This is a genomic window from Palleronia sp. LCG004, assembly GCF_032931615.1.
Lineage (GTDB): Bacteria > Pseudomonadota > Alphaproteobacteria > Rhodobacterales > Rhodobacteraceae > Palleronia.
Map to the genome: position 1 here is coordinate 57,672 of NZ_CP136763.1, position 57,015 is coordinate 114,686.

Annotated in this window: 48 protein-coding genes, 1 pseudogene and 1 riboswitch (2 of these 50 running past the window's edge); of the genes and pseudogenes, 27 read left to right on the top strand and 22 right to left on the bottom strand. The window is 68.1% G+C overall.

The window, feature by feature from the left end:
- The 4 genes from RVY76_RS18370 to RVY76_RS18385 all read left to right on the top strand — a co-directional run.
- Positions 1-1,268, top strand: the 3' portion of a protein-coding gene (locus RVY76_RS18370; protein ID WP_317378019.1) for a glycosyltransferase family A protein. 346 nt of this gene lie to the left of the window's left edge; the window shows 1,268 of its 1,614 coding nt (coding positions 347-1,614); its start codon lies off the left edge, out of view; its stop codon occupies positions 1,266-1,268.
- Between the two features lie 68 nt (positions 1,269-1,336).
- A complete protein-coding gene (locus RVY76_RS18375) occupies positions 1,337-2,311 on the top strand; it encodes a sulfotransferase family protein (RefSeq protein ID WP_317378021.1) in 975 nt (324 codons plus the stop codon).
- Positions 2,312-2,422: 111 nt separating this feature from the next.
- A complete protein-coding gene (locus tag RVY76_RS18380; protein WP_317378024.1) occupies positions 2,423-3,121 on the top strand; it encodes a metal-binding protein ZinT in 699 nt (232 codons plus the stop codon).
- On the top strand, positions 3,118-3,405 hold the full coding sequence (locus RVY76_RS18385) for a DUF6525 family protein (protein ID WP_317378026.1): 288 nt from the start codon (positions 3,118-3,120) through the stop codon (positions 3,403-3,405). The genes RVY76_RS18380 and RVY76_RS18385 overlap by 4 nt, the downstream gene beginning before the upstream one ends.
- On the opposite strand, the gene RVY76_RS18390 is transcribed toward RVY76_RS18385, so the two are convergent.
- On the bottom strand, positions 3,402-4,940 hold the full coding sequence (locus tag RVY76_RS18390) for a glycosyltransferase family 2 protein (RefSeq protein ID WP_317378028.1): 1,539 nt from the start codon (positions 4,938-4,940) through the stop codon (positions 3,402-3,404). The two genes, RVY76_RS18385 and RVY76_RS18390, sit on opposite strands and share 4 nt — an antisense overlap.
- Entirely contained in the window at positions 4,937-7,834 is a 2,898-nt protein-coding gene (locus RVY76_RS18395; RefSeq protein ID WP_317378030.1) for a glycosyltransferase family 2 protein, read from the bottom strand. The genes RVY76_RS18390 and RVY76_RS18395 overlap by 4 nt, the downstream gene beginning before the upstream one ends.
- Before the next feature lie 261 nt (positions 7,835-8,095).
- Here RVY76_RS18395 and RVY76_RS18400 point away from each other — a divergent pair, with 261 nt between their 5' ends.
- The 3 genes from RVY76_RS18400 (at position 8,096) to RVY76_RS18410 (ending at position 11,428) form a co-directional block, all read left to right on the top strand.
- Positions 8,096-8,386 (top strand): hypothetical protein, encoded by a 291-nt coding sequence (locus RVY76_RS18400; protein ID WP_317377845.1) that lies wholly within the window; start codon positions 8,096-8,098, stop codon positions 8,384-8,386.
- A 215-nt stretch (positions 8,387-8,601) separates the two neighbouring features.
- The gene (locus RVY76_RS18405; RefSeq protein WP_317377847.1) at positions 8,602-10,041 is read left to right on the top strand and encodes a mannose-1-phosphate guanylyltransferase/mannose-6-phosphate isomerase; all 1,440 of its coding nucleotides are present in this window, start codon (positions 8,602-8,604) and stop codon (positions 10,039-10,041) included.
- Positions 10,028-11,428: a phosphomannomutase gene (locus RVY76_RS18410; protein ID WP_317377849.1), complete on the top strand. Its 1,401-nt coding sequence runs from the start codon at positions 10,028-10,030 to the stop codon at positions 11,426-11,428. Before RVY76_RS18405 ends, RVY76_RS18410 begins: the two co-directional genes overlap by 14 nt.
- Before the next feature lie 4 nt (positions 11,429-11,432).
- Here RVY76_RS18410 and RVY76_RS18415 read toward each other — a convergent pair whose 3' ends face one another.
- Together RVY76_RS18415 and radC are read right to left on the bottom strand one after the other, a co-directional pair.
- The gene (locus RVY76_RS18415) at positions 11,433-12,149 is read right to left on the bottom strand and encodes a haloacid dehalogenase type II (protein WP_317377851.1); all 717 of its coding nucleotides are present in this window, start codon (positions 12,147-12,149) and stop codon (positions 11,433-11,435) included.
- Between the two features lie 92 nt (positions 12,150-12,241).
- Entirely contained in the window at positions 12,242-13,240 is a 999-nt protein-coding gene (gene radC, locus RVY76_RS18420) for a RadC family protein (protein WP_317377853.1), read from the bottom strand.
- 161 nt (positions 13,241-13,401) lie between these two features.
- Between radC and RVY76_RS18425 the strand changes: the two genes are divergently transcribed.
- Positions 13,402-14,547 (top strand): UDP-galactopyranose mutase, encoded by a 1,146-nt coding sequence (locus RVY76_RS18425; protein WP_317378036.1) that lies wholly within the window; start codon positions 13,402-13,404, stop codon positions 14,545-14,547.
- Between the two features lie 9 nt (positions 14,548-14,556).
- Here RVY76_RS18425 and RVY76_RS18430 read toward each other — a convergent pair whose 3' ends face one another.
- Positions 14,557-15,207: a hypothetical protein gene (locus tag RVY76_RS18430; protein WP_317377855.1), complete on the bottom strand. Its 651-nt coding sequence runs from the start codon at positions 15,205-15,207 to the stop codon at positions 14,557-14,559.
- A 67-nt stretch (positions 15,208-15,274) separates the two neighbouring features.
- Entirely contained in the window at positions 15,275-16,000 is a 726-nt protein-coding gene (locus RVY76_RS18435; RefSeq protein ID WP_317377857.1) for a sulfotransferase, read from the bottom strand.
- A gap of 94 nt (positions 16,001-16,094) precedes the next feature.
- On the opposite strand from RVY76_RS18435, the gene RVY76_RS18440 reads away from it, so the two are divergent.
- Positions 16,095-21,488, top strand: a complete 5,394-nt coding sequence (locus RVY76_RS18440; RefSeq protein ID WP_317377859.1) for a glycosyltransferase — start codon at positions 16,095-16,097, stop codon at positions 21,486-21,488.
- A 149-nt stretch (positions 21,489-21,637) separates the two neighbouring features.
- Positions 21,638-24,133, top strand: coding sequence for a cation:proton antiporter (locus RVY76_RS18445; RefSeq protein WP_317377861.1), 2,496 nt, complete (start codon positions 21,638-21,640; stop codon positions 24,131-24,133).
- A 3-nt stretch (positions 24,134-24,136) separates the two neighbouring features.
- Here the strand turns inward: RVY76_RS18445 and RVY76_RS18450 are convergent, their stop codons facing one another.
- Complete coding sequence (locus RVY76_RS18450) at positions 24,137-25,675, bottom strand: glycosyltransferase (protein WP_317377863.1); 1,539 nt, start codon at positions 25,673-25,675, stop codon at positions 24,137-24,139.
- Positions 25,672-26,424: a sulfotransferase gene (locus RVY76_RS18455; protein ID WP_317377864.1), complete on the bottom strand. Its 753-nt coding sequence runs from the start codon at positions 26,422-26,424 to the stop codon at positions 25,672-25,674. The genes RVY76_RS18450 and RVY76_RS18455 overlap by 4 nt, the downstream gene beginning before the upstream one ends.
- Before the next feature lie 380 nt (positions 26,425-26,804).
- Here RVY76_RS18455 and RVY76_RS18460 point away from each other — a divergent pair, with 380 nt between their 5' ends.
- Complete coding sequence (locus tag RVY76_RS18460; RefSeq protein ID WP_317377866.1) at positions 26,805-28,652, top strand: hypothetical protein; 1,848 nt, start codon at positions 26,805-26,807, stop codon at positions 28,650-28,652.
- Between the two features lie 9 nt (positions 28,653-28,661).
- Here the strand turns inward: RVY76_RS18460 and RVY76_RS18465 are convergent, their stop codons facing one another.
- Positions 28,662-29,441 (bottom strand): tellurite resistance TerB family protein, encoded by a 780-nt coding sequence (locus RVY76_RS18465; protein WP_317377868.1) that lies wholly within the window; start codon positions 29,439-29,441, stop codon positions 28,662-28,664.
- Between the two features lie 164 nt (positions 29,442-29,605).
- Between RVY76_RS18465 and RVY76_RS18470 the strand changes: the two genes are divergently transcribed.
- On the top strand, positions 29,606-30,037 hold the full coding sequence (locus RVY76_RS18470; protein ID WP_317377870.1) for a BLUF domain-containing protein: 432 nt from the start codon (positions 29,606-29,608) through the stop codon (positions 30,035-30,037).
- A gap of 3 nt (positions 30,038-30,040) precedes the next feature.
- Here the strand turns inward: RVY76_RS18470 and kdsA are convergent, their stop codons facing one another.
- The 3 genes from kdsA to RVY76_RS18485 form a co-directional block, all read right to left on the bottom strand.
- A complete protein-coding gene (kdsA, locus tag RVY76_RS18475) occupies positions 30,041-30,877 on the bottom strand; it encodes a 3-deoxy-8-phosphooctulonate synthase (RefSeq protein WP_317377871.1) in 837 nt (278 codons plus the stop codon).
- Positions 30,877-31,668 carry a manno-octulosonate cytidylyltransferase gene (locus RVY76_RS18480; protein ID WP_317377873.1) on the bottom strand — a complete coding sequence of 264 codons (792 nt, stop codon included), beginning with the start codon at positions 31,666-31,668 and terminating at the stop codon, positions 30,877-30,879. Before RVY76_RS18480 ends, kdsA begins: the two co-directional genes overlap by 1 nt.
- Positions 31,669-31,762: 94 nt before the next feature.
- Complete coding sequence (locus RVY76_RS18485; protein ID WP_317377875.1) at positions 31,763-32,350, bottom strand: N-acetyltransferase; 588 nt, start codon at positions 32,348-32,350, stop codon at positions 31,763-31,765.
- Between the two features lie 214 nt (positions 32,351-32,564).
- On the opposite strand from RVY76_RS18485, the gene RVY76_RS18490 reads away from it, so the two are divergent.
- From RVY76_RS18490 to RVY76_RS18510, 5 genes are all read left to right on the top strand, one after another.
- A complete protein-coding gene (locus RVY76_RS18490; RefSeq protein WP_317377876.1) occupies positions 32,565-32,972 on the top strand; it encodes a hypothetical protein in 408 nt (135 codons plus the stop codon).
- A 151-nt stretch (positions 32,973-33,123) separates the two neighbouring features.
- Positions 33,124-33,335, top strand: a riboswitch (cobalamin riboswitch).
- Between the two features lie 179 nt (positions 33,336-33,514).
- The gene (locus RVY76_RS18495) at positions 33,515-35,413 is read left to right on the top strand and encodes a TonB-dependent receptor plug domain-containing protein (protein WP_317377879.1); all 1,899 of its coding nucleotides are present in this window, start codon (positions 33,515-33,517) and stop codon (positions 35,411-35,413) included.
- Positions 35,388-36,245: an ABC transporter substrate-binding protein gene (locus RVY76_RS18500; RefSeq protein WP_317377881.1), complete on the top strand. Its 858-nt coding sequence runs from the start codon at positions 35,388-35,390 to the stop codon at positions 36,243-36,245. Before RVY76_RS18495 ends, RVY76_RS18500 begins: the two co-directional genes overlap by 26 nt.
- Entirely contained in the window at positions 36,242-37,228 is a 987-nt protein-coding gene (locus tag RVY76_RS18505; protein ID WP_317377883.1) for an iron ABC transporter permease, read from the top strand. The genes RVY76_RS18500 and RVY76_RS18505 overlap by 4 nt, the downstream gene beginning before the upstream one ends.
- Positions 37,225-37,983, top strand: coding sequence for an ABC transporter ATP-binding protein (locus RVY76_RS18510; RefSeq protein WP_317377885.1), 759 nt, complete (start codon positions 37,225-37,227; stop codon positions 37,981-37,983). Before RVY76_RS18505 ends, RVY76_RS18510 begins: the two co-directional genes overlap by 4 nt.
- A 24-nt stretch (positions 37,984-38,007) precedes the next feature.
- On the opposite strand, the gene RVY76_RS18515 is transcribed toward RVY76_RS18510, so the two are convergent.
- From RVY76_RS18515 to RVY76_RS18530, 4 genes and pseudogenes are all read right to left on the bottom strand, one after another.
- Positions 38,008-38,448 (bottom strand): hypothetical protein, encoded by a 441-nt coding sequence (locus RVY76_RS18515; protein WP_317377887.1) that lies wholly within the window; start codon positions 38,446-38,448, stop codon positions 38,008-38,010.
- Between the two features lie 328 nt (positions 38,449-38,776).
- Positions 38,777-39,708 (bottom strand): annotated as a pseudogene (locus RVY76_RS18520) (SIS domain-containing protein); the annotation flags it as partial.
- Positions 39,705-40,379: an ABC transporter ATP-binding protein gene (locus RVY76_RS18525; RefSeq protein ID WP_317377889.1), complete on the bottom strand. Its 675-nt coding sequence runs from the start codon at positions 40,377-40,379 to the stop codon at positions 39,705-39,707. The gene RVY76_RS18525 and the pseudogene RVY76_RS18520, both read right to left, overlap by 4 nt.
- A gap of 75 nt (positions 40,380-40,454) precedes the next feature.
- Positions 40,455-41,834: a sugar transporter gene (locus RVY76_RS18530; RefSeq protein ID WP_317377891.1), complete on the bottom strand. Its 1,380-nt coding sequence runs from the start codon at positions 41,832-41,834 to the stop codon at positions 40,455-40,457.
- A gap of 89 nt (positions 41,835-41,923) precedes the next feature.
- On the opposite strand from RVY76_RS18530, the gene RVY76_RS18535 reads away from it, so the two are divergent.
- Positions 41,924-42,754 carry an ABC transporter permease gene (locus RVY76_RS18535; protein ID WP_317377893.1) on the top strand — a complete coding sequence of 277 codons (831 nt, stop codon included), beginning with the start codon at positions 41,924-41,926 and terminating at the stop codon, positions 42,752-42,754.
- Here the strand turns inward: RVY76_RS18535 and RVY76_RS18540 are convergent.
- Positions 42,684-43,742: a glycosyltransferase gene (locus tag RVY76_RS18540; protein WP_317377895.1), complete on the bottom strand. Its 1,059-nt coding sequence runs from the start codon at positions 43,740-43,742 to the stop codon at positions 42,684-42,686. The two genes, RVY76_RS18535 and RVY76_RS18540, sit on opposite strands and share 71 nt — an antisense overlap.
- Positions 43,743-43,835: 93 nt before the next feature.
- On the opposite strand from RVY76_RS18540, the gene rfbC reads away from it, so the two are divergent.
- From rfbC to RVY76_RS18570, 6 genes are all read left to right on the top strand, one after another.
- Complete coding sequence (gene rfbC, locus RVY76_RS18545; protein WP_317377897.1) at positions 43,836-44,405, top strand: dTDP-4-dehydrorhamnose 3,5-epimerase; 570 nt, start codon at positions 43,836-43,838, stop codon at positions 44,403-44,405.
- On the top strand, positions 44,402-45,439 hold the full coding sequence (gene rfbB / locus RVY76_RS18550; protein ID WP_317377899.1) for a dTDP-glucose 4,6-dehydratase: 1,038 nt from the start codon (positions 44,402-44,404) through the stop codon (positions 45,437-45,439). The genes rfbC and rfbB overlap by 4 nt, the downstream gene beginning before the upstream one ends.
- Complete coding sequence (gene rfbD, locus RVY76_RS18555; RefSeq protein ID WP_317377901.1) at positions 45,436-46,278, top strand: dTDP-4-dehydrorhamnose reductase; 843 nt, start codon at positions 45,436-45,438, stop codon at positions 46,276-46,278. Before rfbB ends, rfbD begins: the two co-directional genes overlap by 4 nt.
- Before the next feature lie 56 nt (positions 46,279-46,334).
- A complete protein-coding gene (rfbA, locus tag RVY76_RS18560; protein ID WP_317377903.1) occupies positions 46,335-47,210 on the top strand; it encodes a glucose-1-phosphate thymidylyltransferase RfbA in 876 nt (291 codons plus the stop codon).
- A 99-nt stretch (positions 47,211-47,309) separates the two neighbouring features.
- The gene (locus RVY76_RS18565) at positions 47,310-48,248 is read left to right on the top strand and encodes a calcium/sodium antiporter (protein WP_317377905.1); all 939 of its coding nucleotides are present in this window, start codon (positions 47,310-47,312) and stop codon (positions 48,246-48,248) included.
- An 87-nt stretch (positions 48,249-48,335) separates the two neighbouring features.
- On the top strand, positions 48,336-48,875 hold the full coding sequence (locus tag RVY76_RS18570; protein WP_317377906.1) for a cytochrome b: 540 nt from the start codon (positions 48,336-48,338) through the stop codon (positions 48,873-48,875).
- Between the two features lie 52 nt (positions 48,876-48,927).
- On the opposite strand, the gene RVY76_RS18575 is transcribed toward RVY76_RS18570, so the two are convergent.
- A complete protein-coding gene (locus tag RVY76_RS18575) occupies positions 48,928-49,860 on the bottom strand; it encodes a 3-keto-5-aminohexanoate cleavage protein (RefSeq protein ID WP_317377908.1) in 933 nt (310 codons plus the stop codon).
- Between the two features lie 485 nt (positions 49,861-50,345).
- Here RVY76_RS18575 and RVY76_RS18580 point away from each other — a divergent pair, with 485 nt between their 5' ends.
- Positions 50,346-51,818, top strand: coding sequence for a hypothetical protein (locus tag RVY76_RS18580; protein WP_317377910.1), 1,473 nt, complete (start codon positions 50,346-50,348; stop codon positions 51,816-51,818).
- 21 nt (positions 51,819-51,839) lie between these two features.
- Here the strand turns inward: RVY76_RS18580 and RVY76_RS18585 are convergent, their stop codons facing one another.
- The gene (locus tag RVY76_RS18585) at positions 51,840-52,319 is read right to left on the bottom strand and encodes a hypothetical protein (RefSeq protein ID WP_317377912.1); all 480 of its coding nucleotides are present in this window, start codon (positions 52,317-52,319) and stop codon (positions 51,840-51,842) included.
- A 215-nt stretch (positions 52,320-52,534) separates the two neighbouring features.
- Here RVY76_RS18585 and RVY76_RS18590 point away from each other — a divergent pair, with 215 nt between their 5' ends.
- Complete coding sequence (locus RVY76_RS18590; protein WP_317377914.1) at positions 52,535-52,744, top strand: hypothetical protein; 210 nt, start codon at positions 52,535-52,537, stop codon at positions 52,742-52,744.
- Between the two features lie 119 nt (positions 52,745-52,863).
- On the opposite strand, the gene RVY76_RS18595 is transcribed toward RVY76_RS18590, so the two are convergent.
- Entirely contained in the window at positions 52,864-53,505 is a 642-nt protein-coding gene (locus RVY76_RS18595; protein ID WP_317377916.1) for a rhomboid family intramembrane serine protease, read from the bottom strand.
- Between the two features lie 139 nt (positions 53,506-53,644).
- Positions 53,645-54,724, bottom strand: a complete 1,080-nt coding sequence (locus RVY76_RS18600; RefSeq protein ID WP_317377918.1) for a glycosyltransferase family 4 protein — start codon at positions 54,722-54,724, stop codon at positions 53,645-53,647.
- Between the two features lie 143 nt (positions 54,725-54,867).
- On the opposite strand from RVY76_RS18600, the gene RVY76_RS18605 reads away from it, so the two are divergent.
- A complete protein-coding gene (locus RVY76_RS18605; RefSeq protein ID WP_317377920.1) occupies positions 54,868-56,106 on the top strand; it encodes a glycosyltransferase in 1,239 nt (412 codons plus the stop codon).
- Here the strand turns inward: RVY76_RS18605 and RVY76_RS18610 are convergent.
- Positions 56,103-57,015: the 3' portion of a glycosyltransferase family 4 protein gene (locus tag RVY76_RS18610; RefSeq protein WP_317377922.1), read on the bottom strand. It continues 380 nt past the right edge of the window; 913 of the gene's 1,293 nt are visible here — the last part of the coding sequence; its start codon lies off the right edge, out of view; the stop codon is at positions 56,103-56,105. The two genes, RVY76_RS18605 and RVY76_RS18610, sit on opposite strands and share 4 nt — an antisense overlap.

The following is a 57,015-nucleotide window of genomic DNA, read 5'->3' on the forward strand; positions in this document are numbered from 1 at the left end:
CGCTTCTCTCCGAGCCGGATGCTCTCGGTCCCGCGCTGCGCGACTCCGCGCTCGTCGATCTCGCGCAGGCGCGGTTCAAACTCGGCGACATTGCCGGGGCCCTCGCGCTTGCCCGGCGCCGTGATACAGACGCCATCGGGCGTGTGGTGCAGGAGGCACGGATCCTCGCGGCCGAAGATCCATCGGCGGCTTGTGCCCTTCTGAACCGCCACGGCGCAGACGAGGGACGTGCCGGAAAGGTCGGGGCCGCGATCGAGCTTGCGACCTGTCTTGCCCGCCGCGATCTCGACGATGCCGAAAGCCTTGCCGGAAGGATCAAGGAGCGGCCGGGCTGCGGCTTGCTTGCCCGTACATATCTGGCCAATATCGCGCGGATCCGCACAGGCGGGACCGAATGTTTGAAGAACGTCTTGGCGGAGATGGGCCTGGCGGTCGAGATGCATGGCGGAGCGTTCGACACGATCCGCCTTGCCCCCACGGGTCCGGTCCCCACCGCAGGCGGTCCGCTCGTGAGCGTGGTGATGACGGCTTTCAACGCCGAGGCTCATGTCGAGACGGCGATCCGGTCCATCCTGTCGCAGACTTGGGGGAACCTGGAGCTTCTTGTCGTCGACGATTGCTCGACCGATGCGACGGGGGCGCGGATTGCGGCGATCGGCGGAGACGATGCGCGGATCAGGCCGCTTTCGACCGCGCTGAACGGTGGCACGTATCTGGCCAAGAATCTCGGCATCGCCCATGCGCGGGGCGATGTCGTCGCCTTTTGCGACGCCGATGACATCTGGACCCCCGATCACCTCTCGGCGCACATGGCGTTGATGACGGAACGGCCCGACGTGGCGATGTCCTCGTCGAACTGGCTCAGGATCTTCGAGGACGGGACGATCGAGATCCCGCCCGGCGGCAAGATCGTCGAACGCTGTCCTCATTCCACGATGATGCGCCGCGAGGTCTTCGAGCGTCTGGGCTTCTTCGATAGCGTCAGGATCGGGGCCGACCGGGAATTCTTCCGGCGCGTGACACTGGAATACGGAGCCTCCGCGACGCCGCGTCTGGCCCGTGTGCTGACGCTCGGCCGACGACGGGGCGGATCGCTCACCACGTCAGGTGCCGGAGCCATTGGAGCCGGGGCCACGCCGGAGATCCGCCAGATCTATCGTCATACCTGGACGGGCTGGCACCTCGGCGAGGTCGCGGCCGGCCGACCCTTGTGGAATTCCGGCCGCCCCGAGGAGCGTCCCTACCCCGTTCCGGACGCGATGGTCTGACCCACGCCTTGCCGCCCGCCCACCCGCGCCCTTATGAGGGGGCCGATCGTCGCGAAGGGGCCTCGAAGATGCAGATGACATTCGTGCTGGGCGTACATCGCTCCGGGACCTCGCTGCTGACGGCGGGCCTGTCCCATGTGGGTTGCGCGCTCGGGCGGTTCCAGAACCACACCAATCCAGACAACCCGAAGGGCGAGTTCGAGCATGGCGACGTCGTGGCCTTCGACGATCGCCTGCTCGCCCATCTGGGGGCGTCGTGGGACAATTGGGGGTTCGACGCGACGCGGATCGATTGGGACGCGCCCGATCTGCGACCCTGGCGCGAGGAAGCGGCCGGGATCCTGCGCGCCGCCTTCGAGGGCGAGACGCGCGCCGCGCTCAAGGATCCGCGGATGGCGACGCTTCTGCCCTTCTGGAGCGCGGTGATGGACGATCTCGGCTGGAAGGCGCGCCACATCCTGATGTTGCGTCCGCCCGCCGAGGTGGCGTTGAGCCAGGTCCAGCGCAGCCGGCGCCGGCCGCACGGATTTCCCGTCATCACCGACACCGAATCCATGTGCGCGCTCTGGGCCGTGACCATGCATGCCGTGCTCCGCTCGATCGGGACCGAGCCGGTCCTGGTACTGCGCCACGAGGCGCTCTACGACGCGCCGCGCGCCACGATCGAGACCTCGGCCGCGCATCTGGGTCTCGATCCCGATCCCGAACGGCTCGACGCGTTCGAGAAGCACCATCTCGACGCGTCCCTGCGCCGGGCGCATGTGGCGCGCGATGCGGCCGAGGGCCCCTGGCACGAGATCGCCCGTGCGCTCTATGACGATATCGTGCCCGAGGGGGCCAGCGTCCTGAGGCAAGGCGACTGGGGCAACGGTTTCGCGGCGAAACAGGTCAGGCTCAACGCCGCCTTGCCCCTCCTCCCGGCGGTCCATCGCTCGATCGGGAGCCTGCGGGCGCGGCTCGACGCGGCTCCGGTGCCTGCCCCCGTGCCCGTTCCGGATCCGCCCGCGCGACATTCCCTTCTGAGGCGTTTCCTGCGCCGTTAGGATTTCTTTCCACGCGATGCGGTTGCAGGGGGCGGTATTTTTGCGCTACTCCAAAAATGTTACGTCATAACGTAACATTTAAATGCATCTTCAAGATCAGGGAACATCTTCATGCGGACCTCTCTCGCCCGTGCCATCGGCATCCTTTCCTCCGGTGCCGTCCTGTTTCTCGCCACGCCCACCCTGTCGCAGACCGGCGGCGGAGAGGCGGCCGGGGATCACGGCCATTCCCATTCGCACGACCACGATCATGACCATGCACATGATCACGGAGACGACGACGTCGCTTCTGGCCATTTCGACGACGACCAGATCCATCCGCGTGCCCTGTCGGACTGGGAGGGAGAGTGGCAATCGGTCTATCCGTTGTTGCGCGACGGCACGCTCGACCCGGTGATGGAGCACAAGGCCGCCCATGGCGACCGGAGCGTCGCGGATTACACCGCCTATTACGAGACCGGCTATGCGACCGGGACGGACCGCATCGTGATCGCAGGCGACGAGGTGACGTTCTTCGAGAACGGAGAGCCGGTCATGGGCCGCTATGCCGATGACGGCTACGAGGTGCTGACCTACGAGGCCGGCAATCGCGGCGTGCGCTACGTCTTCGAGAAGGTCGAAGGCGACGACGCGGCTCCCGGCTACATCCAGTTCAGCGACCATGCCATCGCGCCGTGGGATGCGGATCACTACCACCTCTACTGGGGCGACGACCGCGCCGCCCTGCTCGAGGAGGTAACCAACTGGCCGACATACTACCCCGCGGATCTCGACGGCGAGGCCGTCGCGCGCGAGATGATGGCGCATTGAGCCCCGTCCGGATTGCCTGCCGCGCCAATGCACGCACCAGCCTGCGCCGCGGCCCTCGATCCGTCGATCCCATGGGGGAATACGACCGCCTTCCGCCAGAGCTCAGGGCCTGGCTGGCGGAAGCGGCGTTGCCATGGTCCGCGCGATCGGCGCTCAGGGTCTGGCGACGCGCGCTCGGAGCCTCACGGGGCGATGCGATGGCGGCCCGGGCGCGCCTTGCCCGGATCGAACGCGCGCGGCTCGAGCGGGAGGCGGTCCCGATCTGGGGCCGCGCGCCCGATTAGGGCGCGAGCCCCCAGCCCGCGCGCAGGAGATCCGGCGCGGGGGCGGCCCTCTCGGTCGCGACGGGCGCTGAGGTCAGCGCGACCGAGAGCGGCACCCAGAGCCCCAGGCACGCCATCGCCGCGTGCAGCCGCTCGGGGGCCGCACCGAGCAGATCGGAGCTGGAGGCCACGAGACGCGGCATGTCGCGGCTCTGGGCCTCCAGCTCCGATACCGCCTCGCCTCCGCCCGTATCGGTGTCGGCATCGGCCAGAAGGATCAGCGCGGGTGCGACCTCGCCCTCCGCTGCAAATGCCCGCCAGAGGGACCGGGCACCGGTGATCTCGGGATCGTCGATAAGCAGTCCGTGCCAGCCGCCCTCGTGCATTCGTCGGCTCGCGCGCAGCTCGGCCAGGAGCGGCTCGCGCGGTTCAGACCCCATCGCGCGCAGGATCGCCGCGATCCGCGCCTGCCAGTCGACGGGGGCCTCGACCGGGAGAGCGATCTCGCGCACGCCGAGACCCTTCAGCCGCGCGGCCACACGCCCGCGCGCGGCATGGGTTCCCCCCGCGAGCAGAACCGGCACCGACGGCCCCGCGGAGTCTTGCCAGATGCGATCCGGGCCGCCCCCCGCCGCCGACAGCGCCAGCCGTGCGGCATGGCTGCCGTCACGCGGGACGACCGCCTCCGACAGGCGACTGTCGGGCCGGATCAGGCCCGCCATCCGGTCGCGGGCGATGGCCTCGGGGGCCGGCATGATCTCGGCCGTGACGGCATCGATGCCCCCGGTCTCGGCCATGGCGTGCCAGCGGCGATACTTGGCCGAGACGTCCGGCCCGGCCGTGGGATCGGCGGCGATGGCCCGCCCGATCCGCGCGACCGAGGCCGCGACTTCCCCGCGGTCGCGGAAGGGGGCGTGGCGGATGGTGACGGGCACGTCGCGGGCCCTGCCTTCACCACGCAGGTCGACGTCATGAGGATGCGCCCCGCGGCCGATACGGGTGACGGCTTCGGGCCTCAGGATCGCCTTGGGCGGCATGTGGCCCTGGGCGAAGGGCTGCTCCAGCGGCGCGGGATCGCGCAGGCGGGCCGGGCTCAGGGGGGCGGGCGCGACCGCGCGCCAGACGAGGGCGTCGCGCCAGCCGAGCGTCTCGATCTCCTCCCAGGGCGCAAAGAGGTTCGCCCGCGCGCAGGAGACGAGCGGCACGTCGGGGGGCACCGCGGCCAGCACGTCGCGCAGATCCGCGCCCGCATCGTCGGGCATCCAGAACTCGTCCGCATCGGAAGGGATCACCCATGCCGCCCCGAGATCCTCCAGCGCCATTCGCGCCATCTCGGTCGTCCAGACGTCCTGAAGGTAGCTGTCCGAGGGCTGATCGACCCGGGTGAGCACGCCCATCGCCTCGAAATCGCGCAGGATGTCGCTCGTCCCGTCGGTCGAGGCATTGTCCATGGCGATCACGTGGTCGACGCCGGCGCGCAGATGAAAGCGCAGCATGTCGCCCACGATGTCGGCCTCGTCGCGCACGAGGAGTGTGAGGACGATCGGGCCCGTCATGTCCGCTCCGCCACGTAGATCTGGCGCCGCCCGTCGGCGGGCGAGGAGACGATGATCCGCCCTCCGTCGCGCGACGGCACGGGATGCAGATCGCAGCGATAGGGCCCCTTGGCGGGCAGGTGGCCGCCCCAGCGGGCAATGGGCATGACCTGGCCGGTCTCGCGGTCGAAGAGTTTGAGTTCGACCTCCTCGGCATAGGGCGTGTCGAAGACCATGCGGTTCGGATCGTCGGGGATGTGGCGCAGATGCACATTGGCCGCGAAGTGGCGGCGATCGAAGATCTCGGTCTCGCGCGGCCAGCTCAGCTCCGCGTCGTCCTTCAGCGCCACGTATCCCGCCCCCTGGTTCCAGAAATAAAGCTGCCGGTCGTCTAGCCAGATGACATGCGAGGTGGCGCGCGCCACGATGCGGGGATCCTCTCCCTCCATGCCGCAGGTCAGGCTCACACCCATCGTCCCGTTCCAGCCGCCGCCGGGCTTGCGCCAGCGCAGCTTGACCGTGAAGCGCGCGCCCCCCGGCGCGATCTTGCAATGGTTGAACCAGTAGGCATAGCCCGCGCCCTCGTGCTCGGCCCGCTCGTCGGTGCCGAGAATGGCGAGGAGCGCCTCGCGCGCCCGTGCGAGCGACAGGATCAGCCGCGACGCACCGCTTTCGAGATCGATCCGCCAGATACCGTCCCCTGCCGGCGCGGGTTCGGAGAGATCGGCATGGCCTCCGGCATATCCGTAACCCGGCCTGAGCGCATCGAGCCGCGCGAAATCGAGGCTGAGTGCCGCCTCGCCCGAAGGCGCAAGCGCGTAGACTGGCCGGTCGAGGCTGCGAATTCCCGATCCGTCATGGATGCGGGCCACGAAATCGCTTCCCTCCCGGTCGTTCCAGACGAGGCTGTCTTCGCTGCCGGGCAGGAACTGTGCCATCGCGCCCTGTTGCCAGCTCCAGGCGGCAGTCTCGGCGATTTCCGTGAAGCCCGTTCCGTCGAGCGCGACGGTGCCGACCGTGACGCGATCCCCGGCCTCCGGCGGGCGTTCGGGGATGTCCAGACGCATCGCCGCCACGCGAGTTTCGGACCGGTCGAGGACCGGAATGTCGTAATAGCTGTGGAAATGGGCGGTGCCGCTCGCCGATCCGAAGCTCAACTGCCGCACATGCCAGCCATCAGCCGCCTTGGGCCATTGCCAGAGCGCGCGCGGATAGCGGCCCGTCTCGCGCGAGGTTGCTTCGGCCCGCAGATGGGCGATCTGCGCGGTCCAATCCCGGGGGCGGTGCCAGTCGCGCTTGATCGCCATGCGCGACAAGTCGATCGTTCCGCGATCCTTGAGGAAATCCTGCAATTGCCCTGAATATCGCGTCGCGGCCTCGGTCTGCAGTCCCGAGGCCCGCCGTCGCGTGAGTTCGTCGATGAGGACGTCGCGCCATTTGAAATGTGCGACATAGGCAGGAAACGACAGGCGAAAAACCGGATCGGTAATCCTGGGATGGCCGCCGATATTGCTGCCCCAGAGCGGCGCGGGCTGCCAGGCCCTGGCGCGAGCGAGGGCCCGTTCGTCGGCCGATCGGGGACGATCGAGATCGATGTCGTGGGCGGACGCCATCTCTTCGGCGCGTTTGGCGCATTCGGCGCGGATCACACCGTGCCCCCCCAGACCCGGCACGAGATGCGCGGCCAGAAGCATCGCCTTCACCGTGCCGCCACCGTCCTTGTACTCGGACTTCCGGCTGATCTGGCACATGAGATCGCCCTCGACCGGGAACTGCTCCCAGAGGGGTGTGTCAGGCTCCACGGCGGCGAGCCGCCCGCCCGGGGCCACACGGTCGATCATCGGCCCCTGCAGCCAGTCGGCCTCGTGATGCCTGAGCGCGCGGAGCGTCTCGCGAAGTCCGGCGGAATAGACGTGAAGCTCGTCGGCATCGGCGCTGATGACCCAATCCCCGAGCGTCGTGCGCGCGCATTGCAGATTGCGCCGGCGCTCCCACATCGCGGTGCTGGAATAGGGCCCGATCCAGAGCTCGGGCTCGGCCGCGCCCCATCGCGACAAAATCTCTCTCGCGCGCGCCATGCCCGGCGCATCCGCTTCGCCCGCATTGAGAATGAGGTGGATGTTCGCGGGCGGCACGCCGAGCGTAGTGTAATGTCCGAGGAAATGCTCCAGAAGCGGCAGATCGTATGTCGCCGAGAGGCACGACATCACATGTACCCGCTCAATCGAGATCCCTGCATCCGGGGCGGCTTGCGCGGGTATCGCTGCCCGTGGAAGACCCGCCACGTGCAAAAGCGCATCGCTCAGCTCTGCATCACCACCCATCGCCGCGGGAGAGGACTCATGCCACTCGGCGGGGGCCACGCGATCGCGCAGATGTTCCGCCCCGCCGGTATCAACGACGACGAGTTTCAGTGGGGCGACGGCGCGGGCGAGTTTCGAGATCCGCGCGGCGGCGTCATCTGGCAGATCGTGCGGCCAGGCTGCCCCGAGGCAGACAACCTCGCGTTCGAGGCCGGACGCCACCTTGCCCATCCGCCAGCGGTCCCAGCGCCCGCCGGTCTCGCGGAAGGCGCGAGCGTAGAGCCGGATAAGCGCGGCGATCCGCGCGGGAGACAGTTCCGCACCAAGAAGCGCCGGGAGGTCGAAGGACGGGACCACCCGCGCCAGGGGATGGGTGTTGAGAAAGGCCGCCACGCCATCGGCGTCGCGCCCCAGAACAACGACGAGCCGGTCCGCCCTCCCCCATTGCCCGAGCTTCGCGCCCGCCCGCATGGCGCTCAGGCGTAGCGTGGCGATCTCGCGCACGCGCCAGCGAGCCGCGTCGCTGCCATCGAAGACCGGCAGGGCGATCTGGTGTCCAGTCGCGATTGTACGCAACGCCGTGCGTTTCAAACGTTCCGAAAAACTCGACATTTCCGCCTCGATCCCGCTTTGGGCCGTCCCTAAACGATCTACCGGAGGTTAGGAAGCGGCCCTCCTTCCGGCTTCTTGCAGCGGAGGCCGCAGCCCCGCTCAACCCTACGGGCACGATGGCGGGGAGCACGACCTCCAGCATCGATGCCGGCAGAAACCGGGCAAGGCCGAGACGGTCCTTGATCTTGCGCGTCAGCCCCCGCCGGTCGGAAGGTCTCGAAGAGGAGGGGGATGCGCGCGTGCTTCGCCGCGGACAGACGATTGGCCGCGAACGGGATGCAGACCGCCGCGACCGATCCGACGACGGCGCCCACCGCGAAGATCGAGATCCGGCTCGACCGCAATATTCTGCGCCTTCCCGGTCAGTTTGGTCCGCCGGTCATTGCGGTCGCGTCGAGGCCCGCCATCGAAAGGTCTTCGAAAGGATCTGATGGCGCGTTCCTTCTCCATGGATGGATTACGGTGCTGGGCATCTTCAAGGGAGCAACGGCATCACTGGTGGAGAAGGCCTTCTTTCCGGGCGTGTCCTGTCGGTGCAATAGCTGGCAATAGAACCGACAGGACGCGCTCGACAAACCGGCCGGGCTTCGGCATAGCGGAGGCCGTGGACGGCCATCCGCGAGGCCAGAACGGCAGGTGTGCATCCTCGCTCCTTCCGCCATTGGAGGGAACGCGGCGCGTGCGCCCGTCCGGCATGTGCCGTCCGAGCCGATTTTTCGCAGCCGGCCCCGAGGGGCCGCATCGCCGAACCACGAGGATCCCGTCCCATGCCATCTTCGCCGTCCGATCCCCAGACCGACATCGTTCCCGTGATCCTGTCGGGAGGGTCGGGCACCCGGCTCTGGCCGCTGAGCCGGGCGAGCTATCCCAAGCAGTTCGCCCCCTTCATCGGCGAGACGAGCCTCTTCCAGGCCTCGGCCGAACGCCTGGCGGGGCCGGGTTTCGCGGCCCCCATCGTGGTGACGACCGACGATTTCCGCTTCATCGTGACCGAGCAGCTCGCGCAGCGGCGGATCGATCCGGGCCCCGTCCTGATCGAGCCCGAGGGTCGTGATACGGCTCCTGCGGTCCTCGCCGCGACGCTCCGCGCGATGGAGGCCGGCCCCGAGACGCTGGTCCTCGTGGCACCGTCGGACCATCTCATCCCCGATGTCGAGGGCTTCGCCGCGACGATCGCCGCGGCCGCTCCCGCCGCGCGCGAGGGTCGTATCGTGACCTTCGGCATCGCGCCCGACCGCCCCGAGACGGGCTACGGCTATCTCGAGCTCGAGGGTCAGCCGGAGGAGGGCCGCGCGGGGCCGCTTTCACGCTTCGTCGAGAAGCCCGACGCCGAGACGGCGCAAAGGATGCTTGAGGACGGCCGCTATCTCTGGAACGCGGGCATCTTCCTCTTCCGCGCCGACGTGATGCGCCAGGCCTTCGCGGACCATGCGCCCGAGGTCCTGTCGCATGTCGAGACGGCGGTGGCGGAGGGACGTCAGGATCTGGGCTTCCTGCGTCTCAACGCGGCACCGTGGTCGCAGATCACGCCGATCTCGGTCGATTACGCGGTGATGGAGAAGGCCGACAACCTCTCGGTCATGCCCTATCGCGGCGACTGGTCCGACCTGGGCGACTGGCGCGCCGTCTGGCGCGAGACCGAAGTGGACGGCCTCGCGGTCTCGGGACCCGCGATCGCGATGGATTGCACCAATTCGCTTCTGCGCTCGGAGAATCCCGACCAGGCGATCGTCGGCATCGGGCTCGAGGATATCGTGGCGGTGGCCATGCCCGACGCCGTGCTCGTCGCCCACAAGGACCGCACGCAGGAGGTCAAGCAGGCCGTGGCCAAGCTCCACGAGGGCGGCCACAAGCAGGCCAAGACCCTGCCGCGCGACTACCGCCCCTGGGGCTGGTACGAGAGCCTCGTCCTCGGCGGGCGGTTCCAGGTCAAGCGCATCGTGGTCCATCCCGGTGCCGCGCTCAGCCTGCAGAGCCACCATCACCGCTCCGAACACTGGATCGTGGTCGAGGGCACCGCGCGCGTCACGATCGACGACGAGGTGAAGCTCGTCACCGAGAACGAGGGCGTCTACATCCCGCTCGGGGCCGTCCACCGGATGGAGAACCCGGGCAAGCTCCCGATGGTCCTTATCGAGGTGCAGACGGGATCCTATCTGGGCGAGGACGACATCCTGCGCTACGAGGACGTCTATGCCCGCAGCTGATCCCATCGAGGCCCCGAAATTCGGAACGTCCGGCCTGCGCGGCCTCGTCGTGGCGCTGACCGAGGATGTCGTCTCGCGCCATGTGGCGGGCTTCGTCACCGCCTGCGACGCGGGCGAGACCGTGCTCATCGGCGAGGATCTGCGCCCCTCCTCTCCCGCGATCGCCGAGATGGCCGCCCGTGCCGTCGCGGCCGCGGGGGCTGTTCCCGTCCGCATGGGCGCACTGCCGACGCCCGCCTTGGCCCTCGCCGCCCGCGAGACCGATGCGGGTGCCATCATGGTCACCGGCAGCCACATCCCCGCCGACCGCAACGGGCTCAAGTTCTACACTCGCGGCGGGGCGGAGATCACCAAGCTCCACGAGGCCGCGATCGTCGACGCGGCGGCGGGCGAGATGCCCGGCCTGCCCCCCGAGGTGGCCCCCGGCGATCCCGAGACGACGCGTGCCGCGCTCGACGCCTATGCCGCGCGCTATCTCGATGCCTTCGGGGCCGAGGCGCTCTCGGGACTGCATCTGGGCCTCTACGCCCATTCGAGCGTGGCGCGGGACATGCTGGCGGGGCTTCTTCGGGCGATGGGTGCGCGCGTGACCGAGCTTGCCCGCTCCGAGACATTCATCCCCGTCGATACCGAGGCCGTGGCCCATGCCACGCGCGCGGATCTCGTGACATGGGCTGAGGAACACGGGCTCGACGCGATCCTGTCGACCGACGGCGATGCCGACCGGCCGCTGCTGACCGATGCGGCGGGCCGCGTGATCCCCGGCGACATCCTCGGCGCGCTGACGGCGCGGCATCTGGGGGCGGCCCACGTGGTGACGCCCGTGACCGCGAACACGCTGATCGAGGATCTGGGTTTCGACGGGGTGCTGCGCACGCGGATCGGATCGCCCTTCGTCATCGCCGGCATGGCCGAGCTCGGTGGCCTCTCCGTCGTGGGGTTCGAACCCAACGGAGGTTTCCTCCTGGGCTTCGACGCGGGCGGGCTGAAGGCGCTTCTGACCCGCGACGCGGTTCTGCCGATGATCGTCCCGCTCATCGCCGCGAAGGCGGCGGACAAAGATCTGGCCGCGCTCGTCGCCGCGCTTCCGCCTCGGGTGACCGCGGCCGACAGGCTGCAGGACGTCGATCGTCCCCGCGCCGCCGACTGGATCGAGAGCCTGAAAGACGATCCCGCGGCACGCGCCGATTTCTGGGACGGGACGAGCGTGGAGCTCGACCTCACCGACGGCGTGCGGATGATCCATCCAGAAGGCGACATCGTGCATCTGCGCATGTCCGGAAACGCCGCCGAGCTGCGCGTCTATGCCGAGGCCCGCGGCGAGGATCGCGCGCAGGCGCTTCTGGCAACCGGCCTCGCTCGCGCGCGCGCAGCGCTCGGGGGCTGACCCTTCAGGCCCCGAGCGCCGCACCGGGGGCGGGCCACCGCCCGAGGATTTGTCCGGCAAGATCTTGCATGTCGGCCGCGACGATGTCGGGTTCCGGCAGGTTCGGGGCGGGGAGGAAGGCATTTCCCGGGCGCGTCACGAAGGCCCCTGCGCAGCCCGCCGCCTGCGCGCCGAGCGTGTCCCAGAGATGACATGCCACGAGGCAGAGATCGGACATCTCCACGTCGAGCTCGCGCGCGACATGGGCATAGGTCTCGGGTGCGGGCTTGAAGCGGCCGACCGCCTCGACGCTGAAGGAGCGCTCGAAGAAGTTCGCGAGCCCCGCCCGTTCGAGCGGTGTGGGTGCCGGCGATGGCGGTGAGTTCGTCAGCGTGACGAGGCGGTAGCCCGCCTCCCTGAGCCGCGAGAGCGCGGGTGCCGCGTCCTCGTGCGCGGGCATGGAGCCCATACGGTCCTTCATCTCGTCGAGATCGGCCTCGGCGATCTCGACGCCGTGGATCTCGCCCGTCATCCGCAATGCTCCGAGGCCCAGCTCTCCGAACGGGGTATGGAGCCCCGAAAGCGTCATGCTCTGCGAATAGACGACGAGCTGCGCGAACCATTCGCGCAGGATCCGCCGATCGCCGAAGAGACGTTCGAAGAGCGGCTCGAGCGTCCGGATGTCGAGCAGCGTCTCGTTCACGTCGAAGACGAGGATCGAGGGCGTCTGGTCGTCGGTCATCCGGGCGGACCTCCGGTCGGTGCAGGACGGGCGTTCGACAAGGCAATGCCGCGCTACCCGGGAAGGTTTCGTGGCCCACCTCGGATCATCCGTCAGGCGATCGCGGGCTCCGGCGCGATGAGCCCCTCGGCACGCAGCGAGACGACCTCTTCGTGGCCGACGATGATGTGGTCGTGGACGGTGATCTCGAGCGCGGCGCAGGCGCGGATGACACGTTCGGTCATCTCCACGTCGCCCCGGCTGGGGCTCGGGTCGCCCGAGGGATGGTTGTGCACCAGGATGATGGCGTTCGAGTTGAGCTCGAGCGCGCGGCGCGCCACCTCGCGCGGATAGACCGGCACGTGGTCGATCGTTCCCTCGCCCAGCTCCTCCTCGGCGATGAGCGTGTTCTTGTGATCCATGAAGAGCACGCGGAAGAGTTCGATGTTGCGATGCGCCATCGTGGTGCGGCAATGCGCGACGACATCCCCCCAGGAGGCCAGGACCTGGCGGTTCATGATCCGGCTCCGTCCCATCCGGTGGGCGAATGCCTCGGCCAGGCGCAACTGCAGATGTACCTTGGGCGTCGCGCCCTCGACCCGCATCAGGCTCGCCTCGGAGGCCGCGACGACGCCGTTGAGATCGCCGAACGCGGCCAGCAGCCGCTTGGCGAGCGGCTTCACGTCGATCCTCGGGATCGCATCGAAGAGCATGAGTTCCAGAAGCTCGTAATCCGGCATCGCCTCGTGGCCGCCCTTGAGGAAGCGTTGACGCAGCCTCTCGCGATGGCCCCAGTAATGCGGGCGCAGGCTGCCATCGGGCTGCCGCACGAGCCCGCCGCCGGCCGAGGCCTCTTCCGACAGGCGGGCGTTGCGCTCGTAGCGGGGGCTGAAGGCCGGCTCGGTCTCGACACCCGGCGGGACCGACCGCGCCTCGAGATCGCGCAGGCCCCGTTCGTAATCGTCGGAGAATCCGCCGTGGCGCGGGGCTGCCGGTCGCGCGATCGCGCCCTGCCGCCCGGGCTTGCGAGCGGGGCGGCCGCGTGCGGGTTCCCCCGCGATCCAGGCTCCGATCCGCGCGCGCAATGTCGGCCCCGCAGGATCCTTCGCCATTCGGCCCTCTTTCCTTGCAGCCGGTGCTCCGGCGGACCGGAGCATGGCCGGGCACGGTAAACGAAGGGTTAACGCGCGCCCTGCTGCACCCTTCGTTGCAGAGGCGGGACAATGATCCTAGAGGGAACCGCGAATTCGGGATGCGGGGAAAGAGCATGGCCATGGAGATCCTGTCTGTCGGCGCGGGCCTGTCGGGGGCCGTCACGGGCCGTGCGCTGGCCGAGGCCGGCCACCGCGTGACGGTGATCGAGGCGCGGGATCACGTGGCGGGCAATTGCCATACCGCGCGCGACGCGCAGACGGGCGTGATGGTCCATACCTTCGGGCCGCACATCTTCCATACCGACGACGAAGGGGTCTGGGATTACGTGAACGGCTTCACGCCGTTCAAACCCTACAAGAACCGCGTCAAGACGACCTCGCAGGGATCGGTCTTCTCGCTGCCGGTGAACCTGCACACGATCAACCAGTTCTTCGGGGCGACGATGCGCCCCGACGAGGCGCGCGCCTTCATCGAAGCGCGTGCCGACACGTCGATCGACGATCCGCAGAGCTTCGAGGAACAGGCGCTGCGCTTCGTCGGGCCCGAACTCTACGAGGCGTTCTTCAAAGGCTATACCGAGAAGCAGTGGGGCTGTTCGCCACGCGCCCTGCCCGCCTCGATCCTGAAGCGCCTCCCGCTCAGGTTCAATTACGACGACGATTACTTCGCCCATCGCTTCCAAGGCATGCCCGAGCACGGCTATACCGCGCTGGTCGAGGCAATCCTCGACCATCCGAATATCGACGTGCATCTCTCGACGCCCTTCGACGAGGCTCATGCGTCGCGCGCCGATCACGTGCTCTGGACAGGTGCGCTCGACGCGTATTTCGGCCACGATCGCGGGCGTCTGGGATATCGCACGCTCGATTTCGAACCGTTCCGCGCAACGGGCGACTACCAGGGCTGCGCGGTGATGAATTACGGCGATGCCGAGGTGCCCTTCACCCGCATCACCGAGCACAAGCATTTCGCGCCGTGGGAAACCCACGAGGAGACGATCTGCTTCCGCGAGTTCTCCCGCGAATGCGGGCCCGGGGACACGCCCTATTACCCGATCCGCCTCGTCGACGAGAAGGCGCTGCTGGGCGATTACGTGGCGGCCGCCGAAGCCGCGCGCGGTGTCACCTTCCTGGGCCGGCTCGGCACCTATCGCTATCTCGACATGGACGTGACGATCCGCGAGGCGCTCGATGCGGCGGCGATGCTCAACGCGGCCTTCGCGGACGGCACTCCTCCGCCGGTCTTTCCGAAGTCGCCGTTCTGATCCTGCCCCTTACCGGGGCGCGTAATCGCCCTCCTCAAGGCGGGCGAGCGCGGGTGCGTTGATCTCGTCGAGCCGGTCCCAGAGCGCGTAATCGGCGGCGTAGAAGTCCCGCATCTCCTCGCGAAGTTCGGGGCTCAGCCCCTCGGTCTCGCGCAGGCGCGAGCGGTTCTCCTGCGGCAGGTCCCCCACCGCGATGCCGAGGCCCTTGCAGATCCGTGCGAAGGTCTCGGACAGGCGGGGATAGGGGATGATCACGTCGGCCAGCGTGGTCTCGCCTTCGCAGAAGAGGCGGCGCTGCAGATAGGGCACGCCCTTGGGGCTCTTGATGTTCCAGTCGGCGCGCGTCCAGAAGGCGGCGAAATCCATGTCGGCCGGAAGCGGACTCTCGACCGCGTTGCCGCGCCGGTATCGATACCAAGAGGTGATCCAGTCGATCGGATCGCGCATCACGCCGAATTTCAGCACACCGCCCGGCGACACGCCCGCGCGCGCGAAATCGCCGCGATATTCCTCCAGCGCGACCGACAGCCCCACATGCTTGCGCCTGGGCGTCTCGGCCCGCACGATCGTCGCGTGCGGGCGCAGCACCGTCTCGATCGAGGTCGAGGCGGTCTTGGTATTGGCCACGAAGAGAAAACGCCGCTCGAAGCTCAGAAGCATGGGATGGGATCCGTCTTGGTCGTCTGGCCGCCTTATGCACGCCCCGAAGGCCCAAGGCCAGACGCGCTCAGACCCCCGAATGGCCCAGCGGCTTCGCCAGGACGCGGGCCGCGAGGTCGCGGTCGAAGGGCAGGCCCAGATGCGCGAAGAGCGGTGCGAAGCCGTCGGGATGTCCGGCGTAATCGTCGTAGCGCAGCCGGATCGCCCGGTCCGGAAACGCCTCCGCCGCCTGGTCGAAGAGCGCGTCGATCCGGCCCAGAACCTCGACCATCCGCGGCTGCGGCACCTGCCGCCACCATCCAGACCGTGCCACGGCCTCCCGGTCGCGGGAATTGAGCACGAAGCGCGCATCCGGAAAGGCCGACGTCAGAAAGTCGAGGAGATCGCGAAAGCCCCCCGGTCCCTCGAAGGGCAGTACGTCGCTCCAGCCGCCGGGGCCCTCGTGGAAGCGGATCTCCTTGCAGCCCGCGCGCCGCGTACCCGGGGGCGGGGCCAGCACGTGCCGGGTGAAGGCCGCGCCCAGGGCACGCGCGTAGCCGCGGGGCTCCGTCGCCTCGGCCCCGAACCAGGGCGTGTCGGGGGCCGTCGCGGGCCCGCCCCGCGCTCCCTCGAGCTGCGCGGTATGCGCGATGCGCCGCCAGCTCGCATGCAGCCCGTTCAGCGCGCCGCCATTCTCGCCGCGGATGCAGGTATCGGGAAGCGCGTTCAGGAGCGCCTGGATCAAGGTCGATCCCGACCGGCCATAGGCCATGACGAAGACGAATTGTTCGGGGGGCGGGGTGGCAGGGCTCATGGTCGGGGCATATCCGCCGATACGGCAGGGCTCAACGGAAATGGCCTGACTTTCCCCTTGTCCTGCGGTGCCCGGTACCCCTAGAGCATCCCCCATGTCGCGCGAGGCCCCCCCGCAGATGATTTCGGTGATCGTGCCGGTCTTCGACGTCGAGGATCATGTGGCCGATTGCATCGACGCGCTCCGCGCCCAGACCCACCCGAATTTCGAGGTGCTGGTGATCGACGACGGGTCGCGCGACGAAAGCGCCGCGCGGGCGCGCACGGCGATCGGCGACGATCCGCGTTTCAGGCTGGTCTCGCAGGACAATCGCGGGCTTTCGGGCGCGCGCAATGCGGGGCTCGACCTCTCGCAGGGCGATCTTGTCGCCTTCGTCGACGGCGACGATCGCGTGGCCCCGGACTTCCTGTGGCAGATGGCGCGCGCGCTCGACGTTTCGGGTGCCGACTGGGTCGCCTGCGCCATCCGCTTCCGCCACGACGATCCCGACAATCCCGCCCAGGGATCCATGCATTCGGCGATCCACGGTGCGGCCGACCTGGCTGCCCATGCGGGCCCGAGGAGCTATCCCCTGGGCGATTGGCGCGAAGTCGCGCGGCATTTCCCCTCGGCCTGGAACAAGCTCTATCGCCGGACCCTCATCGAGGGGCTGCGCTTTCCCGAAGGCACCTGGTTCGAGGATCACGGATTTTACTGGCGCGCGGCCGCGCGCGCGACCCGGATCGCGCATCTGCCGCAGCCGCTCTATATCCAGACGCGCGGACGGGCGGGACAGATCACCGCGCAGGACGACGACCGCGTCTCCGAGCAATTCGCCGTCCTCGACGATCTGCGCGGGCTCATCGATGACACGAAGTCCCACGGCGCGGAAGCTTTCGAGAACATCGCGAGCCGCCTGATCTTCGAGCGGACGACCGCGCTGCGCGACCCGGACCGGCGCGCGCGCTACATGCGAGGGGCACGCGACTACCTCGCCGAACGCGGCCTCGCCTACAGTCCTGACTGGGATCCGGATGTGGCGCGTTCCTTCGCGCTCGAACTCTCGGACGCGCTGCCGCTCTCGGTGGTGATCCCCTGGAACGGATCGGGCGATCTGGACGCGAGCCTCGCCGCGCTCGCCGCCCAGCACGGGCCGGGCCGCGAGGTGCTGATCGTCGTGCCGGAGCCGCAGGCGCAGACCGCCCGCACGCTTGCCGCCACCCATCCCGAGGCGCGCGTGATCGTCCACGAGGCCCCCGGCCCCGACGCCGCGCGCGACCGGGGTCTGTCCGAGGCGCGCGGCCGCTTCGTCCAGATCCTCGAGGCCGGCGACAGACCGATGCCCGGCGCGCTGCAACAGATGGCCGACGCGATGATCGCGGGTGGGGCGACGCTCGGTGTGATGCCGCATCTCGATGCGGAGGGAACGCTCCATCATTCCGTCGTGCCGGGGCCGGCGGGTCTGCCGCCCGCGATCCCCGGTCTCGACGAACTGCGCCCGCATCTCTCGGCCATGATCGTCGCCCGCGCGGCCCTGCCTGCGGATGGCCCCGTCTTTGCCGCGGGGCCGCGCGGGGCGTGGCGCGTGGCGATGACCGCCGCGGGGCCCGAGGCGCGGATCGCCATGCTCGGATGGGCGGGGATCGTCGTGGCCGACCCGCTCCGCGCACCCGATGCGGGCCGGCTCGTGCGCGTGTACGACGCGAACGTGGCGGGCCTGCCGCCGAGCCTCGTCGCGCGCCTGCCGCCGGACTGGCGGCGAAGGGTCTTCGCGCGCGCCCTCTGGGAGGAGATCGCACGCGCCCCGCGTCCGGTCCCGCGGCTTGCACGGCTGCGCTTTCTCGCAGGCGTGCGCGCGGCGATCCTGCGCCGGCGGCTGGGCGGGCCGGGCGCGGTTCTCGATCCCGATATGCCGAGCCCGATGGCCGAACTCTTCGACGGGGCCCGCGCGCTCGGCGATCCGCGCCGCGCCCTCGGCGATCTCTTCGCGCTGAGGCGCAAGGGCCCCGACGACATCGATTCCATGATCCGCGTGCCGAAGGGCGGGGCCGTCTCGCTGCGCTTCACGGCGCGGGTCGACGGGGCGAAGGGCTATGCCAATCTTGGCCTTCTCGACGGGGCGGGACGCGATGTGATCTTTCACCTCTCGCTTCAGCGAGAGGGCGCGCGGATCGTCGTCAACGACCGCCGCGGCGGCGCATGGGCACGTCCGCGCGTCCTGCCGCTGGGGCCCGTCGAGGGGCCGATGGAGATCGGGATCGACATCGCACCGGACCGCATCCGCCTGTCGCGCGACGGACGCGGGATCCGCAGTTTTCCGGGCCGCGTCTTCGGCGGGCTCGACCGGATCGCGATGGCCGATCCGCAAGGCGGGATAGAGGCCGCGACCTTCCGCGTCGCCCGCGCCGAGGACCCTGTCCCGGGGGAAGGCCTGACCCTCGATCCGCGGCTCGTCCTGCGGGGCCGCGTGCCCGGCGCGGCGGGCGCGCTCGCGCTCGAGATCCCGGGCCTTGAGGCTCCGCACCTTGTCGTACGGCCCCGGGACGGCGCGCGCGAGGTCCGGGCGGCCCTGCCGGGGCGGCTCTGGCAGGGGGCGAGCGCGCTGCGCCTCTCGGTCGTGGAGGAGGACGGGCGACGCGTCCTCGGCCCGCTCGCGATCACGCGCGAGGACGTCCGCATCCGTGTCGAGGCCGCGCTTTCCGAGCCCGGCCTGCGCGGCGATGTGGAGGCGGCGACCCTCGTGATCGAGCATGTGCGCTTCGCGGGGCTCGAGCCCGACCTCTCGCCCGCCGCCCGTGCGGCGCTCGGCGATCTGGCGCGGTTCTACCGGCTCGATGGATTCCTGGCCGAAGGCCCCTCGCCCGCGCCGGGCACCCCGCCCGTCGCGCCGCCCGCAACGGGGCTCGTCGATCTGGCCGTGGCCCGCGTGGTGCAGGGGCTTCGCGCCGATCCGCCCGCCGATGCTGCGCGGCTCCTTGCACAATCCTGCCTGCCCAGAGCGCTGCTGCAGGGCTTCTTCCTCGGCCTCTCGGACGTCTTCACGGGGCCCGGTCACAAGCCCGAAGCGCTCCTCTTGGCGGCACGCCAAGCGGGGCTCGGGCCCATCGAGGGGCTTGAGGCACCCTGGACCGCCTCAGCCGCCTTGCCCTTCCTGCTCGACCGGGGGGAGTGGGACGATCTCGGCCGTGCGCTCGATACGCTCGAGGAGCCGGGGCCGGGCTGGATCGTGACGCCACCGTTCGCCTTCCTCCTCGAAGAGGCACTGACACACGACGATCTGCCCGCGGCAGTGCGCGAGCGGATCGTCGACGCCTTTCTTGATTTCGGGCAGAACCGCGCGGACGACCACTGGGGTCGCGTGCCCTGCGAACGGCTCGCCGCGGCGGCAGCCCGGCTCGCACAGGCGCAACCGGAGACGGTCGGTCGGATTCTCGCGACATACGGACTATCGACGGCCTTCTGGGACGCGATTGGCGATCCGCCATCCGGGCTTGCCTCGGTTCGTTCGGCCTTCGACACCCTGTCGGATCCGGCCGCGGCGGCTGAGCGGATCGAGGATGCCCTCGCCATCTTCGCGGACAATCCCGATGCGAACCGCTGGCGACGGATGCGCCTCGGCCCTGCGGGCACGGCCGATCCCGACCGCGCCGGGCCGGTCGCGCTGCTCAGGCACATGGCCTGTCCCGGCACGGTACCGCCCGCCGATCCCGGCTCCGTAGCGCAGGCGCTGCCCGCGCTCCTGCCCGGCATGGAGGCGGGGCCGGAAGCACCGCTGCCGCCGCACGACACGATCGTCGTGGTATTTTCCTGCCGCGCGCATCTCGACACGCGGATCCCCGCGCTTCGCACGGCCTGGCTCGACCGGCTCAAGGCGCGGGGCATCCCGCATGTCGTCGTGGTGGGCGACGGCGACGGGCAGCGCGAGGACGAAATCGTCCATCTCGACGCCCCCGACGATTACGAGGGGCTGCCGCAGAAGACGCTGGCCGCGATCGACTGGGTGCTCCACCAGACCGCCTACAGCCACATGATGAAGATCGACGACGATTGCTTCCTCAACGTGGACGCGGTTTTCGACGATCCGGTCCATGCGGTCCTCGACTATCATGGCCGCAGGCTTACCCGCGTGCAGGGACAGCTCGACCGCGCATGGCACATGCCGAAATCGACCCGCCCCCGCGGCCGGCTCGAGCTCGACCGCTCGCCCGAGCCGTCGATCTATGCCGATGGCGGATCGGGCTACACGCTCTCGCGTCGGGCGATGGAAGCCGCGCGCGACATGGCCGCCAGCCCCGAGGGGCAGGCCCTCGTCGCCGCCTCCTTCATGGAGGACAAGCTCGTCGGCGATCTGCTGGCGATGGCGGGGATCGCCGTGTCGGAGGCGCGCTGGCCCGTCACGATCCGCCGCCGGCACGGGGCGGGCGCGATCCCCGTCTCCGCCTGGCAGGGCGGTTTCGACGCGAGCGCGCTCTGGCCCGTGAAGCTTGTCCATCTCGACGCGGCAGAGGCGCAATCGGCGGCGCGCGCGCGGCTTTCCACGCCCGAGATCGCGCCGCCGCGGATCTGGCCGAGCTTCCAGGAGCCGCGGCTCGGACATCTGTCGAACGCGCTCGAACTCGTGAGCGACCCGTCCCGCATCGAGGCGCTGCGAGAGGCCCCCGTGGCGGTGATGGCGGTCATGCGCAACGAGATCTTCATGATCGAGAGGTTCCTAGAACATTACCGGAGCCTCGGGGTTACGGCCTTCGCCGTGGCAGACAACCTCTCGGATGACGGGACGCTCGAATACCTGGCCGCGCAGCCCGACGTCGCGACCTTCTCGGTCGATACCGATTACGGCCTCTCGCAATACGGCACCGCCTGGCAGGAGGCGATGATGGCGGCCTTCCGGCCCGGTCGGTGGACGCTTCTGGCCGATGCCGACGAACTTCTCGTCTGGCAGGATCCACAGCGCGAGAGTCTCGCCGCCCTTCTCGAACGGCCCGATTTCGAGGATGCGGACGCGGCGCGGATCTTCATGCTCGACATGTATCCGCGAGGCCCGCTGTCGGAAGCCGATTTTCGCGGGAACGATCCGTTCACCGAGGCCGGCTTCTGCGAGGCGCATCCGTTCCTCGACGCGGCGGGCGGGCTCGGTCCCTTCTCGGACCGGCCCACCTGGACCAGCGCGCTGCGCCACCGCCTCATCCCCGGATCGCGTCCGCAGCTCTTCGTCGCACAGAAATACGCGCTTTTGCGTTACGGCCCGCAGATGCGGCTCTCGGCGGGGCTGCATTACGTCGGCGGCACGCGGCTTGCGGCCCGAGAACTTCTCTTCGCGCATTTCAAGTACAATGCCGATTTCCGCCGCAAGGCCGTGGCCGAGGTCGCCCGGCGCCAGCATTTCAACGATGCCGAGGAATACCGCCGCTATCTGGCGCTGGCCTCCGAAGGGCGCGACGTGATCTTCGAGGAGGGGTTCTCGCTGCGCTGGACCGAGAGCCCCTTCGTGCGGGACCGGCTCGACTAGGCGCGCGGCACGTCGCATGGAAATGTTTCGCATGCGAAACATTTCGGCGCGAGGACGGCGTTTGCGCCCTGACCCGCCCCCGCGTTGCGCGCTATGGGATCCCCGTGCCGCACCGACCCCGAGGCCGGCACCGACCGAGAAGGAGTGCCATGGATATCGTCGTCATCGTCGCGATCATCGCATCGCTCTTTCTCGTCATCGGTCTGGCCGAGCCGCTGGCCGCGCGGCTGAGACTTCCCTACAGCGTGATCCTGGCCGCGATCGGCATTCTCATCGCCTCGGGCGCGGTCTATTTCCTGCGCACCGATCTTACCGACACGCTGAACCCCGTGGCGATCGCGATCCTGAACTTTCCGATCCGGTCGAACGTGTTCCTCTACGTCTTCCTGCCCACGCTGCTGTTCCAGGCGACGCTTGGCATGAACGTGCGGCGGATGGTCGACGATTGGGTGCCGATCTTCGTGCTGGCCATCGTCGCGGTGGTCGTGGCGACGTTCGCGGTGGGCTACGCGCTCTTCTGGGCGAGCGCCCTGCCGCTCTTCGCCTGCCTGCTGCTCGGGGCCATCATCTCGACCACGGATCCGTCGGCGGTGGTGGGGATCTTCCGCAACCTCTCCGCGCCGCGCCGGCTCAGCCGGATCATCGAGGGCGAGAGCCTGCTGAACGACGCCGCCGCCATCGCGCTCTTCGGCCTTTTTTTGGCCTTCGTGCGCGTGGGCGAGGCCGATCCGTCGGTCGCCGACGCCTTCGGGCAATTCCCGGTCCTGCTTTTCGGCGGCGCGCTGGTGGGCTGGATCACGGCGCGGGTGGCGGTCTGGCTCATGGGGATGATCAGCCAGGAACTCGCGCAGATCTCGGTCTCGGTCGCGCTGCCTTATCTGAGCTTTCTCATCGCCGAACAGCTCGTCGGGGCATCGGGCGTGATCGCGGTCGTGACGGCGGGGATCACGCTCAACCTGTCGGGGCCGGGCCGGCTGCCACCGCAATCCTGGGCGAGCCTGCAGGAGGTCTGGGACCTGCTGGCGCATTGGGCGGGGGCGCTCATCTTCGTATTGGCGGCCCTGCTGATCCCGCGACTGCTGGAGGATATCCGCTCGAGCGACTGGATCCTGCTGCTGACGGTGACGGGAGCGGCGATCCTCGCGCGCGGGGTGATCGTCTTCGGGCTGATGCCGGCCCTCGCCTTCATCCGCGTCTCGCCGCGCATCGCACGACCCTATCGCGCGGCAATCCTCTGGGGGGGACTGCGCGGGGCGGTGACGCTCGCCCTTGCCCTTGCCGTCACCGAAAGCGCGCAGGTCTCGGGCGAGATCAAGCGCATCGTCGCGATCCTCGCCACGGGTTTCGTGCTCTTCACGCTGATCGTGCAGGGCACCACGCTCAGATGGGTGATCCGGCGGCTCGGGCTCGACCGGCTCGGACCGCTCGACGTGGCGCTGTCGAAACAGGTCGTGGCCGTCGCTCTGCAAAGCGTGCGCGAAGATGTTGCCAGCGCGACCGAGAATTACGGCCTCTCGCGCGACATCGTGCGGGCCGAGGCCAAGGCCTTCGCCACCCGGCTCGACCGCGCGATGGAGGCTGCCGAGGACAGCGAGGAGATCCTCGACCGCGACCGCATCACGCTGGGTCTCATCGCGCTCGCGGGGGCCGAGCGCGACATGATCCTCCAGCGGTTCCGCGAACGGTCGATCTCGAACAGGCTGGCCGAACAGGCACTCGCCAATGCCGACAGGCTGATCGAGACGACGCGCACGGGCGGGCGCAGCGGCTACCGGCAGGCCGCGCGGGCGAACCTCGCCTTCGGAACGGGCTTTCGCTTCGCGGTCTGGCTTCATCACAGGGCCCATTTCTCGGGGCCGCTGGCGCGGCTGACGGCCGACCGGTTCGAGGTCCTGCTGGGCCAGCGGCTGGTCCTGAACGACTTGCACAGCTTCATCGACACGCGCATCCGCCGCATCCACGGCCATCGGGTGGCCGACCTACTGCACGAATTGCTCGACCGCCGCACCGAGGAGGTCGAGCAGGAGCTCGAAGGGCTGCGCCTGCAATATCCGGGCTATGCCGAAGAGCTCGAACGCCGCCTGATCCGGCGCACCGCCCTCAGGGTGGAGGAGCGCGAATACGATGCCCTGCGCGAGGACGGGCTCATCGGGCAGGAACTCCACACCTCGCTCGTCCAGAAGATCCAGTCGCGGCGCGCCCTGCTCGAGGTGCGTCCCGGCCTCGACCTAGCTGTGCAGAAGGCCGATCTGGTACGGCAATTCCCGCTCTTCTCCGATCTTGACGAAACCGCCCGTGCCCAGCTCGGCCGGGCGCTCTTGACCCGCTACGTCACGGCGGGGGACGTGATCGTCGGAAAAGACGAGACCGTGAACAACGTCTTCTTCATCGCCTCGGGCGCCGTCGAGACCGAGACGGCCGGACAGAAGCACCGCCTGGGCCGGGGCGAGATGTTCGGACAGCTCTCGATGCTGAGCACACGCGCGCGCCGCACTCAGGTCCGCGCGATCAGCCACGGCGTTCTTTTGCGTCTCGACGAACGGCGCTTCATGCGGCTTCTGCAGCGCAGCCCCGCGCTGCAGGAAGCCGTCCGTGAAAGCGCGGTAAAGCGCGGGATCGAGCCCGAGCGGCTGCGCGCGGTCTGATCCTCAGCCGACCGCGCCCCGATAGATCGAGACGAGCTCCTCGAGATGCCCGTCCATCCCCTGCGGCGCGCGCGCGCCCGCCCAGTAGGCCGCCATGTCGATCCGGCCTTCGAGGATCGCCTCGATCCGGTCGCGGAAGCTCTCCGCGTCGCCCGCGGCGAAGGTCATGGACGCGCAGTTCGCGAGCTCCTTCGCGCCGCCGCGATCGCTCGTCAGCAGGGGGACGTGACGGGCATGCATCTCGATCGCGACCTGGGGCAGGTTGTCCTCCCAGAGGGGCGGCACGATACCGAGATCGACATCGGCGAGCAGCGCGTCGAGCCCCTCGTGGGTGTAGCCGTCGTGATGCGTCACGCCCGCGAGCCGGCGACCGAGCGCGTCGAGACGCGCCATTGCCTGCGGCTCGCCGCGCCGCGCCGCGACGCGGAGCCGCAATCGCCGGGACAGGGTCTCGGGCAGCGCCTCGAGCGCGTCGAGCAGGAAGAAGAATCCCTTGTCGCGGCGCATGTAGCCCAGATAGGCCAGATGCAGCGTGCCGTCCGCGCGTGGCAGGGGGCCGCGCGGCGCGGTTTCGGCGAAGCGCGCGGCCTCGGCCGTGCCGATATAGGAGGTGGCGAGTTTCGCCCCGGCGATGCCGTGGCGCGCGGCGATCTCGCACACGCGGTCCGACACGCCCAGCACCCGGTCGGCATGGGCGTTGAGGGTATCGATCATCGCCGGGCGCCGCGCGGCGAAGCCCTCCGCCCCGCGCGGCGTCACGTCAGGGACGATCTGTGCCGTTTTGGGCGATGCCGTCTCGGCCGGCAGCGCTGCCCCCCCGCGGCGGCGGCGCAGATGTCCCACGAGGCGCGATCCGCGATGGCCCACCCGGATTGCCGTGCCGAAGGACAGGTTGAAGGCCCGCGATCCCGGCCGCATTCCCATCCGCTGCAACCTGTACGACAGGCCATGCGCGGCCACGACCAGCCGTGCATTGGGCTGATGCAGCAGGCATCCGACACAGGCCCTGCCATCCCGGAAGTCGTCGCAATGCTCCCGCTCGCGCTGCCACAGGTTCACCTGCGGACAGATCGGATAGTAATTGTGGAGGCTCACGACCAGCGCCATATCCGGGAACCGCGCCTTGAGGGCTGCGAGGACGTTGACGGGAATGCCTTCGAAATTCTGGAAATGCACCACGTCGTAGGGCCCGGTCGCCGCCACCATGTCACAGAAGGTGGCCTCGGTTTCGGGATGGGTAATCTGCGCGTCGTGGCCGAAGGAATGGTGCCCGGGCGCGAGCGTGCCAGAATTGACGATCGCGTAGCGGCGGTCGCGGTCCTGCGCGGGGCCCACGCGCATCCGCTCCCAGCGGGGCCCGCGCCGCGGCAGGTCGTAGAGGATGCCGGAGGACAGGAAGGCGGGCGCGATATCTGTGCGCGCGGCCATCCGGGCCATGAGGTTGCGCTGATAGACCGTGACGCCGCCGCCGCGCCGTTCGGGATCAAGGTAATCGACCCAGTTGTAGTAGAGGACGCGAAGCGGCCTTTCGGGATCGCTCACAATTCGGGCTCCAGCCAGTCGGCGCGGCCGATCCGGGTGAAGTACTTGCGGATCGGCTCGGGATCCTCGAACCGCTCGAGGATGTCGTTCGATCCCTGCTTGACGAGCGGGCTCTTCATGCCGCCGTCGCGCTTGATGCCCATGAAGTCGCAGAGCCGGTCGTTGAAGCCCGGCGCGAACATCGTGCGGTATTCGACCTGCATCTTGTGATGCGGCAGCGTGTCGAAGAGATGCGCGAAGAGCCGGTCCATCGTGGCGTAGTCGTGCCAGTGCTGACTGATCTTGCGGGGGCCCGCATCGATCTTGCGCGAGACATGCTCGTCCACGCGGTTCTGCGCCCAGTTGCGCGTCTTCGCCGCCTTGATCCAGGAAGAGACCTGCGCGAGCTTGTTGTCGCGATGCACATAGAGCAGCGTGAGGTCGCGGTCCTCAAGGATGCTTTCAAGCGCGTCGACATTATGGCCCAGCATGAACTTGAATCCCACGCGGTCGTGTCGGCCCGCCAGCGCCTTGTCGAAAAAGCGTTCGACATGGCCGGCGGGGTCGCCGTCACGCGTTCCGATCGTCTCGACGGTGTTGTCGCGATCGGCGATGTCGACGACGGCGTAGGGATTGAACTGCTCGCCCGAGCAATAGACCTGACGATGCGCGTTCAGGAGCGTCATCAGATAGGTCGTTCCGCTGCGCGGCAATCCCATGATGACGAAGCGGCGGCCATGGGCCTTGGGCGCGGTTCGGAAAAGGGGCATCGAACGACCTGTGGATAAGGGTGTCTGGCAGGCAACAGAGCGCCATATGCCCCGCCCGCGCCCCGGGGGTCAACAGGCGGGATCCGGGGGACTTGGGGCGGGCCGGACTTGCGTGATGCCGCGTCCCCGAAATCGGCTGGCGACACCGCCAGCGACGCGGCCTCTCGCCTTGCCGAAGGTCATTGTGCGACATGTCAGGTCAGCCAGAAGCTCAGGAGCGGATGCCTTCCCGTATGGACGTTGCAGGACGCGAAGGCGCGGGCGTTCCGGCCTTTGATCCCTGCGCCATGCGCTGAGGTCACCCCGGGCCCGCCTTTCGTCGCTTGTGCGTTCGTGACATGGTGCGGGTGTGGTCGCGGCAGAGGGGCGAGGTGGATCCGTTGCTTGGAAAGCTCCGCACAGCGCGGGAAAAAGCCGTCCGGATCCTGCGTGGCGGAAAGGCGGATCTGAACGGCCCGCGGCTCCATGTCGTGCTCATTTCCTGGGAGGGACAGCATCGGCACGCGCGCGCCATCGCGCGGGCAATCCGCCCCGCACTCGCGCCAGACGAGGGGCTGAGCGTCGTCTATTCGAACCGCGCAGGCCGGACCGAACGGGGACCCGGAAACTGGGTCGCGGTTCCGCAATCGCAGTATTTCGGCCCGAAGTTCGCCCGTTCCCTCGCGTTGTCGCAAGGCGCGGACGCGATGCTGCAGATCCAGGTCGACGCGCGATCCGACGATTGGCCGGGCCTCGTCGCGCGGCTGCGCGCGGCGCTCGTCGCGCATCCCGGGACGGGCCTCTGGGCCCCCGAGATCGACTGGACGCCCTATCCGCTGCGCGCGGCGTTGCTGGAGCGGATGGGTGAAAGCGTGCTTTACCGCACGGCGCAGACCGACGGCGTCGTCTGGGCACTGACGCGTCCCGTGCTCGACCGGCTCGCCGAGCTCGATTTCGAGGTCAACAATCTCGGCTGGGGGATCGACTACGCCGCGATCGCCATCGCGCGGCAGATGGGGCTCGAAGCGCTCTGCGATACCGGCGTGACCGTCCTGCACCCGCGTGCGCGGGGCTACGACGATGCCCGCGCCGAGGAAGGGATGACGCGCTTCATCGCGCAGCTTTCTCCCGTCGAGCTTGCCGAGATGCGTCGGATCGAGGCGCTCACGACCCGGCGCCGCGAGATGGCCGTGCATCACGAGGGGCGCTGGCGGGCGATGGGCCAGGCACGCGACATCGATCCCAACGGTCCCTTCGGCGCGGCCGTCTCAGAGATCTTCGTCCGCGCAGGCCGGGTCTTCGTGCGCGGCGCGGAAGGGCTCGATCTTACCATTGGGGACCGCGCGCTCCTTCCTCTCCAGGAGCGGCCTCCCCTCGATGAGGTGCCGCTCGACATGCCGCTCGCCCCAGAGGGGAATGACACGACGGACGTGACGACGGGTGAGCTCGGGGAATGGCAGATGCCGGGCGTCGCCACGACGCGGATCGCCCTCCGCGCGCCCGAGCAGTCTCGGACGATCAGGCTCGGTCCCCCGGTCGCGATCCCGGCGGGCACGGGCGATCTGCAGCTGGGCGTGGCACTCGCCGCGCATCGGCGCGGCGGGCGGCTGCGGCTTGCCATCGGGAAGGGCGCGGGCGGACGCGGCGGGGACGAGGTCACAATCGACATTCCCGAAAGCGTGGGCGGCGGCGATCGGCCGGAACGCTATCTCTGTCATGTCGAACGGGTGCCCGGCGCGGATCACGCGCGCGAGGCCACGCTCTTTCTCGATTACGAGGGAGGCGCGATGCCCCCGGACGAGACGGTGCCGCCGATGATCTTCGTGGCGCGTCCGCATCTCGTCCGCGAGCCGGGCATGCCGGACCTGATCTGGCCGCACGAAATCCGCGGGATCGAGAGGGGTTCGGCTTGGTATGCGAGCGATGCCGGGGGTCCACCCGAAGAGCTGCGGCTTGGCCAAGCTGCGCTGTCGCTTCTACCCGAAGCACCGCGCATCGAAGCGGAGAGGGAAGGTTACGAGATCTATGTCGCGGCCCCCGACGGCCCCGTCCCGGCAACGCTCTGGTCAGGCGAGATCCCGATCGCGTCGCTCGCGCTCGCGCCTGTCCCGATCACGCTGCCATGGTCCGAGGACACCCTTCGCGACATCGTGCCGGGCGCGGCGCTGACGTTGCGCGACATGTCGGGCAGCCGGATCTGGTGGACCGCGCCCGATATCGGAGGGCCCCGTCCGGACGCGACCGACTGAGGCGGACCCTTATTCCGCCGCCATCTCCTCAATTTCGGCCACCTGTTCGTCCGACAGGCCGAGACGCTCGCGCAGCTGCGCGAGATAATGGCGATCGGTCTCGCTCTCGCCGTCGATGGCGGCACGCGAAGCGAGGTAGAATTCCTCGGCCGTTTCCGCATTGTCGACCTCGGCGAGAAGCTCGTCGAGGGGTTTCGGATTGGCGATCTCGCGCTCCATCACGGCGCGATCCTCGGCGGTGCCTCCAGCTTCGGCGATCTCGCTCATGATGCGCTCGCGCTCCTCGGTCGAAAGCGATCCGTCGGCATAGGCGGCGGTGATCATCGCACGGATGAGCAGAAGTGCGGTGCGGTCGCTCAGATCCTCGGCCGCACGGGCTTCTTCCTGCATCTCGGCATCGTCGGACGCCGTAACTGCGGCCGTACCGGTTCCGGATGTTGCGCGCGTCCCCTGTCTTTCGGGCTGCATCGCGCCCGAGATCTTGTCGACCGCGTCCTGAACCATGCCCATGAGGCCACCCTCGGTGCCCGATCGGGTGCCGGTAGCACCTTGCGTCGTGTCGGGCTGTCCCGCAGTCGCACTGCCCGTCTGGGCAGTGACGGCATTGCGCGACTGGTGGTCCTGATAGGCGCGATAAGCCATGTAACCGAGCGCCGCGACGCCCATTCCGGGCCGCCGTCTGCGTCGGCCCAGGCCCAGCATCGACGCCGTCCCGAGCGCTCCGCGCCGGCGGCCGCGACCGGCCATGCGCGTGGCGAGCATCGTTCCGAGTATTCGCTTGAGGCTCATCTGACGATCCCTTCCCTGCAATCCAGAAGCTCAACGACGTCGCAGGGCCGCACGTTCCCGCAAGCGGCGGACCTGCGAACGGACCTGCAACAGAGGCTTAGGCTTCCCGGGTGGAGAACCGGGAGAGACCTGAAACACGAGATTCCAGAGGAGCACCGTTCACCGTGAAATACTGGTTCTACATATCGACGGCCCGCGTCTCCCAGGGATCGGGTTACGACGCGCTGATCTATCTGCAGGCGAGAAACCGCAATCGCAAGATGGGTCTTACCGGGTACCTGCACCGCGAAGGCGACCATTACGCGCAATATGTCGAAGGCCCGGACCAGGCGATCGACACGCTGCGGGCCACGATCGAGAAGGATACCCGCCACAAGAAACTGCGCCTCCTGGACGAGGGCCAGAACGCCACGCGGCGCTTTGCGGGCTGGGACATGGCCTTCACCCGCGACGAGACGCATGGCTTTGCCACGTTCCAGTCGGCTCTGGGACGCGAGCCGGACATCAGGCGCGCCTCGGCTGCCGACATTCTCGTCTTCATGGAACGGATGGCCTATACGCGCCGCGCCATGTCGGTCGCCACACTGGCAGGATAATTTTTATCTGGCTTTGGCGAGATCGTCGAAGGCCCTGAGGTGCCCGATCAGGGCTTCCATCCGGTCGACGGGGATCATGTTGGGCCCGTCCGAGGGCGCGCGGTCGGGATCCTCGTGCGTCTCGATGAAGAGCGCCGAGACCCCGACGGCACAGGCCGCCCGTGCCAGCACCGGCGCGAATTCGCGCTGTCCTCCGGAGGTCGCGCCCTGCCCGCCCGGCTGCTGCACCGAATGGGTGGCGTCGAAGACGACCGGGTATCCCGTCCGCGCCATCACCGGCAGACCGCGGAAATCGCTGACCAGCGTGTTGTAGCCGAAGGACGTGCCGCGGTCGCAGAGCAGGATCCGCTCGTTGCCTGTGGACGCGATCTTGGCCGCGACGTTTTCCATGTCCCAGGGGGCCAGGAACTGGCCCTTCTTCACATTGATCGCGGCACCCGTTTCTCCGGCGGCGAGAAGGAGATCGGTCTGGCGGCAGAGGAAGGCCGGGATCTGGATCACGTCGCAGGCCTCGGCCGCGGGGGCGCAATGCTCGGGCAGGTGCACGTCGGTGAGCGTGGGGCAGCTGAATTCGGCGCGGATCTTCGACAGGATCCCCAGCCCCTCCTCGAGGCCGAGCCCGCGCGTCGATCCCAGCGACGAGCGGTTGGCCTTGTCGTAGCTCGCCTTGAAGACGAAGCGCGTGCCGGTGGGCGCGCAGGCCTCGGCGATGCGTTCGGCCATCATGCGTGCGTGATCGAGGCTTTCGAGCTGGCAGGGCCCGGTGATGAGCGCGAACGGCTCCCGCCCGCCCACTGCGATGTCGCCGATCTCGACGATCCGCGTCTCGATGAAGTCCATCACGAAAGCTCCCTCAGCGCGGCCTCGATGCGGGGGCGGTCCTCGGGGTTGTTGAGCTCCCAGAAGACGCGGCCGCGCCCCTCGACCTCGACGCAGGCGACGGCCGTGCCGTTCTCGAGGAATCTCAGCTGTTCGAGCCCTTCGAGCGTCTCGAGCGTGCCGGGGGCCCAGCCGGTATAGGCGGCGAGCGTTCCGGGGCGGTAGGCATAGACCCCCACATGGTGGAAGACCGGGATCGGGTCGGGCAGCTTGCCGGGATCGATATAGGGGATCACTTCCTTCGAGAAATAGAGCGCGTGGCCCTTCGCATCCATCACCGCCGTGGTGCCGCCCACGCGGCCCGCCGCGCGATCCTCGCGGAAATGGTCGTAGCTCGTCCGATCGCAGCGCAGGACGGGCGTCGCGACCTGGGCTTCGGCATCGCGCTCCATCGCCGCCATCAGGTCCTCGATGAACCAGGGCGGCGTCAGCAGCGCGTCGCCCTGCAGGTTCACGATCAGGTCGGCCTCGATCCCGCCCGCCGTGAGCGCCTCGGCGCAACGCTCGGTGCCGTTGCGCGCGGTCTCGGAGGTCATGATGACATCGCCGCCGAAGCCGCGGACATGCTCGGCGATGCGCTCGTCGTCGGTCACGACATGCACATCCGAGACACCCTCGACGGCCTGCGCCGCGTCCCAGCTCAGCCGGATGAGGCTGCGCCGCGTGCCGTCGGGCAGTTCGATCTCCGCCAGCGGCTTGCCGGGATAGCGCGTCGACGCATACCGCGCCGGGATCAGGATCACCGTCTTCATGCCGCTCTCCCAGAAGTTCAAACCCGACCTACCGTCAATGCCAAAGACGGTAAACCGTGGACAGCAAAAGGCGGCGGCCGGGGTAATGCATGGCTTACCAGATGTCGGCCCTGTTCAACGCGACGACGCAGCTCGGCACCCCGCAAAGGACCGGCATCTGTCGACCGGTCAGGGATTGCCCGACCCATCCGTGAGGATGGCTGAGCGGCAGGGGCGCACGCGCCTGATCCTCGACAATCGGAGCGAAGCCGACGCGCTCGTAATAGTCCGGATCGCCGTAGGTGATGGCGACTTCCGCCCCCTCGGAGCGAAGCGCCTCCAGCGCGTGGGCGAGCAGGGTCTTGCCGACGCCCCGGCGCTGATGCGCGGGTGCCACTGCCATCGGAGAGAGCAGGACGACATTGCGCGGGTCTTCCGGATAGGTCAGGCGGGTGAACACGGCCGCACCGATTACGTCGCCGTCCTCTTCGGCGCGGAATACATGGATATCGGATGCCGGCGTCTTCGTGAGCAGATCGCGGACCAGCCCGCCGACCAGCGTGCCCTCCTCCACCCCTTCCGATGCGGTGAAGGCCGCGGCGAACAGATCGATGAGCGCCTCTTCGCGTCCCTCGGCACCGGTAGCGATCTTCATGGTCGATCTCCCCTGTCTCGAACGCGGGGTACGATGGTTCCGGCACATACGGCAATGTCGAATACGCGCATCTTGCACGAAGGCCTGGACGAGATCGGAACGGGCTCGACCTATCCGTGTCCGGCGCGCGTCACCCGCCCGTCAAGGGGGGCGGACATCTCCCGACCGGTCACGGACAAATCGCACCTGCATGGGAAACCTTAACGGGGGTCCGCGCGTGTCTTCCGGGTATGGACACAATCCAGACGCGAAAGGAATACCCATGAAGACCTCTCTCGCCGCTACGGCCATCGCCCTTTTCGGCACCGCCGCCCTCGCACAGGACATGACGCCGTCGATCACCGCCTCCGACCAGTCGGTTTCGAACGGTGTCGTTTCGGCCGAGAGCGTGACCGCGCCCGCCAATGGCTGGATGGTGGTGCACCGCACCGATTCCGAGATGGCTCCGGGCCCCGTCGTAGGCTACGCGCCGCTCAGGATGGGCGAGAACGACGACGTCCTCGCCATCCTGCAGGAAGACGTGGCCTCGGGCGACATGCTCATGCTCATGGTCCATTCCGAGGAAGGTGGCATGGAGACGGGCGTGTTCGAATACACGCTCGGTGCCACCGAGGACGGCCCGATCCGGGTGAACGACGAGCTCGTGACGGCGATCGTTACCGCCGAGTGACGGAAAAAGGGGGGGTGCGGCCGCGAATCTTTCCCTCCGCAGCCGCACCCGTCCTTCGAGGCCCGCATGGCCGGTCCGGATCTTCGGACGGCCATGCGGGCCTTTTCGTTCCGGGCTGCCGGAACGGCCTTGCCCCCGTCCCGGCCCGACGGTAGCAGATGCGTGCTTCGGTCCGTGCCACAGCACGGTGAATAGGGAATGCGGGTCGGGCCCTCATCGAAGGGTCCTCATCCGCAGCTGCCCCCGCAACTGTAGGCGGCGAGCGATGCCGGAACATGCCACTGCGCGGAACGTCCGCGTGGGAAGGCCCGGCAGAGCGACGACCCGCAAGCCAGGAGACCTGCCGAAGCGATCACCCTGTCGGGCCGCGAGGGGCGCGCGCGACTACGGAAAAGATCGCTTTTTCCGTCCGTGGTGACGTTCTCGTCGTCTGCGGACGTCCCTTGCCGGGCCGGTCGCGGGCGGATCATGTCCCACCCCGCGTTCCGGCAGACGCATGACAGCCACCGGAACGCGCTCTGCAACGGGAGCAAGCGCAGCCCATGCGTTTCCACCTTCTCTCCGCCGGCCTCGGCGCGGCCCTTCTGGCCTCTCCCCTCTCGGCCCAGACCACGGTCTCGAGCGACGGCATCTCGGAGGCACCCTTCGACCTCGGCACGCTGCTGCTCTCTGGCGGGCTCACGCCCTTGCGTTTCGGCGACTATGCCCGCGCGGCAAGCGTCGTGACTGCGGAGGAGATCGAGCGGCGGGGCATCGCGACCGTGCAGGAGGCGTTGACGGCGCTTCCGGGTCTGTCGGTCGGCGGCACCTCGGAAAGCCTGACGCAGATCCGCATCCGCGGCGGCGAGGGCAACCACACGCTCGTGCTCATCGACGGGATCGAGGCCGCGGGCGGTGACGGCGAATATTTCCTCTCCGGCCTTTCGACCGAGAATGTCGACCGCATCGAGGTGCTGCGCGGGCCGCAATCGGTCTTCTACGGGTCGAACGCTTCGTCGGGGGTCGTGAATATCGTAACGCGCACGGCCGAGACCGGCACGCGCTACGGCGGCAGCGTCGAGTTCGGCGACGGCACCGACGCCTCGGGCTACATCTCGTCGCGCGACGATCGCGGCGGCGTGGCGCTGTCGGTCTCGCGGCGCGACGACGACGGCTACGACATCTCGAACAGTGGCGGCGACGAGGACGGGATCCGGCGCGACGCGATCGCGATCAAAGGCGATTACGAGGTCGCTCCGGGGCTGACCTTCGGTGTGATCGCGCGCCATGTGGACGGACGCTACGAATACGATGCGACCGACGGCGCGGCGGCCACCGCCGACGGCTACGTGGTCGATGCGGACGACGTGATCGACCGCGACGAGACCACGCGCAGCCTTTGGGCCGAATACGAGATGCTGGACGGCCGCCTCACCCACCGCCTTGCCTGGGAGAAGACCGATATCGACCAGCAGGTCGAGGGCGGCGACCGCACCGAGACCGACACGCGCGCCATCGAGTACGTGCTGAGCCTCGGGCTCGACGGGCGGCCGGTCGCGACGACGTTGCACCAGCTCAACCTGCTCGTCGAGGACGAGACCGACAGCGCCTCGACCGAACCCGGTTTCGAGCGCTCGAACACCTCCGTCGCGATCGAGTATCGTGGCAATTTCGGCGCGCTCGACGTGCAGGCGGGTCTCCGGCGCGACCGCAACGACCCGTTCGAAGACCAGACGACCTATACGCTCGCCGCCTCCTATGCGGTGACCGAGGCGCTGCGGTTCCACGGATCGGCCGGGCGCGGCGCGGTCAACCCGACCTATACCGAGCTTTATTACGACCAGACCTTCTTCGGGACGCGCTATCTCGGCAATCCCGATCTCGAGCCCGAGAAGAACCGCAGCTTCGATCTGGGCGTCGAACTCGCCTTTGCGGGCGGTCGCGGCCTCGTGGACCTCACCTATTTCAACGAGACGCTGCGCGACGAGATCACAATCGTGCCGGTCTCGGCCACGCTTCTGAGCTACGAGAACGAGGAAGGCGAGAGCGACCGCGAAGGGGTAGAACTCGCCGCGCGCTGGCAGGTGAACGACGCGCTGTCGCTCAGCGCCGCCTATACCTATCTCGATGCGAAGAACGGCGATGGCAGCATCGAGATCCGCCGCCCCCGCAACGAACTGGGCTTCGCCGCGAGCTATGCTTTCGCGGACGACCGTGCGGTGATCTCGGGCAGCCTGCGCCATGTCGATGGGCTTTTCGACGACCGGTTCTTCGGCGATTTCGCGCAAGGGGTCGAGATCGACAGCTTCACCACCGTCGACGTGGCGGCGCGCTATACGCTCACCCCACAGGTGGCGCTGACCGCACGGGTCGAGAACCTCTTCGACGAGGAGTATCAGGAGGTGCTGGGCTATCAGCAGCGCGGACGGACGATCCATGCGGGCCTCGCGGCGAATTTCTGAAGCCCTTCTCGCGATCGGACTGGCCCTGCCCGCCCAGGCAGGGCCGGACGGCGCAACCGGCGGTATGGCCGACCCACCGCGCCGCGTCGTGTCGATCAATGTCTGCACGGACCAGCTCGCCATGATGCTGGCGGGCAAGGACCAGCTCGTCTCGGTGAGTTTCATCGCCTCTGATCCGCGCATGTCGGCCATGACGGACGAGGCCGCGGCCTATCCCGAGAACCATGGCCGGGCCGAGGAGATCTATCTGCTCGCGCCCGACCTCGTGCTCGCCGGGATCTTCTCGCGGACTGCGACGGTCGAGATGCTGCGCCGCCTCGGTATCCCGGTCGAGACCTTCGAGGATGCGGAAAGCCTGTCGGACATTCCCGGCCTGATCCGGCAGATGGGGCGTGCCCTGGGCCGCGAGGCAGAAGCGCAAGCGATAGTCGCAGAGTTCGAGCGAGATCTCGCCACACTGCGCGCCGAACCCGAAGGCCTTGCCCCCCGCGCCGCGCTCTATGCCCCGAACGGCTATGCCGCAGGGAAGACGGGCCTTTCGGGCGAGATCCTGGCAGCGGCGGGATTCGACAATGCCGCCGGAGAGACCGGCGGGCGGATGCCGCTCGAACAGCTGGCGATGGCCGACCCGGATCTCGTCCTCACCTCCGAGACCTATCCCGGTGCCTCGCGCGCCGAAGAGATCCTCGATCATCCCGTGCTCGACGCCTTCAATACCGAGGGGCGCACCGGACGCATCCGCGGCGCCGAGAGGGTCTGCGGCACGCCGCATGTCCTTCGCGCCATCGCGGACCTGGCGGCCCTGCGACGCGCCCACGACACGCCAAGATGACCCGGCTCCTCCTCGCGCTCGGGACGTTGGTGGCGGCCCTCTCGCTCGCCTCGCTCGTCGTGGGCCCGGCGGGGATCGGGCCGCTCGCCTCCCTGAAGGCGCTGATCCTCGGCGGCGAGGGGCCACTCACCCTCGTCATGCGCGAGATCCGATTGCCGCGCACGATCCTGGGGATATTGGTGGGCGCGGGGCTCGGTGCCTCCGGCGCGGCGTTGCAGGGCTATCTACGCAATCCGCTGGCCGAACCGGGTCTCATCGGCGTCTCGGGCAGCGCGGCATTGGGTGCGGTGCTGGCGCTCCAGACCGGGATCGCCTCGGCTTTCGCGCTTGCCCTGCCGCTTGTCGCGCTGGCCTTCGCGGGCGCGGGCGTGGGCCTCGTCGTGGGGCTGGCAGGGCCCAGGGGCGGATCGCTCACGCTCATCCTCGCGGGGATCGCCGTCTCGTCGCTCGCTGCGGCGCTCGGCGCGCTGGTGCTCAACCTCTCGCCCAATCCCTTTGCCGCGAACGAGATCGTCTTCTGGATGATGGGATCGCTCGCCGACCGATCGCTCCTCCATGTCTGGCTCGCAGCACCCTTCATGATCGCAGGTGCCATCCCGCTCTGGCGGATGCGCCGGGGCCTCGACGCGCTCACGCTCGGCGAGGATGCGGCCCAGGCGATGGGCATCCGTCTCTCGCGACTGAGGCTCGCGCTCGTCGCCGGAGTGGCCGCCATCGTCGGCGCGGCGACGGCGGTCGCGGGGTCCGTGGGATTCGTGGGTCTCGTCGTGCCGCACGTCCTGCGGCCTTTGGTGGGAGCGCGGCCTTCGCGGCTGCTGCCGACCTCGGCGCTTGGCGGCGCGGCACTGGTTCTCGCCGCCGACATCGCGGTACGCGTCATCGTGCCCGAGCGCGACCTGAAGCTCGGCGTCGTCACGGCGCTCATCGGCGCGCCGGTTTTCCTGAGGCTCGTGCTCCGCGCGCGGGCGGAGGGACGGACGTGACGCTCTTAAAACTGTGCGATCTCTCGGTCCGGCTCGGCGGGCGATCCGTCCTCGACCGTGTCTCGCTCGAGGTCGGCGCGGGCGAACTCGTGGGCCTCGTGGGCCCGAACGGGGCGGGCAAGACGACGCTCCTGCGCGCGGCGATGGGGCTCGTGCCGGCGACGGGCGAGAGCTCTCTCGCCGCGATGGAGCCGCGGGCCCGGGCACGCCACGCGGCCTTCCTCCCGCAATCGCGCGAGATCGCCTGGCCCGTCGCGGTGGAAGATCTGGTGGCGCTCGGCCGCCTGCCCCACGGGGGCGGGGGGCCGGCCGATCGCGCGGCCGTGGATGCCGCGCTCGACCGGATGGATCTGGGGGCACATCGCCACCGCGCGGCCACGGGGCTTTCGGGCGGAGAACAGGCACGGGTCCTGATCGCCCGGGCGCTCGCGCAGGAGGCGCCGCTTCTCATGGCCGACGAACCCGCGGCCGGACTCGATCCGGCGCATGCGATCTCGGCCATGGCGACCTTCCGCGCGCTCGCGGCCGAGGGGCGCGGCCTCGTCGTCACGATCCACGATCTGGGCCTCGCCGCGCGGCATTGCACGCGGATCGTTGCGATGAGCGAGGGGCGCATCGTGGCCTCGGGACCGCCGCGAGAGGTGCTCGACGCAACGCATATGCGGCGGATCTTCTCGGTGACGTCCTTCTCGGCCGAGGCGGCTGGCGGACCGGTTTTCCAGCCACTCGATCTCGTGGACCGGGAGGGCGGCTGAGCCCCTCCGGTCCACGCGGTCGTTTCAATCGCCGTTGCGGCGCTGCCGTTTCTTGAGCATGCTGGACATGCTCTCGATCATCCGGAGCCTTGGATAGAAGGCCGCCCCGAGGAGGGAAAAGCGGTCGCGGTCCTCCTCGGGGATGGCGAGCTTCAGTGCCTTGAGGCTATGATAGCCCGCGAAGATCACCATCGTGTTGAAAACGACGTTGACGGCCGTGCCGCCCGAGAAATTGCTCCAGCGGGCCCAGAGTTCGGGGTCCATGAAGTTCCGGATCCCGTCCCAGTAGAGTGTCCGCGTAAAGACCGCGAGATGCATGAGCAGGAGCCCTGTCGCCAGGTGGCGCACCAGCCCTTCGCCCCTGATCGACAGGCGGACGAAGCCGTATCCCACGAGACCCGTCGCGAATGCCGCGAGATAGGCCGAGACATGGCTGAGTTCCTGGCTGAATTCAGTGAGTGTCATCTCTGTCCTCATGTTGTGGATCCCGTATGTCGACGGGGGCCTGCACCCTCGCTTCCATCAGCGCGATGAGCGAACTGCGCAGGGTATCGTGGGCCTCGGTATTACGGGCGATGGCGTGGTCGAGAGTCGTAGAAGGCGAGCGCCGTCGTCGCACTCGTCCCACAATCCGTTCGAAGATCCGCCGGAACGGGACGATCAATCGTCTCATGTGGTCATGCGCCCTCCTGAACTTCGACGTTACGCGAAGATCCAAAGCGAACTCGCCGTCCGGATCCCTGTCGAAAGGCTCGGAAAAAACGCTTGAGCGGCAGTGAAGCGACCGCGCGCAGCAAAGGCCCGCGCGCAGAAGATTGTGGATGTGCAGCACGCCCACCGGGCGGGCGACATCGTCGACGACGAGAAGCGCCGAGATGTTGTGAGCGTTGAGGATCGAGAGCGCCTCGGCCGCGAGCGTTCCGACACCCACCGTGACCGGGTCGCGCGTCGCGACCTCGCCCGCGCGTCACTCCATGAGGCCCGCCATGTGGCGGCGCAGATCGCCATCGGTCTCGATCCCGGCGAGCCGACCCTCGTCATCCGAGACCGCCGCCACACCGAAGCCGCGCGCCGTCATCACGACGAGCGTCTCGCCCATCGACGTCTCCTCCGAGACGAGCGGCAGCTCGGCCTCTCCGTGCATCAGATCGTCCACCCGGGCGAGCTGCGCGCCGAGCTTGCCGCCCGGATGGAAGATCGCGAACTTCTCGGCCGCGAAGCCACGCGCCTCCATCAGCGCAACGGCGAGCGCATCGCCCAAGGCCAGCGTCATGGTCGTAGAGCTCGTGGGGGCGAGCCCCATCGGGCAGGCCTCGGGTGCTGCGGGCAGCGTCAGCCGCCATGTCGCGGCGCGCATGAGCGTGCTGCGCTCGGCGCGCGAGATCCCCGCGATCGGCACCCTGAACCGCGCGCAGTAGGCCAGCATGTCCGAAAGCTCGGGCGTCTCGCCGGAATTCGAGATCATCAGGCAAATGTCGCGCGTTCCGATCATGCCGAGATCGCCGTGGCTCGCCTCGGCGGGAGTGCCGGTCGAGGCAAGCGTTGCCGCGATCTTGGTACCAACATGGCCCGACTTGCCCATGCCCGACACGATCACCCGGTGCCGATCGCGCCGATCGCCTCGACCGCGCCCGCAAAATCGGCGGGCAGCGTCTCGCCGAGCAGATCGAGCGCGCGGGCCTCGGTCCCGATCACCCGGCGCGCGGCCTCGACCGGATCGTTCATGCCGATTGCGCCGCGGGGCGGCCCATGTTGTCGTCATGCATCGCGATCGCCTCCTCGAGATCCTCGAAGAAGGTCAGGTGACCGTTCTCGAGCACGATGCCCGCATCGCAGAACCGACGCAGATCGTCGGTGTTGTGGCTCACGAGGATCGCCGAGGCGTTCTTCATCCGCTCGGTGAAAAGCGCCTGGCTCTTGCGGCGGAAGGCCTTGTCGCCCACCGCCGTCACCTCGTCGACGAGATAGGTGTCGAACGGGATCCCCATCGAGGTGCCGAAGGTCAGCCGCGAACGCATGCCGCTCGAATAGGAGCGGATCGGCATGTGGTAATGCTTGCCCAGCTCGGCGAAATCCTCGACGAAATCCTCAAGCTCACGCGTGTCGACGCCGTAGACGCGCGCGAGGAACCGCACGTTCTGCGCGCCGGTGAGGTCGCGGTGGAACGAGCCCCCCAGCCCCACCGGCCATGAGATTGATCCGTCCGAGACGATGCGCCCCTCATCGGGCTGCAGCGTGCCCGCGATGAGCTTCATCAGCGTCGACTTGCCCGCTCCGTTGCGTCCCAGCAGCGCCAGCGAATGCCCCGTCGGCAGGACGAGGTTCAGCCGGTCGATGACGACCTGCCGGAAGCCCTTGAGGTTGAAGCTCTTGGTGAGGTTCTCGAAGACGATCACGACGGAACCCCGGCTTGCCGGAATTCCGCCCGTCCGGAGCCGAAACCGTCTGCCGGGCCGTTCCTGTCTCGCCCCTCACCCACGGTCACGGATGGAATAGTAGACGAGCGCCATCACCGCCCAGAGCAGCATCAGGAACAACCCCGTCATCGCGACGATGATCGTACGGCGGGGGAATTCGGCCACCTCGGGCAGCGTCGGCGGGATGTAGGTCGCAAGATAGCGGCTCTGGCGCTGCGCTTTGGCACGAGCCAGATCCACCGCCGCGAGGGCCGCGCGATAAGTCTCCTCGGCGAATTGGCGATCGACGGCGAGACCTTCGTATTCTGCGATGAGCGAGGGATAATCCTCGCCCACGCCGCCCATCCGCGTGTCGTCGCTCGTGAAGCTCGCGCGCTCGTCGGCGATGCGGCCGCGGATCACCTCGATGCGCTGCTCGACCTGACGCACGCGCGGATCCTGCGCGTTGGCAGTCTGCTGCAGCAGATCGTATTCGATCAGCGCCTCGGCGAGCTGCTGCTGCAGGTTCGTCATCACCCCCATCCGGCCCTGCATGTCGGCTTCGGGATCTACGATCTGGGTGCGGGTGCGGAACGCGGTCAGCGCGCCGCGGGCCGCGCGCAGGCGGTCGCGGGCCTCCTCCAGATCGGCATTTGCATAGCGCATCGCATCCTCGCGCGCCTGCAGGTTCAGATCGTTGATCATCTGCTGGCTGCGCGCGACGATCTCGCGGTTGATCGCATGGGCCGTTCCGGGATCGAAGGCGAGCGTCTGCACCTCGATGAGGCCGTTGCTCTGGCTGAAGGTGATCTGCACCTTGCCCTGCCAGAAGCTCTGCAGCTCCTCGATCGACGGGTCGGGCCAGAGCGCGAAGACCGGATCGCCCGGGAAGGGCGCGGTATAATGTTCCACGAGACCGAGCTCGGCATCGACCTCGCGCACCATCTCCTGGCTCTGGATGAACTCGTAGAGGATGTCGGCATCCGATGAGACCGGCGCGCCGGTGATCGAGGCGAGCCCGCCCAGCAGCTCGGAGGCGCCGCCGCCCTCTTCCTGACGGATGGTGAACCCCGTGATGGAGGCGTATTGGTCGACCGCGAAGATCCAGAGATAGAGGATCGTCGCCATGAGTGGCATGCCTACCACCGCGAGGAAACTTAGGCCCAGACCCCAATGGCGTGGCTGCATCCGCGCGGGCCGCGCCATGGGCCGCTCGGCCGGACCCTCGACCCGCGCGCGGGCACCGTCCTGACCGCCGCCCTTGCCGCCTCCACCCTTGCCGCCGGGCGGGAGCGTTTCGACGCGGCCTTTGGGTGTGTCGGCTTCTCCCGGCTTGTCGGGGGCCTTCCGCGCCGTCTTTTCTGCAGCCTTGTCGGGGGCGTCTCCGGAGGCGGCCACGGTCGTCTTCGGCTCCGCGTCGCTGCGCGCGGCGGCCCCGTCGTTCGGCGTGTTCATGCGGTCTCTACGCCCCGGACGTGGTTTGTGTTTCCTGCGGGGGTCTTACATATTGGGCCGCGCAATTGCCAGTCTCGCGAAAGCTCCCGATGCCCCGCAATCCCGTCTTTCCGCCCGGAGGGCCGCAGCGACCCGCGAAACTCAGGCGCGTCAATCGCAGCTTTCCGGCCATGCGTTCGGTCATGGCGCTCGTCCTGCGCGAGATGTCGTCTCGCTACGGACGGTCTCCGGGCGGCTATCTCTGGGCGATCATGGAGCCCCTGGGCGGCATCCTGGTGCTGTCGATCGGCTTCTCGTTGCTGGTGCGCACGCCCTCGCTCGGCAATTCCTTCCTGCTGTTCTACGCGACGGGGTACCTGCCCTTCCAGATCTACATGTCGGTCTCGAACGCGGTCGCACGCAGCGTGAGCTATTCCCGCGCGTTGCTGTTCTATCCGGCGGTCACATGGCTCGACGCGATGATCGCGCGCACGGTGCTCAATTCGCTGACCGGGCTTCTCGTGACCTACATCCTGCTCACGGGCATCTTCGTGATGACCGAGACGCGCACCGTGATCGCGCTCGGCCCTGTGGCGCTGTCGCTTGCGCTAGCCATTGCGCTCGGCGCGGGCGTGGGCGCGTTCAACTGCGTGATCTCGGGCCTCTTCAAAGCCTGGGAGCAGATCTGGTCGATCGCCATGCGGCCGATCTTCATCGTCTCGGGCGTGTTCTTCCTCTACGAGGACATGCCGCCCAACGTGGCCGCGATCCTGTGGTGGAATCCGCTGCTGCACATCACCGGCCTGATGCGCAGGGGGATCTATGCCACCTATCGGGCCGATTACGTCTCGATCACCTACGTGCTCGCCGTCAGCCTCGGCGCTCTCGCGATGGGTCTTCTGCTGATGGGCCGCTTCCATCGCAAGATCCTGAACGAGTGACGGGGTCCGCCATGGCGCGCACCGCCTCGATCCCGATCCCGAGCCGCCGGCCCACCCCGTCGCGCACTGCGCGCGCAAGGATCGCGCGGAACCGGTCGGCATCCGCGCCGTAATGGCGCGCGTCGCTCCGCCATTTGGCGATCAGCACCGGTGCGAAGAGCCAGAAGAGCACCGGACCCGCCGCGTGGCGATACATGACGAGGCGGTTGCGGAAGAGGTAGTAGGCCTTCCAGAGTGGCGCGATCCGCGCGACGCCCCCGCCGGGCGCGTAGGTCGCGCAATCGTGTTCGAAGGCCATGTTCGGATCGAACAGGATCTCGATCCCTGCCGCGCGCATCCTGAGCGAATAGATCGCGTCGTCGCCATAAAGGAACAGCGCCCCCTCGGGATAGCCCGTCACCTCGATCGCCGCGCGCGGCACGAAAAGGCCCACGAAGGATCCCATGTCGACGGGCCTGAGTGCGGTGCCATCGTAATCGGCTGCCCCCATGTGATAGCCGTCGCGCCCCCCGCCCCCGAGCGTGCGCCAGAGCGCTGAGGGCCGCGCGAAGGGATTGAGGCCGGGGCGGTTCATCTCGCAGATCCCGCCATCGGGATAGCGCACCGCCGCCGCATAAGCCGTGCGAGGATCGCGCGGGACCGCGTGGAAATCCGCGAGCGCGCCCGGAGCGGGCCGTGCGTCGTCGTCCATTACCACGACCCAGTCGGGGGCCAGATCGACCATCGCGTGGCGCATCCCCGCCTCGAACCCGCCCGCACCGCCGCGATTGTCGGGCAGGCGCAGGACATGGAGCCGCGGGTCGGCCATGTCCTCCAGCCATTCGCCGGTCCCGTCGGCCGAGGCATTGTCGACGACGAGGATCGCGGCAAGCTCTCCGGGCGGGCTCTGCAAGAGCCGCGCGAGCGTCACCTTGAGCTGCGCGAGACGTTCGTGGGTGACGACGAGTGCCACGAGACGGGCGTGCGGGGAGGAGGCGGTATCGCTCATGCTGGCCGCGCTTGTCGGGGTGCTCTCGCACAAGGTCAAGTGACAGTGGGGGGACGACCTGCTAGGGCATCGCGCAAAACGAGGGACAGACCCATGCTAGAGATCGAAGAGACCCCGCTTCCGGGCGTTCTGATCCTGACGCCGAAGCGGTTCGGCGACGATCGCGGCTTTTTCGCCGAAACCTGGAATCGCAAGCGCATGGAAGAGGCCGGAATCGAGATCGATTTCGTGCAGGACAACCATTCGCTCTCGGCGCGTGCCGGCACGCTCAGGGGGCTTCATTTCCAGTCGCCGCCCCAGCCCCAAGCCAAGCTCGTGCGCTGCGGGCGCGGCGCGCTTTTCGACGTCGCCGTCGACATCCGCGTGGGCTCGCCCACCTACGGGCAATGGACGGGGGTGGAGCTTTCGGCCGTGAACGGACGCCAGCTCCTCATCCCCGAGGGGTTTCTGCACGGCTTCGTCACCCGCGAGGACGACACCGAGGTCGTCTACAAGTGCAGCGGCTACTATGCGCCGGATTGCGACGGCGGCGTCGCCTGGAACGATCCCGAGATCGACATCGACTGGGGCCTCGACGGGGCCGACCCGATCCTGTCGGACAAGGACGCCAAGGCCCCGCTCCTGTCGCAGATCGGCAGCCATTTCGAATGGAGCGCTTCATGAAGATCCTCGTCACCGGCGGTGCCGGGTTCATCGGATCGGCGGTCGTGCGCCGCGCCATCGCCGAAGGCCACGAGGTCGTGAACCTTGACGCGCTGACCTATGCGGCCTGCCTCGACAACGTGGCCTCGGTGGCGGATGCGCCGGGCTATGCCTTCGTCCAGGCCGATCTGCGCGATCCCGATGCGCTCGGACGGGCCTTTGCCGATCATGCGCCCGATGCGGTGCTGCATCTCGCGGCCGAAAGCCACGTGGACCGCTCGATCGACGGGCCGGGCATCTTCGTCGAGACGAACGTGACGGGAACCTACAACCTGCTGCAGGCCGCACGCGCCCATTGGATCGAGCGCGGCCGCCCTGAAAGCTTTCGCTTCCACCACGTCTCGACCGACGAGGTGTTCGGCTCACTGGGCGAGACCGGCTTCTTCACCGAAGAAACGCCCTATGCCCCGAACTCGCCCTATTCGGCGTCCAAGGCGGCTTCGGACCACCTCGTGCGTGCCTGGGGCGAGACGTATCAGCTGCCGGTGCTGCTCACCAATTGCTCGAACAATTACGGCCCCTACCACTTCCCCGAAAAGCTCATCCCCGTGGTGATCCTGAACGCGCTGGCCCATCGCGAAATCCCGGTCTACGGGCAAGGCACGAACGTGCGCGACTGGCTCTATGTCGAGGATCACGCCGACGCGCTCCTGACCGTTCTCACACGAGGAAAGGTGGGGCGGAGCTACAATATCGGCGGCGAGAACGAGGCGCGCAACATCGATCTGGTGACCACGATCTGCGGGATCCTCGACCGGCTGCGCCCGCGCGAGGCACCTTACGCCGATCTCATCACCCATGTGGCTGACCGCCCCGGACACGACCAGCGCTACGCGATCGACCCGTCGCGCATCCGCGACGAACTCGGCTGGCGGCCCTCGGTGACGCTCGAGCAGGGGCTCGAGAAGACCGTGCAATGGTATCTCGACAACGAGAATTGGTGGCGCGCGCTGCAAGACCGCCAGGGGGTCGGAGAAAGGCTCGGAAAATCATGAAGGTCCTGGTCTTCGGTCGCACAGGACAGGTCGCCACCCATCTGGCGGGCTACCCCGAGACGACCTGCCTCGGGCGCGAGGCCGCCGATCTGAGCGATCCGGCCGCCTGCGCGGCCCTCATCGCCGAGACGGGTGCCGACGCGATCGTCAACGCCGCTGCCTACACGGCCGTCGACCGCGCCGAGGAAGAGCCCGAGCTCGCCCGCATGGTCAATGCCGAGGCCCCCGGGGCCATGGCGCGCGCGGCGGCCGAGCGGGGGATACCGTTCCTGCATGTCTCGACCGATTACGTCTTCGACGGCAGCGGCAGCGATCCGCGCGGCACCGACGCGCCTACCGGGCCGCTCAACATCTATGGCCGCACCAAGCTCGAGGGCGAGGAAGCCGTGCGCGCGGCCGGCGGGCCGCATGCGATCCTCAGAACCTCGTGGGTCTTCTCGGCGCATGGCGGCAACTTCGTGAAGACCATGCTGCGCCTGTCGGAGACGCGCGACGCGCTTCGCATCGTCGACGATCAGATCGGCGGGCCCACACCGGCTGACGGCATCGCCGAGACGCTGATGATCATGGCCCGCGCCATGGCCGACGGCCAGCCCGGCGGCACCCATCACTACGCGGGCGCGCCCGGGACCTCGTGGGCGGACTTCGCCCGCGAGATCTTCGCCGCTGCGGGCCGCAATGTCGCCGTCGAGGGCATTCCGACCTCGGAATACCCGACGCCCGCGGCCCGACCGCTCAATTCCCGGCTCGACTGCGCGGCCCTGACCCGCGATTTCGGCGTGCCGCCTGCCGATTGGAAGGCTGCGCTGAAGGGTATCGTCTCCGAGCTCACCGCCTGAAAGATATTTCGCGCGCGAAACCTTCGCGCGCCCCATTCCCGAGAGGATGTTTCCACATGACCGACCGCAAGGGCATCATCCTGGCCGGAGGCTCCGGCACGCGGCTCTATCCGATCACCATGGGCGTCTCGAAGCAGCTCATGCCGATCTACGACAAGCCGATGATCTACTACCCGATCAGCGTGCTGATGCTGACGGGCATCCGCGAGATCGCGATCATTACCACGCCTGAAGATGCCGACCAGTTCAAGCGCTCGCTGGGCGACGGGTCGCAATGGGGCCTGAGCTTCACCTGGATCACGCAGGACAGTCCCGACGGCCTTGCCCAGGCCTATCTGCTAGCCGAAGATTTCCTCGCGGGCGCGCCCTCGGCGCTCGTGCTGGGCGACAACATCTTCTTCGGCCACGACCTGCCGCAGATCCTGCTCGAAGCCTCCGAAAAGGAGAGCGGCGGCACCGTTTTCGGCTATCGCGTGGCCGACCCCGAGCGCTACGGCGTCGTCGATTTCGATGCCTCGGGCAAGGTAAACGCCATCGTTGAGAAACCAAAGATCCCGCCCTCGAACTACGCGGTGACGGGTCTCTACTTCCTTGACGGGACCGCGCCCGAACGCGCCAAAAAGGTCACCAAGTCCGATCGCGGCGAACTCGAGATCGTGAGCCTTCTGGAGATGTATCTCGACGAAGGCACGCTCGACGTGGCGCAGATGGGGCGCGGCTTTGCCTGGCTCGACACCGGCACGCACGGATCGCTGCTCGATGCCGGCAATTTCGTGAGAACGCTCTCGGAACGGCAGGGACAGCAGGTGGGCTGCCCCGAAGAGATCGCCCATGCCAAGGGCTGGATCGACGACGCCACCCTGCGCGCCCGGGGCGAGAAATTCGCCAAGAATCCCTACGGGCAGTACCTGCTCGGCCTGCTCAAGGAGTGATCCACAGGAAGACGGTGCCGCGCCCTTGAAACCCCGGGGCCGGAACGCCCATCTGAGCGCGATCCGGCCGCTTTTCGTGCCGTCTCACGAGACATCGACATGGTCTACCTGCAGCTCGCCCTCGGCTTCGTGCTTCTCGTCGCGGGAGGAGAGGCATTGGTCAGGGGGGCCGTCGCGGTTGCGGCGCGGATGGGCGTTTCTCCGCTCCTCGTGGGGCTCACCCTCGTGGGGTTCGGAACCTCGACACCCGAGCTCGTGACGAGCCTGCAGGCCGCCATCGACGGGCGTCCGGGCATCGCGATCGGCAACGTCGTCGGTTCGAACATCGCCAACATCCTGCTGATCCTCGGCATCGCCGCGGTGATCGCGCCCATCGCGGCCGCGCGCATGGGATTCCTGCGCGACGGGGTCGCCTTCGGAGGCGCGGCACTGCTGTGCATGGCGGTGGTGCTCCACGGCACGCTCGAGCGGTGGCTGGGCCTCGTCCTCGCGGGCGCGCTCGTCGTCTATCTCGTCGTAGCCTATCTGAGCGACCGCGGTGATCCCGACGCGGTGGAGACGGGCGAAACCGCCCCTGCCCGACCCGGCGCGCTATGGGCCTCGCTCGCACTCGTCGTAGGGGGGATCGCGGTCACGATCCTCGGCGCGCGCCTGGCAGTCGACGCGGCGGTGGAACTCGCGCTCCTCTGGGGGATGAGCGAGACGGTCGTGGGCCTCACCATCGTCGCGGTGGGTACCTCGCTGCCCGAACTTGTGACCTCGGTCCTGGCAGCGCTCAGGCGCGAGCAGGCGATCGCCTTCGGCAACGTGGTGGGATCGAACATCTACAACATACTTGGGATCCTCGGGGTCACCGCGCTCGTCCTGCCGGTCGAGGTGCCGCCACAGATCGCCCGGCTCGATATCTGGGTGATGATGGCCGCGACGCTGGCGCTCGTCCTGCTCGTGGCCGTTCGGCAGCGCATCGGCCGTCTTGCCGGAGCGGCCTTTCTCACGGGCTATGCCGGCTATACCGGCTGGCTCGTGGCGATGGCGTGAAGGCGGCCATGTCCGAAAGTTGAGTTGCCGCGGCGGCACCCCGCGCCATATCGGCCTGCAGGACAGGATCGCAGAACGGATTTCCCGATGGCCGCACTCACCGACAGCCACCACCGCTACGGTTTCGTCACGCGGGTGCTGCATTGGGGCATGGCGCTGCTCTTCGCCGCGCAACTGGCCTCGGCGGCAGCGCATGCGCTGCTGCCCCGAGAGCACGCGCTGCGCGAGACGCTCTGGAGCTACCACCCGACGCTCGGTGCCACGCTCTTCGTGCTTGTGCTGCTGCGCGGGGCCTGGGGGCTGTTCAACCTGCCACGCCGACCGCCTCATTCAGGTACGCTCGGCCGCGCAGCGGTGGCGGGCCATGCGGCGATCTACGCGCTCATGGTTGTCGTTCCGGGGGTGAGGCTCCTCGCCGCTGCGGGGGGGACGCGCGGTTTCGACTATCTGGGCTTCCGGATCTTCGCCCCGCGCGAGACCGAGATCGCCTGGATGCAGGCCCCGGCCGAGCTGCATGGCGAGATGGGCTGGATCCTTGCGGTGCTGATCGCGGGCCATGTCTTCATGGCGCTCGTCTGGCATCGCCTCGTCCAGCGCGACGAGGTGCTCGGACGCATGGCCGGCTGAGCGAAGGGACGGGCAATGTTTCGCACGCGAAACATTGCCCGGTAACGCGCGCTCAGAATGCGGTCTTGTCGGCTCCCTTGAGTGAGAGGATCTCGCGGGCTTCCTCGGGGGTGGCGATCTCGAGCGAGAGGCTTTCGAGCATTTTCTTGGCCTTCTCCACCTGATCGGCATTGCTGCGCGCGAGCGTCTTCGGCGCGATCCAGAGCGAATCCTCAAGCCCGACGCGGACATTGCCGCCCATCGCCGCGGCCTGGGCCGCCACGCGCATCTGCGCGGCTCCCGCCCCCAGCACCGACCAGCGATACTCCTCGCCGAAGAGGCGCATCGCCGTGCGGCGCATGTGCATCACATCCTCGGGATGCGCGCCGATGCCGCCCAGAAGGCCGAAGACCGTCTGAACGAAGAGCGGCTCGCGCGCGAGACCGCGATCGACGAAATGTTTGAGGTTATAAAGGTGGCTCACGTCGTAGCATTCGAACTCGAACCGGGTGCCGTTTTCGTTGCCGAGTTCGAGGATCGTCTGGATATCGCGGAACGTGTTCTTGAAGACCAGATCGCGGCTTTTCTCCAGATGCTCGCGCTCCCACTCATGCCGAAATTCCTTGAAGCGGTCGAGCATCGGATAGAGCCCGAAATTCATCGACCCCATGTTGAGCGAGGCGAGCTCGGGCTTGAACTCGGTTGCGGGGCGCATCCGCTCCTCCACGCTCATATGCGGGCTGCCGCCGGTGGTGAGGTTGATGACCGCGCCGGTCGCCTGCTTGATCTGTGGCAGGAATGCCTCGAAGGCGCGTGGGTCCTGTGTGGGCTTGCCGGTCTCGGGGTCACGGGCGTGGAGGTGCAGGACCGAGGCACCCGCCTCGGCCGCGGCGAGGGAGGCCTCGATGATCTCCTCGGGCGTGACCGGCAGATGCGGCGACATCGAGGGCGTGTGGATCGCGCCCGTCACGGCGCAGGTGATGATGACCTTTCTAGGTCCCGGCATTCTCGTCTCCTCCCGTTTCTCGGATCGCGCGCAAGGCCACCGCGCGCGATCGGGCCCCGGGTCGCGACGGGCCATCCTAGACATGTCGGAGGGCGGTGATCCAGATCGAAAGCCTACCCTGGCGAACGCAGCCCGAAGGATCGGGACAGATCTTTGCGGCCTTCTGAAACCGCTTTCGATCCGATTCGTGGATCAAGGTTCAAGGCCGTCAATTCGCCTTCAGGTGGCAACAATGAAGGATCTATCGTGATATTAGCGCCAATTTTAAACATGACACACGCAATGCGTGCTTGCGACACAGCGCTCGGGGTATAGCAGCCGTCATGTCAAACCTGACTTTCCCTTTCGTAATTCTCTCCGTGGCCCTCGGGACCGCAGGAACGGCCGGGGCCGTGTCCGTCGACGAGATCCTAGCCGCGGGAGGAAGCGGTGGGCAAAGCTCCGACATAAGCGACGTCGCGACTCTTTTCCGCGCGGCGGGGGGGATGACCGAGACGGCAGCTGGACGGCGCGCGTTCCGCATCGCGCCGGGTGCCGCAATCGCCGAGGATCTCGGAGACGCGGGCACCGGGCTGTCGGCCACCACCGCCACGGGATCGAACGAAGCGGGCCTCGTCGTCGGCGCGCAGCTGAGCGCCGACGGCACACATGCCGTTCTCTGGGCCCCCGAGGGAATGCGAGATCTAGGCGATCTGCCCGGCGGCGGGACCGACGCGATCGCCCATGCCGTCAACGCGGCGGGCCATGTCGTCGGCCGTGCCACGAGCACGGAGGGTACACGTGCCTTTCTCTGGCGACCCGAGGAGGGAATGGTCGATCTCAACGATCTGACGACCACCGAGGGGGGCCTGATCCTCAGAGATGCGCGCGCGATCGACGGCGCGGGCCGGATCGCGGGGATCGCCGAGGATGCGGAAGGGCCGCGCGGCTTCGTCTGGGACCCCGAGACGGGGCTGGTCGATCTCGGCACCTCCGAGGGCGGACTGCGCCCCGTCGCCATGACGGGGTTCGGGCCGGACGGGGCGGTGGTGGGCCGCGCGCGCTCGCCCGAGGGTCGGGAGCGTCCGATCCTCTGGAGTGCCGGGGACGGGATCCGCGATCTCGACACGCTGCCGGGCGGTGCGATCTCGGGCACGGCGCGGGCAATGGGCGATGCGGGCGAGATCGTCGGACAAGTCGTGACCGAACGTGGCCGCCGCGCCTTTCTCTGGGACGAGGTGGCGGGGATGGTCGACCTCAACGACCTGATCCTGGCCTATGAGGGCGTGACGCTGCGCGAGGCCGTCGATATCGACGCGAACGGACGGATCCTGGCCTACGGGCCGCGGGACGGGGCCACGCATGTCTTCGTGCTCGAGCCGGAGGCCAATGCGCTGGCCGAGGCCGCCGGCATCGACGTGGCCGATCTCGGGATGGGCTATGACAAGGGGCTCGGCTCGGGGAGCTACACGCTTACCGATCTGGGAGCGTTCCTGACCGATGACGGGGTGCCGACGCTCGCCATGGACGAAAGCGGCGGGATCGTGGGCGGCTGCGAGGTGACGGCACCCGCCTGTCCCTATCTCGGCGATCTCGAACTGGTGACGAACCTCTTCGAGGAAGACGTGCCCTTCGTCGACTGGGACCGCCCGACGCCGCCCATCGTGACACGGACCGGTACGCCCCCGGGCCCGAATGTCGGTGGTCCCGGCAGGCCCGAGAGGACATCGCCCCCCCTGCTGCCGCCGGGCGGCTGGTTCCCCGGCGGAGGTGGCGGCACGTCCGATGGCGGAAACGGTACGCCCGGCAGTGGCGGGAATGGCGGCAGCACGCCGGGAGGCAGTGGCACGCCCGGTGGCGGCACTCCGACCCAGCCAAGCCTCGAGATCCCGGCAATTCCGCTGCCTCCGGCGGGAATTGCGCTCTTCGCAGCGTTGAGCCTCTTGGGTGGCTTCGGGCGACGGCGTCGCGGCACCTGAACCGGTACGACGCCGAACCGCCTAGCAGGCGCGCATGCCCAGGGCGATGAGGTCTTTTCCGCTTACACGCAGAAGGCCGTCGATCTCGTGCCGTGCGGTCTTGAGATACCATGCACGGATCTGAGGCGGGTAATGTGCCGCGATCAGGGTCGAGGCGCGTTCGAACGCGCCGGGCGCGAGCCTCTGGCCCGATCGCGATGGGCCGTGAAAGCCGAAGACCGTGTACGGCGAGACGCAGGCGGTCTCGAGCCCGATCAGCATCGTGCATGCTGAATAGCAGACCGAGCCGACAATGCGCACGTCCCTGCCCTCCTGGCGCAGGGCCCCGATCTCGCGCATCCGCGCGAGGATCTGACCGCCGCGATCGTCGCCCACGACGAGGGCCGGCTGCCGCAGGGCGGCACCTGCCGACGGCGCATGGCCAAGCCCCCCAACCAGCGTCAGACAGGCCAGTGCCAAAATCTTCCACCAGCGAGGATTGCGAGAGCGGATCCGGGACATGAGCGCGTTCCTTTCGCGCCAGACGAAACCACCGGAGCCATGCCTGCTCAAGACCGGAATGGGACGGAACGATGTCTTTTACTTAAAGTTGAAATAGGCTTTTATCACAACTTGAGGGTTATTAACGATTTGGCCAGGGTTTCGACGACATTCTGAACGCACAGTTCGGTAACGTTTCCGAATGCATGGTTCGGTAACGCGTGGAGGAGGACAAAATGGCACCGGCACTCGTCGTCATAGCTGCCGTTTTCGCTTACGCTGCAGGGGGATTTGCCCTTTGGGCAGGTGCAGGGTGGTTCGTTGCGTTGCTGGTCCTGTCGGGCTCGGGCACGGTGATCCTGCTCGGCTTCGTCCTCGCCGTGGCCCTCGGAGAAGAGCGTCGTACCGTCTCGAACCACGCGACCGCGACGGATCCCGCCCACTAGATCCATCGCGACACTCTGCGACATGGCGACGCGTGTCTTCCGGGCGTGGGCCTTCAAAGCGTGTCTGCGTCTACTTTTAGTAAGGCGCGCTTCGTAAAGTAGCTTTTCGAAGCGTGCCCTCAGGCTCGACGTGACGCGCGCGTTCGGCTGAAGGCAGCCATGAGCGCGCCGCCCACGAACCCGCCCAGATGCGCCTGCCAAGCCAGGATCGCATCGCGCAGCACGTAATCGGCCACTGACAGCACCGTGAGCAGCAGGCACAGAAGCCCCGTCTTGATCGCCGCGAGGCGCGCGCCCCGTGCAATGGCATCGCGGTGGTTGAGGACGACAAAGGCCCCCACCAATCCGAAGACGCCTCCCGACGCGCCCACCATGGGTGCCAGGCTCGGATAGAGCACCGAATAGGCGATCGCGCCGCCCAGCACCGAGGCCCACCAGATCTCCCACACCGCGCCGGCGCGGAAATGGCGGGTGAGCCTTCGTTCCAGCCAGAAGAGAATCGCCATGTTTCCGAGAAAATGCGGGATCCCCGCATGGACCACCCAATAGGTGCCGAACATGGTGACGGGGCGGACATCCCAGCCCTGCCACGCGCCCAGCCGTCCCGGCCAGAAGCCGAGCAATTCGATGATCCAGTAACGCGGCAGCGCGCCCCAGGGCAGGATGGCGAGTACGATAAGCACGAGTTCGACCAAGCCGCAGATCCCGGCGATCCAGAGGAATGGCGAACGCAGACGCAGGAACGGGACGGGATCTCGCATGGCGCAGATGTGCCGCCGATCTCGTCGCAGGACAAGGTGCGGGACGAAAGGGGCGCGACGATCGGCCGAAATAGCGCACGGATCGCACCATGCGCCCGAGCCGGCACCCCTCTTCTGCCGAAACAGTGGGCGGGGGCTTTTAGCCCCGGGGTGTCGCCGCAATCTCTGTCAGAACCGCTTCGAAGCGCGCAGAGGCAGGTGCCAGATCATGCGCCTCGGCCGTGCGGCGGGCCGCGCGGGACATGGCGGTCCAGTTCGCATCGTCCATCCCGGCCATTTCGAGGATGGCTTCGGCGAATATCTCCGGGTCACGCTCCAGAAGGCGGCCGTTCTCGCGTGTCACCAGATCCTCCGCCGCGCCGGCCCGTGCGGCCAGAACGGGCGTTCCGCAGGACATGGCCTCGAGAATGGGCAAACCGAACCCCTCGGTGATCGAGGGAAAGAGCCAGGCATCGCAGGCCCCATAGATCTCGGGGATGCGGGATTGCGATGGTCTTTGCTCGAACTCGATCCAGTCGGGCAGTTCCGACGCGGGATGCGATCCGAACGCGATGCAGCGCAGATCGGGCCGACGGCGACGTGCGGCCTCCATCGCGGCGACGGCGAGTTCGATGTTCTTGCGGGGCGTCCTTGTGTTCAGAAAGCCCATGCAAGGCGGATGACCACGGTGCCTTTCGGGCATGCGGAAGACGGTGGTGTCGACCCCGTTCACAGCCAGATGCGCAGGCTGGTCGTAGTTCTCGCGCATGACCCTTTCGAGCCAAGAGGCCACGACGATCTTGTGCGTGGGTCGTCGGTAGACGGCCTCGACACGGTCGCGCGGCAGGTTGGGAAAGACCTCGTGATCCTGGATGAAATGGGCCTGGACACCCTTCTCGGGCGGCAGGTTCCGAAACGCCTCCACCGTCTGCCACCAAGTAGCGACGATCACGTCCGCATCGGGTAGATCCTCCGGCCCCAGGACATGATCCGTGGGGAAGAGGACGACATCGAGCCCCCGAGACGAAAAATGATCCTGGCCTTCGATCTCCTGGAACGGAGGCTCGCGGCGCATCAGCCTGCGCAGGGTGGCGCGCAATCCGGTGGGTCGCATCTTCTTCTGCCCGACGAGTGTGACCGAATGCCCCTCGTTCAAGAGATATTGCGCGTGTTGCGCGACCACGCGCAGCCCACCCGCCAAATCGTTCACGTAGGGCAACAGGAAGGTGATCTTCATCATGGCTCCGGGGGACAGGGGTCGGATTTCGGGATACCCGCTCCGGCTGCCCGCGCCAAGGACGTGGTCGCATGGGATCGGCTGGCTGTGCGGATGCGAATGTGCCATTTCCCGTAGCGACCGATTGCCAGGAAAGCGTCCCGTTCATGCCCTCCACCTCCGAGACACGACCGATCGCCTATCTCAGCGGTATGTATCCCGCCGTATCGCAGACCTTCATCCAGCGCGAGATCGAGGCGTTGAGGGCAGCGGGGGCCGATATCCGCATCTGTTCGATCCGGGCAACGCCGGCTTCCGAGCATATCGGGCCCGTCGATCGCGCCCATGCGGCCGAGGCGTTCAACGTGCTGCCGGCGACGCTTTCGCCCAAGGCGCTCGGCGCGTTTCTCTGGGCGCTGAAGCGGCCGGGAGATTTCGGCAAGATGCTGAAGCTCGCCTGGAAGACACGTGCACCGGGCGCGAAGGCGCTGGCCTATCAGGCGATCTACGCGGCCGAGGCCATGGTGCTTGCCCGGTATCTTGACCAGATCGGGGCGGGGCATATTCACAACCATTTCGTCTCGTCGAGCGCGACGGTCGCGATGCTGGCCGCAACGCTCGCGCGCATCCCGTTCAGCTATACCCTGCACGGTCCGGCCGATTTCATCGAGCCATTGCGCTGGAAGATCGGCGAGAAGACGGCACGCGCGGCCTTCGTCGCCTGCATCAGCCATTACGCCCGGTCGCAGGCGATGGTCTTTTCCGACCCCGTCCATTGGGACCGGCTGAAGATCGTCCATTGCGGCGTCGAACCCGATCTCTACGGGGGCGACCGGCCCGTATGCGAGGCGGGCGAGCCGGTCCGGTTCCTCTTCGTCGGGCGGCTTGCGCGGGTGAAGGGGCTTCTGGTCCTTCTCGAGGCGCTCGAGCGGATGGGCGATGTGAATCTCAGGCTCGATATCGTGGGCGACGGGCCCGACCGCGCGCTCTTGGAAGACCGTGCGAGGCCCTTGGGCGACAGGGTTCGGTTCCTAGGCTACAGGCGTCAGGACGAAGTCGCCGGAATGCTCAACGAGACTGATATCTTCGTCCTTCCGTCATTCGCCGAAGGTGTGCCCGTGGTGCTGATGGAAGCGCTGGCGGCAGGTCGACCCGTGGTGGCCACACAGGTTGCGGGCGTGTCGGAGCTGGTCGAGGACAGCGTGTCGGGCTTCATCGTGCCACCCGGCGATATCGAGGCGCTATCGGACCGGATCCGCCGCCTCGCCACCGATCCTGCCCTGCGCGCGCGCATGGAAGGCGCTGGCCGCGAGAAGGTTGCGCACGATTACGACGCCTCGACCGAGGCGCGTCGCCTGCTCGCCCTCTTCGCAGGAGAGCGGCGCGCAGGCGCGCGGCCGGACTAAGCCCGCCCCGACGCGCCTTTTTCGGATTTAGGTGGGAAGCAGGCTCCGAGCCAGCTGTCGGCTACCGCCTCCCAGGAAAACCGCGCCTCGGCAATGCGGCGCGCGCGCTTCGAGATGGCCTCGGCATGGTCGGGATCCTCGGCCAGCCGCGTCATCGCGGCCGCGAGGCCATCGAGCACGTGATCCTGCGACAAGGGCTCGACATAGACGGCCGAATCCTTGTCGGCCAGCATCGAGGGCCCACCCCAGTTGAGCGTGATCACGGGCATTCCCACCATCATCGCTTCCTGCATCACAATGCCGTTGGCCTCGGCCAGCGTGGGGAAAAGATAACCGCGATAATTCTCGAACGCATCGAGCAGATCGTCGTGGCTGGCCACCCACCCCTTGAACGTCACCCGCCCCTCGAGGCCGAGTTCGCGGGACAGCGCCTCCCATTCGGCGCGCTTCTCGCCGTCGCCGAAGACGTCGAGCGTGACCTTCGGATCGGCGCGGGCCACGGCACGGATGGCGAGGTCGACGCCTTTGTGATCGACCATGCGGCCCGAGCAGACGAAGCGCGGATTGGGGCCGCGATGCTCGATCCGTGGACGGTTGCGGATTCGGTCGGCCACGCCCGAATCGACTACGTCGACCATCTGCTCCTCGCGGACCCGCGCCATGCGGAGCGAGGCGCGGGTCCGCTCGTAACCCGAGACGAGGACCACACGGGCGCGGTTTCGCTTTTCGGGAAAGATGCGGCCGAGGATCTTCTGCGCGACAGCGTGGAACCGCTCTCCGTTACGGAATTCGGGCGACATGCGCTCGCGGAAGGCGGGCGGATAGAAGATGTTGCCGGTGAGCGGACCCAGAACGATGTCGTAACCCTTCGGGAAGAAGCGCGGCATGACCGGCGAGACGGGCCCGATG

Excerpts from the sequence above, each read along its gene's own strand:
- RVY76_RS18375 (WP_317378021.1), top strand. The coding sequence starts at position 1,337 with ATGCAGATGACATTCGTGCTGGGCGTACATCGCTCCGGGACCTCGCTG.
- RVY76_RS18575 (WP_317377908.1), bottom strand. The coding sequence starts at position 49,860 with ATGCCGGGACCTAGAAAGGTCATCATCACCTGCGCCGTGACGGGCGCG.
- RVY76_RS18515 (WP_317377887.1), bottom strand. The coding sequence starts at position 38,448 with ATGACACTCACTGAATTCAGCCAGGAACTCAGCCATGTCTCGGCCTAT.
- RVY76_RS18490 (WP_317377876.1), top strand. The coding sequence starts at position 32,565 with ATGAAGACCTCTCTCGCCGCTACGGCCATCGCCCTTTTCGGCACCGCC.
- rfbA (WP_317377903.1), top strand. The coding sequence starts at position 46,335 with ATGACCGACCGCAAGGGCATCATCCTGGCCGGAGGCTCCGGCACGCGG.
- RVY76_RS18465 (WP_317377868.1), bottom strand. The coding sequence starts at position 29,441 with ATGAGCCTCAAGCGAATACTCGGAACGATGCTCGCCACGCGCATGGCC.
- RVY76_RS18390 (WP_317378028.1), bottom strand. The coding sequence starts at position 4,940 with ATGACGGGCCCGATCGTCCTCACACTCCTCGTGCGCGACGAGGCCGAC.
- RVY76_RS18440 (WP_317377859.1), top strand. The coding sequence starts at position 16,095 with ATGTCGCGCGAGGCCCCCCCGCAGATGATTTCGGTGATCGTGCCGGTC.
- RVY76_RS18430 (WP_317377855.1), bottom strand. The coding sequence starts at position 15,207 with ATGCTTCTGAGCTTCGAGCGGCGTTTTCTCTTCGTGGCCAATACCAAG.
- RVY76_RS18530 (WP_317377891.1), bottom strand. The coding sequence starts at position 41,834 with ATGAACACGCCGAACGACGGGGCCGCCGCGCGCAGCGACGCGGAGCCG.
- RVY76_RS18395 (WP_317378030.1), bottom strand. The coding sequence starts at position 7,834 with ATGTCGAGTTTTTCGGAACGTTTGAAACGCACGGCGTTGCGTACAATC.
- RVY76_RS18535 (WP_317377893.1), top strand. The coding sequence starts at position 41,924 with ATGCCCCGCAATCCCGTCTTTCCGCCCGGAGGGCCGCAGCGACCCGCG.
- RVY76_RS18380 (WP_317378024.1), top strand. The coding sequence starts at position 2,423 with ATGCGGACCTCTCTCGCCCGTGCCATCGGCATCCTTTCCTCCGGTGCC.
- RVY76_RS18415 (WP_317377851.1), bottom strand. The coding sequence starts at position 12,149 with ATGACCGACGACCAGACGCCCTCGATCCTCGTCTTCGACGTGAACGAG.
- RVY76_RS18565 (WP_317377905.1), top strand. The coding sequence starts at position 47,310 with ATGGTCTACCTGCAGCTCGCCCTCGGCTTCGTGCTTCTCGTCGCGGGA.
- RVY76_RS18445 (WP_317377861.1), top strand. The coding sequence starts at position 21,638 with ATGGATATCGTCGTCATCGTCGCGATCATCGCATCGCTCTTTCTCGTC.
- kdsA (WP_317377871.1), bottom strand. The coding sequence starts at position 30,877 with ATGGACTTCATCGAGACGCGGATCGTCGAGATCGGCGACATCGCAGTG.
- RVY76_RS18485 (WP_317377875.1), bottom strand. The coding sequence starts at position 32,350 with ATGTGCCGGAACCATCGTACCCCGCGTTCGAGACAGGGGAGATCGACC.
- RVY76_RS18585 (WP_317377912.1), bottom strand. The coding sequence starts at position 52,319 with ATGTCCCGGATCCGCTCTCGCAATCCTCGCTGGTGGAAGATTTTGGCA.
- RVY76_RS18495 (WP_317377879.1), top strand. The coding sequence starts at position 33,515 with ATGCGTTTCCACCTTCTCTCCGCCGGCCTCGGCGCGGCCCTTCTGGCC.
- radC (WP_317377853.1), bottom strand. The coding sequence starts at position 13,240 with ATGGCGAAGGATCCTGCGGGGCCGACATTGCGCGCGCGGATCGGAGCC.
- RVY76_RS18540 (WP_317377895.1), bottom strand. The coding sequence starts at position 43,742 with ATGAGCGATACCGCCTCCTCCCCGCACGCCCGTCTCGTGGCACTCGTC.
- RVY76_RS18580 (WP_317377910.1), top strand. The coding sequence starts at position 50,346 with ATGACCGAGACGGCAGCTGGACGGCGCGCGTTCCGCATCGCGCCGGGT.
- rfbB (WP_317377899.1), top strand. The coding sequence starts at position 44,402 with ATGAAGATCCTCGTCACCGGCGGTGCCGGGTTCATCGGATCGGCGGTC.
- RVY76_RS18605 (WP_317377920.1), top strand. The coding sequence starts at position 54,868 with ATGCCCTCCACCTCCGAGACACGACCGATCGCCTATCTCAGCGGTATG.
- RVY76_RS18600 (WP_317377918.1), bottom strand. The coding sequence starts at position 54,724 with ATGATGAAGATCACCTTCCTGTTGCCCTACGTGAACGATTTGGCGGGT.
- RVY76_RS18410 (WP_317377849.1), top strand. The coding sequence starts at position 10,028 with ATGCCCGCAGCTGATCCCATCGAGGCCCCGAAATTCGGAACGTCCGGC.
- RVY76_RS18435 (WP_317377857.1), bottom strand. The coding sequence starts at position 16,000 with ATGAGCCCTGCCACCCCGCCCCCCGAACAATTCGTCTTCGTCATGGCC.
- RVY76_RS18590 (WP_317377914.1), top strand. The coding sequence starts at position 52,535 with ATGGCACCGGCACTCGTCGTCATAGCTGCCGTTTTCGCTTACGCTGCA.
- rfbC (WP_317377897.1), top strand. The coding sequence starts at position 43,836 with ATGCTAGAGATCGAAGAGACCCCGCTTCCGGGCGTTCTGATCCTGACG.
- RVY76_RS18405 (WP_317377847.1), top strand. The coding sequence starts at position 8,602 with ATGCCATCTTCGCCGTCCGATCCCCAGACCGACATCGTTCCCGTGATC.
- RVY76_RS18480 (WP_317377873.1), bottom strand. The coding sequence starts at position 31,668 with ATGAAGACGGTGATCCTGATCCCGGCGCGGTATGCGTCGACGCGCTAT.
- RVY76_RS18500 (WP_317377881.1), top strand. The coding sequence starts at position 35,388 with ATGCGGGCCTCGCGGCGAATTTCTGAAGCCCTTCTCGCGATCGGACTG.
- RVY76_RS18425 (WP_317378036.1), top strand. The coding sequence starts at position 13,402 with ATGGAGATCCTGTCTGTCGGCGCGGGCCTGTCGGGGGCCGTCACGGGC.
- RVY76_RS18570 (WP_317377906.1), top strand. The coding sequence starts at position 48,336 with ATGGCCGCACTCACCGACAGCCACCACCGCTACGGTTTCGTCACGCGG.
- RVY76_RS18595 (WP_317377916.1), bottom strand. The coding sequence starts at position 53,505 with ATGCGAGATCCCGTCCCGTTCCTGCGTCTGCGTTCGCCATTCCTCTGG.
- RVY76_RS18505 (WP_317377883.1), top strand. The coding sequence starts at position 36,242 with ATGACCCGGCTCCTCCTCGCGCTCGGGACGTTGGTGGCGGCCCTCTCG.
- RVY76_RS18455 (WP_317377864.1), bottom strand. The coding sequence starts at position 26,424 with ATGCCCCTTTTCCGAACCGCGCCCAAGGCCCATGGCCGCCGCTTCGTC.
- rfbD (WP_317377901.1), top strand. The coding sequence starts at position 45,436 with ATGAAGGTCCTGGTCTTCGGTCGCACAGGACAGGTCGCCACCCATCTG.